The sequence below is a fragment of the Streptomyces sp. NPDC030995 genome (assembly GCF_055571215.1).
On the sequence record NZ_JBVIFS010000002.1, the window covers coordinates 366,819 to 423,100 of the forward strand.

The 56,282-nt window shown below is 71.3% G+C and carries 47 protein-coding genes, 3 tRNA genes and 1 pseudogene (2 of these 51 cut by a window edge); 22 read left to right on the plus strand and 29 right to left on the minus strand.

From position 1 onward, the window contains the following. The 4 genes from ACZ45T_RS05155 to ACZ45T_RS05170 form a co-directional block, all read right to left on the minus strand. Positions 1–312: the beginning of a class I SAM-dependent methyltransferase gene (locus ACZ45T_RS05155; RefSeq protein WP_468437611.1), read on the minus strand. It extends 354 nt beyond the left edge of the window; the window shows 312 of its 666 coding nt (coding positions 1–312); the start codon lies at positions 310–312; its stop codon lies off the left edge, out of view. A 102-nt stretch (positions 313–414) separates the two neighbouring features. Next, complete coding sequence (locus ACZ45T_RS05160) at positions 415–1,209, minus strand: GNAT family N-acetyltransferase (protein ID WP_468437613.1); 795 nt, start codon at positions 1,207–1,209, stop codon at positions 415–417. A gap of 133 nt (positions 1,210–1,342) precedes the next feature. Beyond that, entirely contained in the window at positions 1,343–1,612 is a 270-nt protein-coding gene (locus ACZ45T_RS05165; protein WP_468437615.1) for a protealysin inhibitor emfourin, read from the minus strand. A gap of 9 nt (positions 1,613–1,621) precedes the next feature. Then, complete coding sequence (locus tag ACZ45T_RS05170) at positions 1,622–2,695, minus strand: M4 family metallopeptidase (RefSeq protein ID WP_468437617.1); 1,074 nt, start codon at positions 2,693–2,695, stop codon at positions 1,622–1,624. A 366-nt stretch (positions 2,696–3,061) separates the two neighbouring features. Between ACZ45T_RS05170 and leuA the strand changes: the two genes are divergently transcribed. Next, positions 3,062–4,825 (plus strand): 2-isopropylmalate synthase, encoded by a 1,764-nt coding sequence (gene leuA, locus ACZ45T_RS05175; RefSeq protein WP_468437619.1) that lies wholly within the window; start codon positions 3,062–3,064, stop codon positions 4,823–4,825. Between the two features lie 80 nt (positions 4,826–4,905). Here leuA and ACZ45T_RS05180 read toward each other — a convergent pair whose 3' ends face one another. Continuing rightward, complete coding sequence (locus ACZ45T_RS05180; RefSeq protein WP_468437621.1) at positions 4,906–5,664, minus strand: SDR family NAD(P)-dependent oxidoreductase; 759 nt, start codon at positions 5,662–5,664, stop codon at positions 4,906–4,908. 163 nt (positions 5,665–5,827) lie between these two features. On the opposite strand from ACZ45T_RS05180, the gene ACZ45T_RS05185 reads away from it, so the two are divergent. The 6 genes from ACZ45T_RS05185 to ACZ45T_RS05210 all read left to right on the plus strand — a co-directional run bounded on the left by ACZ45T_RS05185 (position 5,828) and on the right by ACZ45T_RS05210 (position 12,543). Then, entirely contained in the window at positions 5,828–6,523 is a 696-nt protein-coding gene (locus tag ACZ45T_RS05185) for a TerB family tellurite resistance protein (protein WP_468437623.1), read from the plus strand. Positions 6,524–7,155: 632 nt separating this feature from the next. Next, the gene (locus tag ACZ45T_RS05190; RefSeq protein ID WP_468437625.1) at positions 7,156–8,706 is read left to right on the plus strand and encodes a nucleobase:cation symporter-2 family protein; all 1,551 of its coding nucleotides are present in this window, start codon (positions 7,156–7,158) and stop codon (positions 8,704–8,706) included. Between the two features lie 170 nt (positions 8,707–8,876). Next, positions 8,877–10,205, plus strand: coding sequence for a phospholipase D-like domain-containing protein (locus tag ACZ45T_RS05195; RefSeq protein WP_468437627.1), 1,329 nt, complete (start codon positions 8,877–8,879; stop codon positions 10,203–10,205). A gap of 43 nt (positions 10,206–10,248) precedes the next feature. Beyond that, positions 10,249–10,995, plus strand: coding sequence for a DNA repair protein RecO (gene recO, locus ACZ45T_RS05200; RefSeq protein ID WP_468437629.1), 747 nt, complete (start codon positions 10,249–10,251; stop codon positions 10,993–10,995). Between the two features lie 11 nt (positions 10,996–11,006). Then, positions 11,007–11,834 (plus strand): isoprenyl transferase, encoded by an 828-nt coding sequence (locus tag ACZ45T_RS05205; RefSeq protein ID WP_468138528.1) that lies wholly within the window; start codon positions 11,007–11,009, stop codon positions 11,832–11,834. Between the two features lie 184 nt (positions 11,835–12,018). Next, positions 12,019–12,543 carry a YcxB family protein gene (locus ACZ45T_RS05210; RefSeq protein WP_468437632.1) on the plus strand — a complete coding sequence of 175 codons (525 nt, stop codon included), beginning with the start codon at positions 12,019–12,021 and terminating at the stop codon, positions 12,541–12,543. Positions 12,544–12,598: 55 nt separating this feature from the next. On the opposite strand, the gene ACZ45T_RS05215 is transcribed toward ACZ45T_RS05210, so the two are convergent. The 4 genes from ACZ45T_RS05215 to ACZ45T_RS05230 all read right to left on the minus strand — a co-directional run bounded on the left by ACZ45T_RS05215 (position 12,599) and on the right by ACZ45T_RS05230 (position 15,824). Next, complete coding sequence (locus ACZ45T_RS05215) at positions 12,599–13,030, minus strand: Fur family transcriptional regulator (protein WP_468437634.1); 432 nt, start codon at positions 13,028–13,030, stop codon at positions 12,599–12,601. A 117-nt stretch (positions 13,031–13,147) separates the two neighbouring features. Continuing rightward, on the minus strand, positions 13,148–14,014 hold the full coding sequence (locus ACZ45T_RS05220; RefSeq protein ID WP_468437636.1) for a metal ABC transporter permease: 867 nt from the start codon (positions 14,012–14,014) through the stop codon (positions 13,148–13,150). Continuing rightward, the gene (locus tag ACZ45T_RS05225) at positions 14,014–14,805 is read right to left on the minus strand and encodes a metal ABC transporter ATP-binding protein (RefSeq protein WP_468437638.1); all 792 of its coding nucleotides are present in this window, start codon (positions 14,803–14,805) and stop codon (positions 14,014–14,016) included. Before ACZ45T_RS05225 ends, ACZ45T_RS05220 begins: the two co-directional genes overlap by 1 nt. Before the next feature lie 29 nt (positions 14,806–14,834). After that, a complete protein-coding gene (locus ACZ45T_RS05230; protein ID WP_468437640.1) occupies positions 14,835–15,824 on the minus strand; it encodes a metal ABC transporter substrate-binding protein in 990 nt (329 codons plus the stop codon). A gap of 155 nt (positions 15,825–15,979) precedes the next feature. Between ACZ45T_RS05230 and ACZ45T_RS05235 the strand changes: the two genes are divergently transcribed. Further along, complete coding sequence (locus ACZ45T_RS05235) at positions 15,980–17,362, plus strand: glycine--tRNA ligase (RefSeq protein WP_468437642.1); 1,383 nt, start codon at positions 15,980–15,982, stop codon at positions 17,360–17,362. An 88-nt stretch (positions 17,363–17,450) separates the two neighbouring features. On the opposite strand, the gene ACZ45T_RS05240 is transcribed toward ACZ45T_RS05235, so the two are convergent. The 4 genes from ACZ45T_RS05240 to ACZ45T_RS05255 form a co-directional block, all read right to left on the minus strand. Next, on the minus strand, positions 17,451–18,176 hold the full coding sequence (locus ACZ45T_RS05240; RefSeq protein WP_468437644.1) for a VC0807 family protein: 726 nt from the start codon (positions 18,174–18,176) through the stop codon (positions 17,451–17,453). Between the two features lie 141 nt (positions 18,177–18,317). Further along, positions 18,318–18,911 (minus strand): TetR/AcrR family transcriptional regulator, encoded by a 594-nt coding sequence (locus ACZ45T_RS05245; RefSeq protein WP_468437646.1) that lies wholly within the window; start codon positions 18,909–18,911, stop codon positions 18,318–18,320. 22 nt (positions 18,912–18,933) lie between these two features. Continuing rightward, positions 18,934–20,028, minus strand: a complete 1,095-nt coding sequence (locus tag ACZ45T_RS05250; RefSeq protein ID WP_468437648.1) for an aldo/keto reductase — start codon at positions 20,026–20,028, stop codon at positions 18,934–18,936. Between the two features lie 54 nt (positions 20,029–20,082). Continuing rightward, positions 20,083–20,427 (minus strand): DoxX family protein, encoded by a 345-nt coding sequence (locus ACZ45T_RS05255; protein ID WP_468437650.1) that lies wholly within the window; start codon positions 20,425–20,427, stop codon positions 20,083–20,085. 91 nt (positions 20,428–20,518) lie between these two features. Between ACZ45T_RS05255 and ACZ45T_RS05260 the strand changes: the two genes are divergently transcribed. Then, the gene (locus tag ACZ45T_RS05260; RefSeq protein ID WP_468437652.1) at positions 20,519–20,974 is read left to right on the plus strand and encodes a MarR family winged helix-turn-helix transcriptional regulator; all 456 of its coding nucleotides are present in this window, start codon (positions 20,519–20,521) and stop codon (positions 20,972–20,974) included. A gap of 37 nt (positions 20,975–21,011) precedes the next feature. Here ACZ45T_RS05260 and ACZ45T_RS05265 read toward each other — a convergent pair whose 3' ends face one another. Then, a complete protein-coding gene (locus tag ACZ45T_RS05265; RefSeq protein ID WP_468437654.1) occupies positions 21,012–22,460 on the minus strand; it encodes an MFS transporter in 1,449 nt (482 codons plus the stop codon). 34 nt (positions 22,461–22,494) lie between these two features. On the opposite strand from ACZ45T_RS05265, the gene dusB reads away from it, so the two are divergent. From dusB to ACZ45T_RS05280, 3 genes are all read left to right on the plus strand, one after another. Next, on the plus strand, positions 22,495–23,655 hold the full coding sequence (gene dusB, locus ACZ45T_RS05270; protein ID WP_468438019.1) for a tRNA dihydrouridine synthase DusB: 1,161 nt from the start codon (positions 22,495–22,497) through the stop codon (positions 23,653–23,655). A 364-nt stretch (positions 23,656–24,019) separates the two neighbouring features. Beyond that, the gene (gene ppdK / locus ACZ45T_RS05275; protein ID WP_468437656.1) at positions 24,020–26,728 is read left to right on the plus strand and encodes a pyruvate, phosphate dikinase; all 2,709 of its coding nucleotides are present in this window, start codon (positions 24,020–24,022) and stop codon (positions 26,726–26,728) included. 385 nt (positions 26,729–27,113) lie between these two features. Then, positions 27,114–28,118, plus strand: a complete 1,005-nt coding sequence (locus ACZ45T_RS05280) for an ArsR/SmtB family transcription factor (RefSeq protein ID WP_468437658.1) — start codon at positions 27,114–27,116, stop codon at positions 28,116–28,118. A 113-nt stretch (positions 28,119–28,231) separates the two neighbouring features. On the opposite strand, the gene ACZ45T_RS05285 is transcribed toward ACZ45T_RS05280, so the two are convergent. Beyond that, positions 28,232–29,392 carry an alkaline phosphatase PhoX gene (locus tag ACZ45T_RS05285; RefSeq protein WP_468437660.1) on the minus strand — a complete coding sequence of 387 codons (1,161 nt, stop codon included), beginning with the start codon at positions 29,390–29,392 and terminating at the stop codon, positions 28,232–28,234. A gap of 277 nt (positions 29,393–29,669) precedes the next feature. Here ACZ45T_RS05285 and ACZ45T_RS05290 point away from each other — a divergent pair, with 277 nt between their 5' ends. Further along, positions 29,670–30,080, plus strand: a complete 411-nt coding sequence (locus tag ACZ45T_RS05290; protein ID WP_468437662.1) for a VOC family protein — start codon at positions 29,670–29,672, stop codon at positions 30,078–30,080. Between the two features lie 16 nt (positions 30,081–30,096). Here the strand turns inward: ACZ45T_RS05290 and nirD are convergent, their stop codons facing one another. From nirD to ACZ45T_RS05305, 3 genes are read right to left on the minus strand one after another with little or no spacing between them, the layout of a single operon-like run. After that, positions 30,097–30,429, minus strand: coding sequence for a nitrite reductase small subunit NirD (nirD, locus tag ACZ45T_RS05295; RefSeq protein ID WP_468437664.1), 333 nt, complete (start codon positions 30,427–30,429; stop codon positions 30,097–30,099). Further along, on the minus strand, positions 30,426–32,954 hold the full coding sequence (gene nirB / locus ACZ45T_RS05300) for a nitrite reductase large subunit NirB (protein ID WP_468437666.1): 2,529 nt from the start codon (positions 32,952–32,954) through the stop codon (positions 30,426–30,428). Before nirB ends, nirD begins: the two co-directional genes overlap by 4 nt. Before the next feature lies 1 nt (position 32,955). Continuing rightward, positions 32,956–34,218 (minus strand): NAD(P)/FAD-dependent oxidoreductase, encoded by a 1,263-nt coding sequence (locus ACZ45T_RS05305; RefSeq protein ID WP_468437668.1) that lies wholly within the window; start codon positions 34,216–34,218, stop codon positions 32,956–32,958. Positions 34,219–34,453: 235 nt separating this feature from the next. Between ACZ45T_RS05305 and ACZ45T_RS05310 the strand changes: the two genes are divergently transcribed. After that, a complete protein-coding gene (locus ACZ45T_RS05310) occupies positions 34,454–35,230 on the plus strand; it encodes a sulfite exporter TauE/SafE family protein (protein ID WP_468437670.1) in 777 nt (258 codons plus the stop codon). 94 nt (positions 35,231–35,324) lie between these two features. Here the strand turns inward: ACZ45T_RS05310 and ACZ45T_RS05315 are convergent, their stop codons facing one another. Both ACZ45T_RS05315 and ACZ45T_RS05320 read right to left on the minus strand, forming a co-directional pair. Beyond that, positions 35,325–36,104, minus strand: a complete 780-nt coding sequence (locus ACZ45T_RS05315; protein WP_468437672.1) for a class F sortase — start codon at positions 36,102–36,104, stop codon at positions 35,325–35,327. 130 nt (positions 36,105–36,234) lie between these two features. After that, entirely contained in the window at positions 36,235–36,777 is a 543-nt protein-coding gene (locus ACZ45T_RS05320; protein WP_468437674.1) for a hypothetical protein, read from the minus strand. 269 nt (positions 36,778–37,046) lie between these two features. Between ACZ45T_RS05320 and ACZ45T_RS05325 the strand changes: the two genes are divergently transcribed. Further along, entirely contained in the window at positions 37,047–37,490 is a 444-nt protein-coding gene (locus ACZ45T_RS05325) for a gamma-glutamylcyclotransferase family protein (RefSeq protein WP_468437676.1), read from the plus strand. A gap of 192 nt (positions 37,491–37,682) precedes the next feature. Here the strand turns inward: ACZ45T_RS05325 and dnaG are convergent, their stop codons facing one another. The 4 genes from dnaG to ACZ45T_RS05345 all read right to left on the minus strand — a co-directional run bounded on the left by dnaG (position 37,683) and on the right by ACZ45T_RS05345 (position 43,104). Beyond that, positions 37,683–39,596 (minus strand): DNA primase, encoded by a 1,914-nt coding sequence (gene dnaG / locus ACZ45T_RS05330; protein WP_468437678.1) that lies wholly within the window; start codon positions 39,594–39,596, stop codon positions 37,683–37,685. A gap of 34 nt (positions 39,597–39,630) precedes the next feature. Beyond that, entirely contained in the window at positions 39,631–40,905 is a 1,275-nt protein-coding gene (locus tag ACZ45T_RS05335; protein ID WP_468437680.1) for an NAD(P)/FAD-dependent oxidoreductase, read from the minus strand. A 93-nt stretch (positions 40,906–40,998) separates the two neighbouring features. After that, on the minus strand, positions 40,999–42,324 hold the full coding sequence (locus ACZ45T_RS05340) for a deoxyguanosinetriphosphate triphosphohydrolase (protein ID WP_468437682.1): 1,326 nt from the start codon (positions 42,322–42,324) through the stop codon (positions 40,999–41,001). Between the two features lie 36 nt (positions 42,325–42,360). Beyond that, positions 42,361–43,104: a sirohydrochlorin chelatase gene (locus ACZ45T_RS05345; RefSeq protein WP_468437684.1), complete on the minus strand. Its 744-nt coding sequence runs from the start codon at positions 43,102–43,104 to the stop codon at positions 42,361–42,363. A 357-nt stretch (positions 43,105–43,461) separates the two neighbouring features. On the opposite strand from ACZ45T_RS05345, the gene ACZ45T_RS05350 reads away from it, so the two are divergent. From ACZ45T_RS05350 to ACZ45T_RS05365, 4 genes and pseudogenes are all read left to right on the plus strand, one after another. After that, a complete protein-coding gene (locus tag ACZ45T_RS05350; protein ID WP_468437686.1) occupies positions 43,462–44,169 on the plus strand; it encodes a SanA/YdcF family protein in 708 nt (235 codons plus the stop codon). A gap of 51 nt (positions 44,170–44,220) precedes the next feature. Next, positions 44,221–45,011, plus strand: a pseudogene (locus tag ACZ45T_RS05355) (SDR family oxidoreductase). Between the two features lie 126 nt (positions 45,012–45,137). Then, positions 45,138–47,213 carry a molybdopterin oxidoreductase family protein gene (locus ACZ45T_RS05360; RefSeq protein ID WP_468437688.1) on the plus strand — a complete coding sequence of 692 codons (2,076 nt, stop codon included), beginning with the start codon at positions 45,138–45,140 and terminating at the stop codon, positions 47,211–47,213. A 277-nt stretch (positions 47,214–47,490) separates the two neighbouring features. Further along, positions 47,491–48,543, plus strand: a complete 1,053-nt coding sequence (locus tag ACZ45T_RS05365) for an RNA polymerase sigma factor (RefSeq protein ID WP_468437690.1) — start codon at positions 47,491–47,493, stop codon at positions 48,541–48,543. Positions 48,544–48,595: 52 nt separating this feature from the next. Here the strand turns inward: ACZ45T_RS05365 and ACZ45T_RS05370 are convergent, their stop codons facing one another. The 4 genes from ACZ45T_RS05370 to ACZ45T_RS05385 all read right to left on the minus strand — a co-directional run bounded on the left by ACZ45T_RS05370 (position 48,596) and on the right by ACZ45T_RS05385 (position 54,273). Continuing rightward, positions 48,596–50,515: an ABC transporter ATP-binding protein gene (locus ACZ45T_RS05370; protein WP_468437692.1), complete on the minus strand. Its 1,920-nt coding sequence runs from the start codon at positions 50,513–50,515 to the stop codon at positions 48,596–48,598. Continuing rightward, complete coding sequence (locus tag ACZ45T_RS05375) at positions 50,512–52,245, minus strand: ABC transporter ATP-binding protein (protein WP_468437694.1); 1,734 nt, start codon at positions 52,243–52,245, stop codon at positions 50,512–50,514. Before ACZ45T_RS05375 ends, ACZ45T_RS05370 begins: the two co-directional genes overlap by 4 nt. Positions 52,246–52,414: 169 nt before the next feature. Further along, positions 52,415–53,863 (minus strand): FGGY family carbohydrate kinase, encoded by a 1,449-nt coding sequence (locus ACZ45T_RS05380; RefSeq protein WP_468437697.1) that lies wholly within the window; start codon positions 53,861–53,863, stop codon positions 52,415–52,417. A gap of 95 nt (positions 53,864–53,958) precedes the next feature. After that, positions 53,959–54,273: a YtxH domain-containing protein gene (locus ACZ45T_RS05385; protein WP_468437699.1), complete on the minus strand. Its 315-nt coding sequence runs from the start codon at positions 54,271–54,273 to the stop codon at positions 53,959–53,961. 136 nt (positions 54,274–54,409) lie between these two features. Here ACZ45T_RS05385 and ACZ45T_RS05390 point away from each other — a divergent pair. The 3 genes from ACZ45T_RS05390 (at position 54,410) to ACZ45T_RS05400 (ending at position 54,827) form a co-directional block, all read left to right on the plus strand. Next, positions 54,410–54,482 (plus strand) — tRNA-Asn (locus ACZ45T_RS05390). 5 nt (positions 54,483–54,487) lie between these two features. Continuing rightward, positions 54,488–54,560: transfer RNA gene (locus tag ACZ45T_RS05395), tRNA-Asn, on the plus strand. Positions 54,561–54,750: 190 nt separating this feature from the next. Further along, positions 54,751–54,827 (plus strand) — tRNA-Ile (locus tag ACZ45T_RS05400). Between the two features lie 154 nt (positions 54,828–54,981). On the opposite strand, the gene ACZ45T_RS05405 is transcribed toward ACZ45T_RS05400, so the two are convergent. Further along, positions 54,982–56,282: the 3' portion of a tyrosine-type recombinase/integrase gene (locus ACZ45T_RS05405; protein ID WP_468437701.1), read on the minus strand. Its footprint extends 571 nt past the window's final position; 1,301 of the gene's 1,872 nt are visible here — the last part of the coding sequence; its start codon lies beyond the right edge, outside the window — the gene reads right to left on this strand; the stop codon is at positions 54,982–54,984.

Genomic DNA, 56,282 nt, shown 5'->3' on the forward strand with positions numbered 1-56,282 from the left:
CTGCCAGTCGACGCGGTCGCCGACCCCGGCCTCGTCGGCGTGCTCGGCCGCGCGGCCGAGGGCGACCTTCGAGATGTCGCTTCCGGTGACGTGCCAGCCCTGCCGGGCCAGCCACACCGCGTCGGCGCCCTCCCCGCAGCCGAGGTCCAGCGCGCGGCCGGGGGACAGGTCCGACGCCTCGCGCACCAGGAGCTCATTGGCCTTGCCGCTCCAGATGCGCGTGCTCTCGCGGTAGCGGGCGTCCCAGAACTCCTCGCCCGCGGGGTGGTCCTCGTGCTGGTGCTGACGGTGCTGGTGCTGGTGCTCGGACATGCGGCCTCTTCCTCTACGGGTTTGCCGGTACGCGTCCGATGCTGCGCCGGTGCCCGCGTCGGGGCAAATAACGTTGCCGTTCCGGCAAACCCGCCGGGAACCTCAGGCTTCCGCAGGCTCCGCGATCAGGGCCGTGGCCACCCGGCGGAAGCCGACGCGCCCGTAGATGCGGGCCACGTCCTCGTCGCCCGCGGAGAGGAAGACCGTACGGGCTCCGCGCTCGCGGGCCTGTGCGACCAGGGCCGCCGTGACCCCGAGGGCCAGGCCCTGACGGCGGGCCGACGGGAGGGTGCCCACGCCCACGACCTCCGCGACGTCCCCGACCGGGTTGTACTGGCCCGAGCACAGCACCACGCCGTCCCGGACGGCCGCCGCCATGCCCGTACGGCCCGAGGCGAGCATCCCCGACACCCGCGCCCGGCGCTCCTCCGTCGACGGGTCCGCCATCGCCGCCGCGAGCTGCTCCGGACCGGCCGCGCCGACCGCCGTGCCCGGGTCCGAGAAGGCCAGGGCGGGGACCGTCACCGCCGCCGTCAGCAGCGGGTCGTCCGCGCCGAGCAGGCGTACCTCCGGGTGCGGGGGCAGCTCCTCGGCGGCTTCCAGCACCATCAGCGGGTGCGCGTGGACGTGCAGGCCCGCCGCCTCCACCGCGGCGCGCAGCGAGGGGCTGGTTTCGGCCACCCACTCGAAGGCCTCGGGCACCTTCAGCTCCCGCTGACGGGCCAGGACCCGCTCGACGTCGGCCGCGGTCGCGTCCGGGCCGCCGAGCGCGGGCCGCGCGTAGTACTGCCAGCCCTGGCCCTCCTGGACGAACAGGGTCAGCGGTCCGAAGTCCTCGGCCCGGGCCCCGCCCACCCGCGGCACGGTGTCGTAGTACCGCTCGAGCTCGGACAGCATTGAATCGATCATGTGGTCGGTCATCGGGCCATCCAAGCAAAGAGGTGCTGCTCGGGCACCTCCTTTCAGGCCCTCTGCCAGGCGCCCTCTGCCAGGCGCCCTCTGTCAGGCGCCCCTCGTCGGGCGTCCCGCGTCAGGCGCCTTCCTTGAGGACGCGCGAGATCAGTGCCCGCTGCGCGTCCGACAGGTTCGGGTCGTGGCAGGAGACCGTCCGGCCGTCCACCGTGATCCGGTACGAGAACCCGTCCCGCACCCCGTCCGCCGCGTGGCCCGGCGGACCCGGCCGCAGCGCCAGCCGGGCCAGGGCCCGCCACTCGTCCTCGTCGGGCCGGCCCGAGGTGTCCACCTCGGCCCGGCGCTCGATGCCCGCGAAGCCGCCCGTCCTGATCACTTGGATGCGCATGGGATCGGTCTACCCGCGAAGCGGCACGCCCACCGTCGCCCACGCCTTCTGCAGGGCCTGGTGCTCCGCGCCCCCGTCCCCGTACAGGCTCACGGCCGACGCCGCCGACAGCCGGGCGAAGTCCGCGAAGTCGGCGTCCGAGGCCAGCTCCCCGCCCGTCAGGGTGGCGTACCAGATCCGCCCCGCCCGCTCCCACGCCTTGCCGCCCAGTTCGGTCGCCACCAGGTAGAAGGCGTGGTTGGGGATGCCGGAGTTGATGTGCACCCCGCCGTTGTCGCGGGAGGTCTTCACGTAGTCGTCCATCGTCGCGGGCTGCGGGTCCTTGCCGAGCTCGTCGTCGTCGTACGCGGTCCCGGGCGCCTTCATCGAGCGCAGCGCGACCCCGGTCACGTTGGGGCCCAGCAGCCCGGCCCCGATCAGCCAGTCGGCCTCCTCCGCGGTCTGCTCCAGCGAGTACTGCTTGATCAGCGCGCCGAAGACGTCGGACATCGACTCGTTCAGGGCGCCGGACTGCCCGTAGTACTCGAGGTTCGCCGTGTGCTGGGTGACTCCGTGGGTCAGCTCGTGGCCGATGACGTCGAGCGAGACGGTGAAGTCGAGGAAGAGGTCCCCGTCCCCGTCGCCGAAGACCATCTGCTGTCCGTCCCAGAAGGCGTTGTTGTAGTCCTCGCCGTAGTGGACGGTCGCGTCCAGGGGCAGCCCGGCATCGTCGATCGAGCGCCGGCCGAATCCCTTCAGGAACAGCTCGAAGGTCGCGCCGAGCCCGGCGTACGCCCGGTTGACGGTGGCGTCCTTGCCCACGGGGTCGCCCTCCGCGCGCACCTTCGTGCCGGGCAGCCGGGTGCGGTGCTGCGCGTCGTAGATCGTGCGGTTCGGCGCGTCGGAGGCGGGAGCGCCCAGGGCGGCGGTGATCCCCCGGACGGTGGTGATCCGGCGCCGGGTGCGCATGAGGGAGTCGTGTTCGAGGGTGCGCTGCGCGAGGTCGGCGCGCCGGGAGTCCTCGGACCGGGCGGCCTTGTCGAGGAGGTGCGGGGGCACGACGGTGCAGAAGACGGGGTGGCGGTGAGCGTGGGAGGCATCCATGCCCGGCAATGTGGCAGTGGGTCATGGCGGTGTCACTACCTGCGACCATGATTCATTCGGTTGTCTTAAAGCGGTAACGCCCGATTGACGGATCGTCCCGACCTTCCCGGAGCGAAAGAGGCGTAGCTCACATTCGGTACAAATCGGACGGGTCGGTCTTGCATACTGAAACACGTCCTCGCGCTACGGCGCGGCTCGGTTAGGCTCGGCCCATCATGCGTTTCGGGCTGCTTCTCCTTAGCTGCCGCGGCGAGGGTCTGTAGTCGTAGGCCGGCCCCCTCCCCGCGGAGTTTGGTGTTGCGGTTTTTACGACCGCCGTCGGCCGTCCCAGCGAACTACACGCGGACACGCGAGGAGCCCAACGCCATGAGTCAGCACGCTTTTGTCGGTCGCCCCACGCCCATCACCAACGCGACCCACACCCAGAAGCCCTCCGGGATGCCGATCCACAAGTACGGCATCTACGAGCAGGTCGAGATCCCGGACCGCACCTGGCCGAACGCCCGCGTCACCAAGGCTCCCCGCTGGCTGTCGACCGACCTGCGCGACGGCAACCAGTCGCTGATCGACCCGATGACCCCCGCCCGCAAGCGCGAGATGTTCGACCTGCTGGTGCGCATGGGCTACAAGGAGATCGAGGTCGGCTTCCCCTCCTCCGGCGAGACCGACTTCGCCTTCGTGCGCTCCATCATCGAAGAGGGCGCGATCCCGGACGACGTCACCATCTCCGTACTGACCCAGGCCCGCGAGGACCTGATCGAGCGGACCGTGGAGTCCCTGGTCGGCGCCAAGCGCGCCACCGTGCACCTGTACAACGCGACCGCCCCGACCTTCCGCCGCGTCGTCTTCCGCGGTTCGAAGGAGCAGATCAAGCAGATCGCCGTCGACGGCACCCGCCTGGTCATGGAGTACGCCGACAAGCTGCTGGGCCCCGAGACCGTCTTCGGCTACCAGTACAGCCCCGAGATCTTCACCGACACCGAGCTGGACTTCGCCCTGGAGGTCTGCGAGGCCGTCTGCGACGTCTGGCAGCCGGGCGAGGGCCGCGAGATCATCCTGAACCTGCCCGCCACCGTGGAGCGCTCGACGCCCTCCACCCACGCGGACCGCTTCGAGTGGATGGCCCGCAACCTGACCCGCCGCGAGCACATCTGCATCTCCGTGCACCCGCACAACGACCGCGGCACCGCCGTCGCCGCCGCCGAGCTGGCCCTGATGGCCGGCGCCGACCGCATCGAGGGCTGCCTGTTCGGGCAGGGCGAGCGCACCGGCAACGTCGACCTGATCACGCTGGGCATGAACCTGTTCTCGCAGGGCATCGACCCGCAGATCGACTTCTCGCAGATCGACGAGATCCGTCGCACCAGCGAGTACTGCAACCAGATGGAGGTCCACCCGCGCCACCCCTACGCGGGCGACCTGGTCTACACCGCCTTCTCCGGCTCCCACCAGGACGCCATCAAGAAGGGCTTCGACGCCATGGAGGCCGACGCGGCCGCCAAGGGCGTCACCGTCGACGACATCGAGTGGGCGGTCCCGTACCTGCCCATCGACCCGAAGGACGTCGGCCGCTCCTACGAGGCGGTCATCCGGGTCAACTCGCAGTCCGGCAAGGGCGGCATCGCGTACGTCCTGAAGAACGACCACAAGCTGGACCTGCCGCGCCGCATGCAGATCGAGTTCTCCCGGATCATCCAGGCCAAGACCGACAGCGAGGGCGGCGAGGTCACGCCGAAGGCGATCTGGTCGGTCTTCCAGGACGAGTACCTGCCGAACCCCGAGAACCCGTGGGGCCGCATCCAGCTGCGCTCCGGCCAGACCACCACCGACAAGGACGGCACGGACACGCTGACCGTCGAGGCGGTCGTGGACGGCGTGGACACGGTCCTGAACGGCACCGGCAACGGTCCGATCTCGGCCTTCTTCGACGCGCTGGCCGGCATCGGCGTCGACGCCCGCCTGCTGGACTACACCGAGCACACGATGAGCGAGGGCGCCTCCGCCGTGGCCGCCTCGTACATCGAGTGCGCGATCGACGGCCGCGTCCTGTGGGGCATCGGCATCGACGCCAACACCACCCGCGCCTCCCTGAAGGCGGTCATCTCCGCCGTCAACCGCGCGGGCCGCTGACCCCCGTACGACATGCGTACGCGAACCCCGTCCCTCCTCCCGGAGGGGCGGGGTTCGCGCCGTTCCCGGCCGGCGCGGCCTCAGCGCGCCAGGTAGCCGCCGTCCACCGGCAGGACCACGCCCGTCACGAACGACGCCGCGTCCGAGGCCAGGAAGGCGATGACCCGGGCCACCTCCTCCGGCTCGCCGAGCCGGCCCATCGGGTGGGCGGCGGAGATCTCCGCGAGGTACTCCGGCCCGCCCGGCTCGTCGTCCAGCGCGAGCACCCGCTCCGTTCGGATGGTGCCGGGCGCCACCGCGTTGACGCGGATCCCGCGCGCGGCCCACTCCACCGCGAGGTGCTTGGTCAGCCCCGACGCCACGAACTTCGCGGGCCCGTAGGCCGCCTGGCGCGCCTGCCCGGCCACCCCGGAGATGGAGGACACGCAGACCAGCGCCCCGCCGGGCCGCGGCTGCGCGGTCATCGCCTCGATGGCGTACTTGCAGGTCAGGAACATGCCGCGGCCGTCGATCGCCATGACGTGGTCCCAGTCCTCCGGGGTGGTCTCCCGTACATCCGAAAGAGGGAGCACCCCGGCGTTCGCCACGGCGACGTCGAGGCGTCCGTACGCCTCGACGGCGGCGTCGACCATCGCGCGGTTCGCCACGGGATCGGAGACGTCACCGGCGACGGCCGTGATCTCGTACCCCTCGGCGGCCAGGTCCGTACGCAGGGCCTCGACCCCGGGGCCGTTGATGTCGGACGCGGTCACCCGGGCCCCCGAGCGGGCCAGCAGCAGGGCGGTGGCCCGGCCGATCCCGCTCGCGGCGCCGGTCACCAGACAGGACTTCTCGTTCATGCGGCGACCTTAGGGAATGGGGTCCGGCGGCGGGGGTGCAGATCGGCCAAGTCCGGGCCCGGGCACATGTTGTCTTGTCACACGACTGACGCATCCTCACCGATGTGGCTAACATCACGCCAACCCGGCGACGTTGCCGGAAGGTTACGCGCGGAGGTGCGACGTGCTGCCAGTTCGGGGTGGGGACGGCCGGAAGCTGACGGTCTGGGGCATCCGTACCACCTGGAGCACCGTGGGCGACGGGGAGTTCTTCTGCCCCGGCTGCGGTGGTGACCGCAACTACCGCAGGCGCACCGGGAGGCGCCGCTTCACCGTCCTCGGGGTGCCGCTGCTGCCGCGCGGCCACGAGGGGCCCGTCGTCGAGTGCCAGGGCTGCCGGGCGCACTTCGACACCGACGTCCTGGACCACCTCACCACCACCCGCTTCACGTCGCTCCTGCGCGACGCCGTGCACACCGTGGCGCTGGCCGTGCTTGCCGCGGGCGGGACGGCCTCGCGCAGCGCGCTGGAGGCCGCCGTGTGCGCCGTACGGGCCGCCGGCTTCCAGGACTGCGGCGAGGAGCAGCTGGAGTCCCTCGTGGAGGCGCTGTCCGCCGACGAGGGCCGGCTCGGCCTGTACGACGTACCCGAGTGCTGCGGGGCCGCGCTGTCGATAGAGCTCCACGAGGCCCTGGAGCCGCTGGCTCCGCACCTGGCGGGCCCGGGCCGCGAGTCGATCCTGCTCCAGGGCGCCCGTATCGCCCTCGCGGACGGCCCGTACATCCCGGCCGAGCGCGAGGTGCTCTGCACCGTCGGCGCGGCGCTGCGGATCGACGCCGACGAGGTGGCCCGGCTGCTGTCGGCGGTCCGGGCCCCGTAGGTCCCGTCCGGGCCGCGGTGTCCTCGGCGCCCTCCGGCGGGGCGGCCCGCCCTGCCGGAGGGCGCCTTCGTGCCGCTTCGGGCGGGGCCGCGTCCGCGATGCGGACCCAATCCGTCCGAAACAGCGCGGTAGGACGTAACGATCCGGCCTCGCAGGGCCGATTCCGGGCCTTGTGAACGCTGTGTGAACGGCGGAGGCGAGCTCTCCAGGCCCCAGGTGTCCACCTGTCGGACGGCCGGAGCAGCGGCTTCGAGTTTGCGGATCCCAACGGCTGTGAAGTCCATCCGCGCACGTCATCGTGTGTGTGATTCGCGGTCGCGCGGCAGGATGCGGCTGCTGAGGGTGCCACCGTGCATACCCCCGTCGACGGGTCCGCACCACTGGAGAAACCTACAGATCGGGCACGCCCGAACGTCAACAATTTGTAGAAGTCGACGATATCTGTGAGGCCCCCCACAGGCGTTCAATTCCGGTCACACGACAAGACGGCGCCGTTCACACAGCGCGGCTTCGATCCACATGAGCGTGAACACACTGACAACCCTGGCGGATCAACGGGTTAGCGACCCACTCCGGCCAGGGATAACCAGATCTCCTCTCGGTTACCTACCTCTTTGAAGGGCAAGGCAGAGATGGCACGTGTCGCCGCCCGGCTTTCCACCGATGGAGAGCGGAGCACGCACCCGGTCGACGAGGTGCTCCCCCTCCCCAAGCTCGCGCTGTACGGCTTCCAGCACGTACTCGCCTTCTACGCCGGCGCGGTGATCGTCCCGATCATCGTCGGCAACGCGCTGAAGCTGAGCCCTGAACAGCTCGTCTACCTGATCAACGCGGACCTCTTCACCTGCGGTATCGCCTCGATCATCCAGGCCTTCGGCATCGGCCGGATCGGTGCGCGGCTGCCGCTGATCCAGGGCGTGACCTTCACGGCCGTGTCCCCGATGATCGCCATCGGCCTCGGCGCGGGGGGTGGGACCGCCGCCCTGCTCGTCATATACGGCGCGGTCATCACCGCCGGCATCGCCACCTTCGCCTTCGCCTGGCTGCCCGCCAAGGCGTTCCGGATGGTCATGCGGCTGTTCCCGCCCGTCGTCACCGGCACCGTCATCACCGTTCTGGGCATCGTCCTGATCCCGGTCGGCCTCAACGACGCGGCGGGCGGCCTCGGCAGCCCCGACTTCGGCGACCCGAAGAACTTCGCCTACGCCGGCGGCACGATGCTCTTCATCCTCGTCCTGATGAAGATCGGCCGGCCGTTCCTCTCCAGCATCTCCATCCTCCTGGGCCTGGTCGTCGGCACCACCGTCGCCTTCCTCCTCGGGGACGCGAAGTTCGGCGATGTGAGCAAGTCCGACTGGGTCGGCGTCACCACCCCCTTCCACTTCGGCGTCCCGAAGTTCGAGTGGTTCCCCATCGTCCTGATGCTCATCGTCATGCTGATCACCATGGTCGAGACGACCGGTGACACCTACGCCGTCGGCGACATCGTCGGCAAGGACGTCGACAGCGAGACCGTGGCCCGCGCCCTGCGTGCCGACGGCGCCGCCACCGCACTCGGCGGTGTCCTCAACTCCTTCCCGTACGTCGCCTTCGCCGAGAACGTCGGCCTGGTGCGGATGACGAAGGTGAAGAGCCGGTTCGTGGTCGTCGCCGCGGGCGTCTTCATGATCGTCCTGGGTCTCCTGCCGAAGGCCGCCGCGATCGTCGCGGCCGTCCCGCACGGAGTCCTCGGCGGCGCCGCGACCGTCATGTTCGCCATGGTCGCCCTGGCCGGTATCCAGACCCTGGCCAAGGTCGACCTCAAGGAGGAGAAGAACGCGCTGATCGTCGGCGTCTCCCTCGCCTTCGCCCTGCTCCCCGCGACCGTCCCGGTCTTCTTCACCAAGCACATGGACCCGGACCTGTCCTCGCTCCTCAACAGCGGTGTCACCCTCGGTGCCACGGCCGCCATCGTCCTCAACCTGATCTTCAACGGCCCGGCCAAGGACGACGCCCACGGCGCCGTCGAAGCCGTCGAGGTCGAAGCCGTCGAGGTCAAGGCCGTCGGTACCGTCGACGCCAAGGCCGTGGCCACGCCCGAGACCGAGACCGAGACGCAGTCCGCGCCCGAGCCCAAGGGCTCCCCGGCAGTCATCCCGGCCCAGTCGGGCGAGGGCGAAACCGCCTCGACGCCGACTGCCTGAACCTCCCAAGGGGTGTCCCCGGCCGGGCTCCAGCCCGGCCGGGGTCGCTGCCGTTCACCGTACGGAGAGGCTGGGCGCGTGCGGGCGCCGTGGGCTGAGTAAGATCCACATCTCCCCACGCTTTCCCCCCACAAGCCTGCCCTGTCTCCACGGACGAACGGACTTGTCCCATGCGCATGCGCGCCCTCGGCCGCATAGCCGCGGCCACCGCCCTCGCGGCGGCGGCCTCGCTCCTCACCGCGAGCGGTGCCCAGTCGGCCGACTACGTCGTGCGGAACCCGGGCTTCACGGCTCCCACGGTGGCCACCGCCACCTTCAACCAGCCCCTGACCGCGCCGGACGAGATCAAGAACCACCTCATCGACCTGATCGACCACGCCGAGCCCGGCACGTCGATCACCGGCTCCGTCTGGCAGTTCAACGACAACGAGGCGGGCGACGCCTTCGTCGCCGCGCACAAGCGGGGTGTCAAGGTCCGGCTGATCCTCGACAGCTACGCCCTGCCGGACCCGACCAAGGACTGGCTGGACCCGGTCAACCTGACCCCGTCCTCCTCCACCAGCGAGTTCAAGAAGCTGGCCGCCGAGCTCGGTGTGGACCGCTCGAAGGACTCCTTCGTCTACGTCTGCCCCCGCAAGCGCGGCTGCATCGGAGCGCGCCCCAAGGAGGTCATCGGCAAGGAGACCATCAACCACAACAAGTTCTTCCTGTTCGAGAAGGTCGGCACCGTCTCGAACCTGGTCCTGCAGACCTCCGCGAACCTCACCGCGACGCAGCGCGAGCAGTACTACAACAACGCGGTCACCCTGCCGAGCCAGCCGCTCTACGCGGAGTACGCGAAGTACTTCAAGGACCTGCTGGCGGGATCCTCCGACGCGCTCGGCACCCTGTACGACGCACTCGGCAAGCCGATCAACTACGGCGAGAATCCCCGCGTGGCCGGTGAGTACACCGCCTACTTCTCCCCGCGCCAGGAGAGCCCGGGCACCACGCCCGGCAGCGACCCGGCCACCGACCCGGTCCTGGACTTCCTGAAGCCCGTCACCTGCACCGCCGGCACCACCAAGATCCGCGTCGGCATGTTCGCCTTCACCCGCACCCAGATCGCCGACCGGCTCGTCGAGCTGCGCAAGGCCGGCTGCCAGGTCTACGTCTTCCTCAACGACGAGCCCGGCAACACCGGCACCACCGTCCTCGACAAGCTGCGCACCGGTGGCCTCAGTGGGCTCGCCTCCTGCAACAAGGTGTCGCCGGCGGACGCGACCAAGGGCCTCGGCCTGCACTCCAAGTACCTGCTCATCGAGGGCTCGTACGAGGGTCGCGCGGACCGCAACCTCGTCTTCACCGGTAGCCAGAACTACACGTACCCCTCGCTGCGCGGCTACGACGAGACCGTCCTGAAGATCGACAACAAGGCCGTCTACGACGCGTTCGAGCACAACTTCGACGACGTCCTGAGCGGCCTCGGCACGAAGACCGGCATCTGCACCGCCATCTGACCGCACCGCCCATTGCCCCGCCCCCGTGCGGGACAATGGGCGCATGAGTCTGTTCCGCGACGACGGCATCGTGCTGCGCACCCAGAAGCTGGGTGAGGCGGACCGCATCATCACGCTGCTGACCCGGGGCCACGGCCGGGTCCGGGCCGTCGCCCGCGGGGTCCGGCGTACGAAGTCCAAGTTCGGCGCCCGGCTGGAACCTTTCTCCCACGCCGACGTGCAGTTCTTCGCCCGCGGCAGCGAGCTGATCGGCCGCAGCCTCCCGCTCTGCACGCAGACCGAGATCATCGCCCCGTACGGCAACGGCATCGTCACCGACTACGCCCGCTACACCGCCGGCACCGCCATGCTGGAGACCGCCGAGCGGTTCACCGAGAACGAGGGCGAGCCCGCGGTCCAGCAGTACCTGCTGCTCGTCGGCGCCCTGCGCACGCTCTCGCGCGGCGAACACGAACCCCACCTCATCCTCGACGCCTTCCTGCTGCGCTCCCTCGCCGTCAACGGCTACGCGCCCAGCTTCGAGGACTGCGCGAAATGCGGGATCCACGGCCCCAACCGGCACTTCTCCGTCGCCGCGGGCGGGGTGATATGCGGTGACTGCCGGGTGCCCGGCAGCGTCGTACCCTCGTCGGAGGCCATCGCCCTGCTCAGCGCCCTGCTGACGGGCGACTGGGGGTACGCCGACGCGTGCGAGGCACGTCACGTGCGGGAGGGCAGCGGGCTGGTCTCCGCCTATTTGCACTGGCATCTGGAGCGCGGGCTACGCTCCCTGCGATACGTCGAGAAATAGGAGCTGGGCACATGGCACGACGCGGAATTCTGGGACGCTCTCGCCGCGAGTACAAGGTTCCCGAGCCGCACCCGTCCGGTGAGCGCCCGCCGAAGATCCCCGGCGAGCTGGTCCCGAACCACGTCGCGGTCGTCATGGACGGCAACGGCCGCTGGGCCAAGGAGCGCGGCCTGCCGCGCACCGAGGGCCACAAGGTGGGCGAGGGCGTCGTGCTCGACGTGCTCAAGGGCTGCCTGGAGATGGGCGTCAAGAACCTCTCCCTGTACGCCTTCTCGACGGAGAACTGGAAGCGCTCGCCCGACGAGGTGCGCTTCCTGATGAACTTCAACCGCGACGTCATCCGGCGCCGCCGCGACGAGATGAACGAGCTGGGCATCCGCATCCGCTGGGTCGGCCGCATGCCGAAGATGTGGAAGTCGGTCGTCCAGGAGCTCCAGGTCGCGCAGGAACAGACCGTCGACAACGACGCGATGACCCTGTACTTCTGCGTCAACTACGGCGGCCGCGCGGAGATCGCGGACGCGGCGCAGGCCATCGCCCGCGATGTGGCGGCCGGCAAGCTCGACCCGTCGAAGGTGAACGAGAAGACCTTCGCGAAGTACATGTACTACCCGGACATGCCGGACGTGGACCTCTTCCTGCGTCCCAGCGGTGAGCAGCGCACCTCCAACTACCTGCTCTGGCAGAGCGCGTACGCGGAGATGGTCTTCCAGGACGTGCTGTGGCCGGATTTCGACCGCCGCAACCTCTGGGCGGCGTGCCTGGAGTACGCCCAGCGCGACCGCCGCTTCGGCGGAGCCGTCCCGAACCAGCCGGAGGGCCCCGGCTCGGCCGGCTGAGCCTGCCGCTAGGGGGTGTCTTGCCGGTCAGGCCGGGCTCGCGGCGTCTGCCACGCACGCTCGCCGCGTTGTCGTCACTCGCCGACGCTCCGCGTCGACTCCTTCCTCCGCCTTGCGAGCGCACGCGTCAGACGCCGCTCCCTGATCCGGCCTGACCGGCAAGACACCCCCTAGGCTCGCCGTCATGGACATGGCCGACCAGGCGGTGGAGCTGCACTGCGCCGCGGCCCGCCGCGACGTACGGGAAGTGCTGCGCTGGCGCGCCTTCAGGGCGCCCGGGGGGCGCAAGCAGCTGATGCTGTGGCTGGTGATGGTCCCCCTGGTGCCGCTCACGCTGATCGTGGTCCAGCACGGCCGGGGGACCGACCCGGCGGGCCTGGCCTTCGCCGCCGGGGTGGGGGCGGTCCTGGGCGCCGTCTGCCTCGGCCTGGACCTGTGGCGGCGGGCGCGCCGGATGTACCGCTGGGCCTCGAAGCACCCCGAGTACCGGTGCGTGGTCACCGAGCGGGAGTTGCGGAGCCGCCGGCGCGACGGGACGGCGGCCGCGTACGCATGGGCCCGGTACACCGGCTGGGCCGAGACCCGGAACCTGTTCGTCCTCGTCTACGGCAGTGGAGGCCTGGGCTGGCTCCCGAAGCGGGGCGCCCAGGACCCGGCCGACGTCGAACGGGTCCGGGCGATCCTGGACCGGAACCTGAAGCGGCTCTAGCGGGCGAGGTGCCGTGCCAGGCAGCGCGGGCCCGCGAAGATCGCCCGGACAGGGCCTAGGCCGCGGCCGCCGCGCAGTCCGCGCAGGTGCCGAAGATCTCCACCGTGTGGGCCACGTTCACGTAGCCGTGCTCGGCCGCGATGGACTCCGCCCACTTCTCCACCGCCGGGCCCTCCACCTCGACCGCCTTGCCGCACTTGCGGCAGACAAGGTGGTGGTGGTGCTCCCCGGTGGAGCAGCGGCGGTAGACGGACTCGCCGTCGCTGGTGCGCAGGACGTCGACCTCGCCGGCGTCCGCGAGCGACTGGAGGGTGCGGTACACGGTGGTCAGGCCCACGGAATCGCCGCGGTGCTTGAGCATGTCGTGGAGTTCCTGGGCGCTGCGGAACTCGTCCACCTCGTCCAGGGCAGCGGCCACTGCGGCCCGCTGCCGGGTGGATCGTCCTCGTACTGGCGCGGTATTCATCTCGCCAGGCGCAGTCGCCACCGGTTCCTCCTCGTATAGGCCTCCGGCCCATTGTGCCAGGCGGCCGACCCTCCTAGGAGGCGTCCCGCGGATCATGGCCGGGGGACGCCCTCCCGGGGCCTGATCCCAAAGGCGGTCCTATACCTTCACGTCGTCGCTCGTGCAGACCTCTTCGGCGGCGGCGCGGGCCGCTTTGGCCCGGCGCCTGGCCAGCGGCGCCGACAGGGCGGTCATCCCGACGAAGACGGCGATGGAGAGCAGCACGATCATGGCGCCCGAGGGTGCGTCGACGTAGTACGTGGTGGCCGTGCCGGTCAAGGCGACGGTGAGGCTGATCGCGACGGCCAGGCCCAGGGTGGCGGCGAAGCCGCGGGTGAGCCGCTGGGCGGTCGCGACGGGGATCACCATCATGGCGCTGACCAGCAGCAGGCCGACGATACGCATCGCGACGGTGACGGTGACGGCGGCGGTGATGGCGATCAGCAGGTTCAGTGCGCGTACCGGCAGGCCGGTGACCCGGGCGAACTCCTCGTCCTGGCAGACGGCGAAGAGCTGCCGGCGCAGGCCGATGGTGACGGCGAGGACGAAGGCGGAGAGGATCGCCATCGCGGTGACGTCCTCGGGGGCGACGGCGGTGATCGAGCCGAACATGGCACTGAGGAGCTTGGTCGGGGAACCGCCGCCCACGTGCATGATCATCACGCCGCCGGCCAGGCCGCCGTAGAACAGCATGGCGAGCGCGACATCGCCGCTGGTCTTGCCGCGGGAGCGGATCAGCTCCATGGCGACGGCGCCGACGACGGCCACCAGCGTGGCCATCCACACGGGGCTGGTGTTCATCACGAAGCCGAGCGCGACACCGGTCATGGCGACATGGCCGAGGCCGTCACCCATGACCGCCTGGCGGCGCTGGACGAGGTACGTGCCGATCGCGGGCGCGGTGATGCCCACCAGTGCGGCGGCGATCAGCGCGCGCACCATGAAGGGGGAGGCCAGGAGGTCCATCAGCTCAGCAGTCCCGTCCGCAGGGGCTCGGCGTCGTGCGCCGCGTGGGGGTGTACGTGGTCGTGGCCGGGCAGGGCGTGCTGGCCCACGGCCTCCGGAGGCGGTCCGTCGTGCACGACGCAGCCGTCGCGCAGGACGACGGCCCGGTCGATCAGGGGCTCCAGCGGGCCCAGTTCGTGCAGGACGAGGAGGACCGTGGAGCCGGCGGCGACCTGCTCGCGCAGGGCGTTCGCGAGGACCTCCTGGTTGGTGAGGTCCACGCCTGCCATCGGCTCGTCCATGATCAGCAGCTCGGGCTCGACGGCGAGGGCCCGGGCTATGAGGACACGCTGGTGCTGGCCGCCCGAGAGGGCGTTGACCGAGGCGTCGGCGTACGTGTCCATGTCGACGAGGGCCAGGGCGCGTTCGACGGCGGCCCTGTCGGCCTTGCGCAGGAGGCCGAAGCGGGAGCGGGCCAGCCGGCCGGAGGAGACGACCTCGCGGACGGTGGCGGGCACACCGCTGGCGGCGGTGGTGCGCTGCGGGACGTACCCGATGCGGGACCAGTCCCGGAAGCGCTTGAAGTCCGTTCCGAAGAGGGACAGCTCGCCGCCGGTCAGCGGGACCTGGCCGACCACGGCACGGACGGCCGTGGACTTGCCGGAGCCGTTGGCGCCGAGCAGGGCGACGACCTCACCGCGGCGGACGGTGAGGTCGATCCCGCGCAGCACGGGGCGCGAGCCGAGCGAGGCCGTGGCCCCGCGCAGGGATATGACGGACTGGCCGTCCGCCGGGCGGGGCGTTGACTGCATGGCTCGCGCCTCCGTTGCTGCTACTGCCATTACTTGCTACCGAGTGCCTTCTGGAGGTTCTCCAGGTTGGACCGCATGACCTCGAAGTAGTCAGCGCCCTGGGACTTGCCGGTGATTCCCTCGAGCGGGTCGAGGACGTCGGTCTTCATGCCGGTGTCCGCCGCGAGGACCTTGGCCGTCTTGTCGCTGGCCAGGGTCTCGAAGAATACGGTGGAGACGTTCTCCTTCTTCGCGACCTCCTGGAGCTCCTTCATCCGGGCCGGGCTCGGCTCGGACTCGGGGTCGACGCCGGAGATGCTCTCCTGGTCCAGGCCGTAGCGCTCGGCGAGGTAGCCGAAGGCGGAGTGGGTGGTGATGAAGGTCCTGGAGGCCGCGTTCTTCAGGCCGTCCTTGAACTCGCCGTCGAGTCCGTTCAGCTTGGCGACCAGCTCGTCGGTGTTCTTCTTGTAGTCCGCCGCGTGGCCGGGGTCGGCCTTCTCCAGCGCCGCGCCGACGCCCTTGGCGATCTCCGCGTACTTGGTGGGGTCGAGCCAGACGTGCGGGTCCTCGCCGGCCTCGCCGTGGCTGTGGCCGTGCGCCTCCTCGGCGTGCTCGTCGCCGTCCTGGTGCGCGTGGCCCTCCTCGCCGTGACCCGGCTCGGCGCCGTGGACTTCGAGCTTGGTGAGGGTCGCGGCGTCCACGACGTTCTTCACGCCGGACTGGGCGACGGCCTTGTCGACGGCGGGCTGGAGGGTCTTGAGATAGAGGACCACGTCGGCTTCGCCGAGCTTCGCGGTCTGCTTCGGCGTGATCTCCAGGTCGTGCGGTTCGACACCCGGCTTGGTCAGGGTGTCGACCTTCACGTGGTCCTTGCCGATCTGCTCGGCGAGGAACTGCATGGGGTAGAACGACGCCATCACGTCGAGCTTGCCGTCCGTACTGCCCGTGGCGCTGGTCCCGGAGCAGGCGGTGAGGGCCGTGGCGCCGAGGGCGACGGCTCCGGCGAGGGCGGCGGTGGGTATGAGGCGTCGTACGTTCATGACATCCATTTTCATCAAAAATGGAAACGATTGTCAAAAGCCCAGGCGAGGGGGCCGTGGCCGCAGCCGTGGAAGGGGAACCGATTTGAAAGGGGGGGTGCGGGCGCCGGTAACCTAAAGGCTTCGCCGTTCGTCCTCGTAATGAAGAGAGCACCGTGGCCGCCGACAAGATCGACACCATCGTCAGCCTGAGCAAGCGCCGTGGCTTCGTTTTCCCGTGCAGTGACATCTACGGCGGTTCCAGGGCTGCCTGGGACTACGGCCCGCTGGGTGTCGAGCTCAAGGAGAACATCAAGCGCCAGTGGTGGAAGGCGATGGTCACCGGGCGTGAGGACATCGTCGGTCTCGACTCGTCCGTGATCCTGGCTCCCGAGGTCTGGGTGGCCTCCGGTCACGTCGCCACCTTCTCGGACCCGCTGACGGAGTGCACCGCCTGCCACAAGCGGCACCGCGCGGACCACCTTGAAGAGGCTTACGAGGCCAAGCACGGCCGTCTGCCCGAGAACGGCCTCGCCGACATCAACTGTCCGCACTGCGGTGTGAAGGGCCAGTTCACCGAGCCCAAGCAGTTCTCCGGCATGCTGGAGACCCACCTCGGCCCGAGCCAGGACACCGCCTCCAAGGCGTACCTGCGCCCCGAGACCGCCCAGGGCATCTTCACCAACTTCGCCATGGTGCAGACCACCTCGCGCAAGAAGCCCCCGTTCGGCATCGCGCAGATGGGCAAGTCCTTCCGGAACGAGATCACTCCGGGCAACTTCATCTTCCGCACGCGCGAGTTCGAGCAGATGGAGATGGAGTTCTTCGTCAAGCCGGGCGAGGACGAGCAGTGGCAGGAGTACTGGATGGCCGAGCGGTGGAACTGGTACCGCGACCTCGGCATCCGCGAGGAGAACATCCGCTGGTACGAGCACCCGAAGGAGAAACTGTCCCACTACTCGAAGCGCACCGCCGACATCGAGTACCGCTTCAACTTCGGTGGCAATGAGTTCTCCGAGCTCGAAGGCGTGGCCAACCGCACCGACTTCGACCTCAAGGCCCACTCCGCCGCCTCCGGTCAGGACCTCACCTACTTCGACCAGGAGGCCGGTGAGCGCTACACCCCGTACGTCATCGAGCCGGCGGCCGGTGTCAACCGCGCCATGCTCGCCTTCATGCTCGACGCGTACATCGAGGACGAGGCCCCGAACGCCAAGGGCGTCATGGAGAAGCGCACCGTGATGCGCCTCGACCCGCGCCTGGCCCCCATCAAGGTCGCCGTCCTGCCGCTGTCCCGCAACCCGCAGCTGTCGCCGAAGGCCAAGGGCCTCGCCGCCGACCTGCGCAAGAACTGGAACATCGAGTTCGACGACGCGGGCGCCATCGGCCGCCGTTACCGCCGCCAGGACGAGATCGGTACGCCGTTCTGCGTCACCGTCGACTTCGACACCCTGGACGACAACGCGGTGACCGTGCGCGAGCGCGACACCATGAAGCAGGAGCGCGTCTCCCTGGACCAGATCCAGACCTACCTGGGCAGCCGTCTGCTCGGCTGCTAGGGCCTGTTGGTCCGGCTCGGCCTGAACGACCGGTGGCCCGGTGCGCAGTGTGCGCACCGGGCCACCGGTCTTTTGCGTCCCGTCGTGGTCAGGCCGTGGCCGCCTGGGCCGCCTGGGCCGCCTGGGCCGCCTGGGCGGCTTCGGCCGCGCGGCGCTCGCCGGCCGCCCGGGACCGCTTTCCGTAGAGCGCGGTCCACAGGGCCAGGGCGCCCAGCACCCCGTAGATCATGATCGGGCTGAGGGTCACCATCGTCTTCGTGTCCAGTGCGTACGCGAGGGCGATCCGGACCGCGGCCTCGGCAACGTAGGCCACGCCCCAGACCAGGGTCATGGTGCGCATGGTGGTCCGGAAGCCCTCGTACTGCCACAGGCCGTTCCACCAGGCGGTGCTCTCCGGGGTGCCGTCGGTGGCGAACTTGCGGCCGAAGTAGAACATCAGCGGGCGCGCCGCGGCCAGCGTGCCAAGGCAGAGCAGGCCGAACAGCCCCGTCACGGCGGAGTCCTTGATCAGCAGTGCCCGGGCTGAGTGGTCGCCGACGAGCGAGACGACGGCCGTGACACCCAGGAACACCAGGGTGACGATGGCGAACTCGTCCAGCTTGCGCCGCCAGGCCAGGCTGATGGCGCTGTCGAGCACCGGCCAGGCGCTGCTGAGGAGCAGGGCCGAGAACTCGCTCCAGCCGTGGTCGTCGACGAGCGTGTTGTACGTGATGATCGGCGCCACGACATTGAGGCCGATGGTCAGGATCCAGCCGACGGCGGCCGCGGCCCCGGAGCGGGCGGGAGGTGCGGGTCGTGCTTCTTGGGCGGACAAGGTTCCCCCTGGAACGTGCCTGATGAGTGCGGTAGGGGGACCGTAAGGACATTGCGGTGGCATGTACAAGGCGAACGCGCCCAAAATGATCATCAAGCTGTCCGGACCGAAAGGTTCCGGACAGGCCGGGACCGCCCCGCGTCAGGCGCGCAGGCCCCGGATGACCAGAGCGCTGACCGCCTCGAACTCGGCGAGGATCGTGGGCGAGAGCCAGTCGGCCGCGTACTGCGGGTCGTGGAAGCGGCCGGTGGCGTAGAAGACAGCACGGGCGGCCGCCGGCACGTCGTCGGCGGCGAGCGTGCCCGCCGCGACGCCCTCGGCGATGATCCGGGCCAGCTGGTTGATCAGCTCGTTCAGATGCGTGTCGACCACGCCGCTGTTCTCGGTCAGCAGCACCGTGTACGTCGCGAACAGCTCGGGATCGTCACCCGCCTTGTGGCGCTTGGCCTCGAAGAGCGCCTCCAGCCACGCCTCCAGCTTGGAGGGCGCGCTCTCGGCGGGAGCCGAGGTGATCTCCTCCAGCTTGGCGACGCTCCTGGCGAGCCAGCGGTCCGTGACGGCCTCGCGCAGCGCTGCCTTCGACGGGAAGTGCCGGTAGACGCTGCCGTGGCTGACCCCCAGAGCGCGGGCCACGTCCACCACCGTCGCCTTGGTCGGGCCGAAGCGGCGCAGCACCTCCTCGGTCGTTTCGAGGATGCGCTCGGGTGTCAGGGGCTCGGCCGCGGCGGGGGACATGGGTATGACCGTACCGCCCGGCTCAGCGCTCGCTGTCGAGGTGGGCCATCTGCGCCTGCGGGTACCGCTCGCCGGCCGCGGCTCCCGCCGGCACGGCGGCCTCGATGGCGGCCAGGTCGGCGGCGCTGAGGGATATCTCCATGGCACCCAGTGCCTCGGCCAGCCGGTCCCGGCTCCGGGCGCCGACCAGCGGCACGATGTCCTCGCCGCGGGAGAGCACCCAGGCGATGGCGGTCTGGGCGACGCTCACGCCCTTGCCCTCGGCGACCTTGCGCAGGGCCTCGACCAGATCGAGGTTCCGGTGGAGGTTGTCGCCCTGGAAGCGGGGGCTCATGCCGCGGAAGTCGCCCGGGCCCAGCGCGCGGTCCCGGGTGAAGTGGCCGCTGATCAGCCCGCGGGAGAGCACCCCGTACGCCGTGATGCCTATGCCGAGCTCGCGCGCGGTCGGCAGGATCTCGTCCTCGATGCCGCGGGAGATCAGCGAATACTCGATCTGGAGGTCGGCGATCGGGGCCACGGCGGCGGCCCGGCGCAGGGTGTCGGCGCCGACCTCGGAGAGGCCGATGTGCCGCACGTGCCCGGCCTCGACCGCCTCGGCGATGGCGCCGACGGTCTCCTCGATCGGCACGGCCGGGTCCACGCGGGCGATCCGGTAGATGTCGATGTGGTCCCGGCCGAGCCGCTGCAGCGAGTAGGCCAGGAAGTTCCTGACGGCCTCGGGCCGCCCGTCGTAGCCGGTGAAACCGCCCTCGACCGTGCGCAGGGCGCCGAACTTGACGCTGGTCAGAGCCCGCTCGCGGGCCGCGGCGGGCGCGGTGCGCAGGGCTTCGTTGATCAGCAGTTCGTTGTGGCCCATGCCGTAGAAGTCGCCCGTGTCGAGCAGCGTGCTCGTCCCCTCGGGGGCCGCTTCCAGATAGGCGTGGATGGTCGCGAGGGACTCGGCGCGGTCGGCCGTCCCGTAGAGGGCGGACATCCCCATGCAGCCCAGCCCCAGCGGGAAGACGGCGGGGCCGGTGCTGCCCAGGGTGCGGCTGCCGGTGATGGTCCCGGTGGCCTTGGTGGTCGCAGTCGCAGTGGTGGTCGCAGTGGTCGCCGTGGTGCTCTCGTTCGTCGTCATGAAACGAGAATGGCATGACGAGTGACAGATTTCAATATCTGTCACTCGTCAGTGTCAGGACAGGATGCGCAGAGCCAGGGCAGCGGCCGCGACCAGGGCGAGGACCGCCGCCGGCGCGAGCTCGTAGTTCTTGGCGTGGAGGTGGGCTGCGACCGCGCCGATGAAGTAGAGGGTCACGCCGAGGGCGGCGGCCACGCCGAGCGGCGTGACCCACAGGCCCGCGACCAGGCCGAACGCTCCCGCGGCCTTGAGGGTGGCCAGGCGCGGCAGCCAGGAGTCCGGGACCTGCGCCTTCTGCATGCCGGCGACGACCTGGTCGTTGCGCTGCAGCGTGAGGGTGGCGGAGGCGGTGAGGACGAGGGCGAGCAGGCCGCTGACGACGGCGTACGCGAGGAACATGAGAGTCTCCAACAGTCGATGACGTAGAACCATTGAATAGCATCAACGATATGCCGAAAGCAATCATTTCCCGGTTGCTACGATGTGGACCATGACGGCAGATCAGGACGGATCGCACCCCCCGCAGCGGCTGGGCCTGCTGCTGGCCTGGCACGGCTCGGTCACCCAGACCCGGATGAAGAGGGCGCTCAGCGCAGCCGGGCTCACCCCGCGGCACGCGATGACGCTGATGCACCTGGCGGACGGCCCGATCAGCCAGCGGGGCCTCGCCGAGCGGCTGGAGGTGGACCCGAGCGTGCTCGTCGGGATCCTGAACGACCTGGAGGGCGACGGCCTGGCCGAGCGCCGCCGGGACCAGGCCGACCGCCGCCGGCACAACGTGGCCATCACCGAAGCCGGGGAAGCGGCCCTCCACAAGACGAACGCCGCCCTCGATGAGCTCGAGGACGGCATCTTCGCCGCGCTGTCGGCTCAGGAGCGCGATCTCCTGCGCGGCCTCCTCGACCGGGTCAACACCTCGGCCGAGGACTTCACCTGCGACGAGTAGCCGCAGTGGCCGTACGGCACAGCCCACCGGCCGAACGTCACCCCCGCGGGACGCCCGCCGTCGCGGCCGGACCGACCTGCTCCTCCAGGGTGCGGGCCGTACGGTCCGCCGTCGCGCGCGCCCAGGCGCCGCTCGTCGCCGCGCCCACCACCAGGACCAGCAGCCCGCAGACCGAGATGATCCACCAGGCCGGCTGGGCCGCCGTGGAGAAGTCCGAGTCGCCCGCCAGCCCGGCCGCCAGCACCGAGCCGATGACCGCGACGCCCAGGGTGCCGCCGGTCTGCCGGCTGGTGGAGGCGATGGCGGCCGCGACCCCCGCCTGGGAGCGCGGCATCCCGGAGACGGCCGTATTGGTGATCGGCGCGTTGACCATGCCGAAGCCGAGCCCGAAGAGGACGTACCCGGTGAACAGGAGCGGGGTGGACGTCTCGGCCTGGAACAGGGCGAACAGCAGCCCGCTCGCCGACATGGCGACGCCCGCGATCAGCAGGCAGATCCGGGGTCCCCGGCTGCCCACCAGCCGCCCCGCCACCGGCGCGAAGAGGAAGGTCAGCGCCGCCATCGGCAGCATGTAGAGCCCGGCGTGCAGGGCGCTGAGCCCCCGTACGTCCTGGAGGTAGAGCGTGTTCAGGAAAAGGAACCCGGCCAGTCCGGCGAACGCGCTGATCGCGATCACGGTCGAGCCGCTGAACGGCGCGCTCCGGAAGAACCGCAGATCGATCAGCGGCTCCTCGCGCCTGGGCTCGTAGACCAGCAGCCCCACGAACGAGCAGACGGCCACCAAGGCGCACCCCATGATCAGCGGCGAGCGCCAGCCGGCGGCCGGTCCCTCGATGATCCCGTACGTCAGACTGCCGAGCAGCGCGATGACCAGCAGCTGGCCCACCGGGTCCGGGCGGCGCGGCCGCGCGGCGCGGGACTCGGGGATGTGGCGCAGGGTCAGCGCGAGTGCGACCAGGCCGATCGGCAGGTTGACCCAGAAGATGGAGCGCCAGCCCACGGAGTCGACCAGCAGTCCGCCGATCAGGGGGCCCGCGGCCATCGAGAGGCCCGCGACCGCACCCCAGATGCCGATGGCCCGGGCCCGCTCGGCGGGGTCGGTGAAGGTGTTGGTGATGATCGACATCGCCACCGGGTTGAGCATCGCGCCGCCGACCGCCTGGACCATCCGGAAGACGATGAGCCAGCCGAGGCTGGGAGCCAGCGAGCACAGCAGGGAGCCGGCGGTGAAGGCCACCAGGCCGGCGACGAACACCTTGCGGCGGCCGATCCGGTCGGCCGTGGAGCCTGCGAGCATCAGCAGCGAGGCCACGACCAGGGTGTACGCGTCGATGCTCCATTGCAGCCCGGCGACGTCGGCGTCGAGCTCACGGCGCATCGAGGGCAGCGCGACGTTGAGGATGGTGTTGTCGAGGCTGACGATCAGCAGGCTCATGCAGCAGATCGACAGGACGAGCGTGCGCTGCCGGTGACTCGGCTCGATCATGCCGCCGATGCTACGTCTGCCCCACCCCCTCGGCATGCGGGACAATGGGCGGATGACCACGCTCCCTCCGCCTCTCGCGATCGGCCCGCACACCGTGCAGCCCCCGGTGGTGCTCGCGCCGATGGCCGGCATCACCAATGCCCCGTTCCGTACCCTCTGCCGGGAGTTCTCGGGCGGCAAGGGGCTGTTCGTGAGCGAGATGATCACGACCCGCGCCCTGGTCGAGCGCAACGAGAAGACCATGCAGCTGATCCACTTCGACGAGACCGAGAAGCCCCGCTCGATTCAGCTGTACGGGGTCGACCCGACGACGGTCGGCAAGGCGGTCCGCATGATCGTCGAAGAGGACCGCGCCGACCACATCGACCTGAACTTCGGCTGCCCGGTCCCCAAGGTGACCCGCAAGGGCGGCGGCTCGGCCCTCCCGTACAAGCGCAACCTGCTGCGGGCGATCCTGCGCGAGGCCGTCGCGGGCGCCGGCGACCTGCCGGTGACCATGAAGATGCGCAAGGGCATCAACGACGACCACCTCACCTACCTCGACGCCGGCCGGATCGCCGTCGAGGAGGGGGTCACCGCGATAGCCCTGCACGGGCGCACCACCGCCCAGCACTACGGGGGCACCGCCGACTGGGACGCCATCGCGCGGCTCAAGGAGCACGTGCCGGAGATCCCGGTGCTCGGCAACGGCGACATCTGGTGCGCCGAGGACGCGCTGCGCATGGTCCGCGAGACCGGCTGCGACGGCGTGGTCGTGGGCCGTGGCTGCCTGGGGCGGCCCTGGCTGTTCAACGACCTGGTGGCGGCCTTCGAGGGGCGTCCGGAGGACTTCCACAAGCCGACGCTGCGGGAGGTCGCGGGGACCATGCACCGCCACGCCCAGCTGCTGGGGGAGTGGATCGGCGACGAGGCGCGCGGGGTGATCGACTTCCGTAAGCACGTGGCTTGGTACCTCAAGGGCTTCGCGGTCGGGTCGGAGATGCGCAAGAAGCTCGCGGTCACCTCTTCCCTGGCCGAGCTGGACGCTCATCTGAGCGAGCTGGACCTGGACCAGGCGTGGCCCGAGAGCGCGGACGGTCCGCGCGGCCGGACGTCCGGAAACAACCGAGTTGTCCTGCCGGACGGCTGGCTGAAGGACCCGTACGACTGCGCGGGCGTGAGCGAGGACGCCGAACTGGACACCTCCGGAGGCTGACAAATCGCCCTCCGTGGTGCGTGATATACGCCACGCATGGGAGGGGTTTCGCTCAGATGAGCACATAAGTCACGGGTAAGACTTTCAAAGGGTGGCACTGGGTGCCACCCTTTGTGCGTTCAATACTTGAACACAAATGGATCGATGATCGCTCATCCGAGCGTGTTTGAGCCTCAGGAGCCCCCTCCCCCTTCGGGACCTGAAGGCTCTTCGTACTTTCTGATTACCCATGAGTTACTTTCGATCTGCTGGCGCACGGGTGGTTACAGCCGTATGACGACCAAGTGGACGTACCCAGAAGCCTTCGATCTGGGTATGTTCCTGGCCGTCAGGGCAGCCACCGAGCCTCGAGGAGTCGAGACCCGTGTCGGAAAACAAAGATCAGAAGTTCGTCTACGACTTCACCGAGGGCAACCGCGACCTCAAGGACCTTCTCGGCGGCAAGGGAGCCAACCTCGCCGAGATGACCAACCTGGGTCTGCCGGTCCCTCCCGGCTTCACCATCACCACCGAGGCCTGCAAGGTCTACCTCGAGAGCGGCACGGCCCCGGCCGCGCTCCGCGAAGAGGTCAGCGCCCACCTTGCGGCCCTCGAGGCGAAGATGGGCAAGAAGCTCGGACAGTCGGACGACCCGCTGCTGGTCTCCGTACGCTCCGGCGCCAAGTTCTCGATGCCCGGCATGATGGACACCGTCCTCAACATCGGCCTCTCCGACGAGTCCGTGGCCGGCCTCGCCGCCCAGGCCGGCAACGAGCGCTTCGCGTGGGACTCGTACCGCCGCCTCGTCCAGATGTTCGGCAAGACCGTCCTCGGCATCGAGGGCGAGCTCTTCGAGGAAGCCCTCGACGAGGCCAAGGCCGCCAAGAAGGTCACCGTCGACACCGACCTCGACGCCGCCGACCTGAAGAAGCTGGTCAAGGTCTTCAAGAAGATCGTGGCGAAGGAAGCCGGCCGCGAGTTCCCGCAGGACGCCCGCGAGCAGCTGGACCTCGCCGTCGAGGCCGTCTTCAACTCGTGGAACACCGACCGCGCCAAGCTCTACCGCCGCCAGGAGCGCATCCCCGGCGACCTGGGCACCGCCGTCAACATCTGCTCCATGGTCTTCGGCAACCTCGGCCCCGACTCCGGCACCGGCGTCGCCTTCACCCGCGACCCCGCCAGCGGTCACGCGGGCGTCTACGGCGACTACCTCCAGAACGCCCAGGGCGAGGACGTGGTCGCGGGCATCCGCAACACCGTGCCGCTCGCGGACCTGGAGACCATCGACAAGGCCTCGTACGACCAGCTCATCACGATCATGACGACGCTGGAGACCCACTACAAGGATCTCTGCGACATCGAGTTCACGATCGAGCGCGGCCAGCTGTGGATGCTCCAGACCCGTGTCGGCAAGCGCACCGCCGGCGCCGCCTTCCGCATCGCCACCCAGCTCGTGGACCAGGGCCTGATCGACGAGGCCGAGGCCCTCCAGCGCGTCACCGGCCACCAGCTCGCGCAGCTGATGTTCCCGCGCTTCGACGAGGACGCGAAGACCACCCTGCTCGGCCGCGGCATCGCCGCCTCCCCGGGCGCGGCCGTCGGCAAGGCCGTCTTCGACTCGTACACGGCCGTCAAGTGGTCCCGCTCCGGCGAGAAGGTCATCCTGATCCGCCGCGAGACCAACCCGGACGACCTGGACGGCATGATCGCCTCCGAGGGCATCCTGACCTCGCGCGGCGGCAAGACCTCGCACGCGGCCGTCGTCGCCCGCGGCATGGGCAAGACCTGTGTCTGCGGCGCCGAGGAGCTCGACGTCGACACCAAGCGCCGCCGGATGACGGTCGGCGAGACGGTCATCGAAGAGGGCGACGTCGTCTCCATCGACGGCTCCACCGGCAAGGTGTACCTCGGTGAGGTACCCGTCGTACCGTCCCCGGTCGTCGAATACTTCGAGGGCCGCATGCACGCCGGCGCCGACGACGCCGACGAGCTCGTCGCCGCCGTGCACCGGATCATGGCCTACGCGGACCGCGTCCGCCGCCTGCGGGTGCGCGCCAACGCCGACAACGCCGAGGACGCGCTGCGCGCCCGCCGCTTCGGCGCCCAGGGCATCGGCCTGTGCCGCACGGAGCACATGTTCCTCGGTGAGCGCCGTGAACTCGTGGAGCGACTGATCCTCGCGGACACCGACGGCGAGCGCGAGGAGGCACTGAGTGCCCTCCTGCCGCTCCAGAAGAAGGACTTCGTCGAGCTCTTCGAGGCGATGGACGGCCTGCCCGTCACCGTCCGCCTGCTCGACCCGCCGCTGCACGAGTTCCTGCCTGACATCACCGAGCTGTCGGTGCGCGTCGCCCTCGCCGAGTCCCGCCAGGACGCCAACGAGAACGACCTGCGCCTGCTCCAGGCCGTGCACAAGCTGCACGAGCAGAACCCGATGCTGGGTCTGCGCGGTGTCCGCCTCGGCCTGGTCATCCCCGGCCTGTTCAAGATGCAGGTCCGGGCGATCGCCGAGGCCGCGGCCGAGCGCAAGAACGCCAAGGGCGACCCGCGCGCCGAGATCATGGTCCCGCTCGTGGGCACCGTCCAGGAGCTGGAGATCGTCCGCGAGGAGGCGGACCAGGTCATCGCCGAGGTCGAGGCCGCCACCGGCACCAGCCTCAAGCTGACCATCGGCACCATGATCGAGCTGCCTCGCGCCGCCCTGACGGCCGGGCAGATCGCCGAGGCCGCGCAGTTCTTCTCCTTCGGCACGAACGACCTGACCCAGACGGTGTGGGGCTTCTCCCGCGACGACGTCGAGGCCAGCTTCTTCACCGCGTACCTGGAGAAGGGCATCTTCGGGGTCTCGCCGTTCGAGACCATCGACAAGGACGGCGTCGGCGCGCTGGTCCGCAGCGCGGTCCAGGCCGGCCGGGCCACCCGCCCCGACCTCAAGCTCGGCGTCTGCGGCGAGCACGGCGGCGACCCCGAGTCGGTCCACTTCTTCCACGAGGTCGGCCTCGACTACGTCTCCTGCTCGCCCTTCCGGATCCCGGTGGCGCGCCTGGAGGCCGGTCGCGCGGCCGCCGAGGCGAAGGGCAGCGACAGCCGCTGATCCCCGGCCCTGCGAAGGGCCCCATAGACCGCGCCTGTCCCCGGGTTCCCTGACTGCCCGGGGGCGGGCGCGCACTATTTTGTTGTTCAGCAAATCTTTACGCCAGCAGGCGGTGGACGGATCCCCACCCGTCCACCGCCGCTGTCATTCTGCCGGGCACGTCGGCGCTTCCCGGTGCGACCGACCGCCAGGCCCCGCAAAGCCCCCCACGGCCTTCACGGAGCGTTTCGGTCGCATCGGAGTGTGCCCGGCGGAGTACAGGATTTCGGTTGTCACGCTCCTGCCGAAAGGGGTTTCAACTGTGGCCGAAAGGGCGTGGTGACCACGTGTGACGGCATGCATACTCATGGGGCGGGGGGATTGCGGTTGCACAGGTGGGGGTTCGGTGCTGCGTATCCATTTCACTGGAGTGGACCTGGCACGCGTACGGATGGCAGGGCGTCCCGATGCGTTGTGGGAAACGATTCTCAGCTTTCATCGCTTAAGAGACCGGCGCGATGCCCGGTTGTTCGGTGAATGGCGGACGGAAACCCGGAGCAGGTTGAATGGTGAAACACGTACGCTCGGTATGCTTATACCGGGAAGGGGTTATTTCCCAGATTTCCTGACCCCCGTCGAGGGGCAGTACGGGTGGGACGTGGGCCTCGACGCGATACGCGGGATCCACCCCGAGCGGATGCGGCGCGAGCTCGCACTGCTGGGCGGGGGTTCGGGCGCGCCCCTGCAGCCACGGCTGCGGGAGTTCATGGACGGCACCACCGCCCACCTGCCCAGGATGCTGGGCGAGCTGCGCGCGTACCACCGGGCGGCCGTGGAGCCGTACTGGACGCACATACAGGCCCAGATCGAGGCGGAGCGGGCCGCCCGCGGCCGGGCCCTGCTGGACGGGGGCGCGGACGAGCTGCTGGCCTCGCTGCCGCCCATGCTGCGCTGGCGGGCCCCGGTGCTGGAGTGCGACTACCCGGTGGACCGGGACGTACGGCTGCGCGGGCGCGGGCTGCTGCTCCAGCCGTCCTTCTTCTGCCGGCGCACCGCGGTGACCCTGCACGACCCGGAGCTGCCGCCGGTGCTGGTCTACCCGGCCGCCGCCCAGCTGGCATCGGCGCCCGGCGGGGGCGAGTGCACCCGGCCCGTGGAGGAGCAGCGCCACCGCACCCTGGGCAAGCTGGTCGGGCACACCCGCTCGGTCGTCCTGCGGGCCATAGGGGACGGCGCGACCACCAGCGAGCTGGCGCGCCGGGCCGGGGTCTCGCTGGCCTCGGCGAGCCAGCACGCCTGCGTGATGCGGGAGGCGGGGCTGGTGACGACGCTGCGGCACGGGAACGCGGTGCTGCACACCGTGACCCCGCTGGGAGCTGCGCTGCTGAAGGGTGGGGCCGTGGCTTCGTGACGACGGCCGCGCACCGGCGGGGGTGAACCCGTCGGGGCGCGGCCGGTGGTGCCGTGCGGCGCCGTCGCGGGGGCGCTGCCCCCGAGCCCCCGCGCCTCAAACGCCGGCGGGGCTCACGTGCGGAACGGGCCCGTGACCTCGTAGGTGATGCCGCCGGAGGAGCTGCCGCTCGTACCGCGCTGGCTGGAGAAGTAGAGCCGGTTGCCCGCGGGCGAGAAGGCCGGGCCGGTGATCTCCGAGGAGGACTGGCCGGTGATCCGCAGGAAGGGGGCGACCACGTCGTCCGGGGTGATCAGGCAGATCTCCATGTTGCCGCCGTCCTCGGCGATGTAGAGGTCGCCGTACGAGGACCCGGTGACGTTGTCGACACCCGTCAGCGGGGCCGCGCCGCCGGGCACCAGCGAGTCGTCGTAGGCCAGCTCGTACGTGCTGTTGGCGAGGTTGAGCTGCCAGACGCGGTTGTCGCCCTTGGTGGTGAACCAGACGGTGTCGCTCGCGTAGTGGCAGCCCTCGCCGCCGTTGAAGTGCTTGGCGCCGGACACCTGGGTGCGGGTGGTGGTCGGGGAGCCGTCCGGGTCCGGGATGTTCTGCCAGGTGAAGGAGCCGGAGGTGCCGCTTCCGGCGACCATGACCTGGAGGGTGCCGGAGGAGAGGTTGCCCCAGGTGGTGGGGATGAACCGGTAGAAGCAGCCGTTCGTCTCGTCCTCGGTCAGGTAGATCACCTGGCGCACCGGGTCGGCGGCCGCGGCCTCGTGCTTGAACTTGCCCATGGCCGGGCGCTGGACGGCCGCGTTCACGCCGTACGGGTCGGTCTCGTAGACGTAGCCGAGGCTGACCTCCTCGCAGGACAGCCAGGTGTTCCACGGGGTCTTGCCGCCGGCGCAGTTCTGCCGGGTGTTGGAGAGGATCCGGTACGCGCCGGTGATGGTGCCGGAGGAGTTGAACTTCACGGCGCTCGCGCCGCCGGAGGGGTTGATCTCCGAGTTCGACACGTAGATCCAGCCCGAGCCGTCCGCGAAGCAGGCGCCGCCGTCGGGGGCGCTGTGCCAGGTGTACGAGGTTCCGCTGACGGTCTGGCTCGAACGGGCGATCACGCGGCTGGTGAAGCCGCTGGGGAGCATGATGCCGTTCGCGTCGGCCGCGCCGAGGGCTCCGTACGGCCCGGGGCCGGGCTGGGCGGGCGCCGCGTAGGCGGCCCCGTGCATCAACGTGCCGCCGAAGGCGGCGGCCGTCGAGCCGATGACGGCGCCGCGCAGGAAGTTACGACGTTCCACGGTCACTCCTGGGGGGAGGGAGGGCCCCGCGTCCGGTCGGACGCGGGATCTCACGCGTGGAGGAACCTAGAAGCGCCGAGTTGACGTGACCTCAACTCCGCATGACGCACGGGCGACCGCTGCGAGTTCACTTCGGGGGGCGCCGCCTGACCTGGGGTTTCGCGGAGCCGGGCGGAAATCTTGAAAAAACTTCGCGGGGAGCGATGAGTTCTCCGAGGCTCCGCGGTCTCAACCCTCGACAGCAGCGAGCAGCACACGCGAGAGAAGAGAGACCGAGATGTCCCAGCCCCAGATGATCTTCGTCAACCTGCCGGTCAAGGACCTGGACGCCAGCAAGGCGTTCTGGAGCAAGCTGGGCTACTCCTTCAACGCCCAGTTCACCGACGAGAACTGCGCCTCGATGGTCATCAGCGACACCATCGTGGCCATGCTCCTCGCGGAGGCCCGCTACAAGGACTTCACCCACAAGGAGATCGCGGACGCGACCACGACCTCCGAGGTGCTGCTCTGTCTGAGCGCCGAGAGCCGCACCGCGGTCGACGAACTGGTGGACGGGGCCCTCGCGGCCGGCGCCACCGAGCCCCGCCCCGCCCAGGACCACGGCGTCATGTACGGCCGCGCCTTCGACGACCTCGACGGCCACACCTGGGAGATCATGTGGATGGACCCGGCCATGGTCCAGGGCTGAGCCCCCGGCTCCGTGGTCAGGAGGTCGCGGCGGTCCGCACCGGGTAGGTCCGGACCGCCACCTCCTCGTCGTCCAGGCAGCGCCCCGACTCCAGGTCGAAGCGCTGCTTGAGCAGCGGCGAGGCCACGAAGGGCCGGCCCCCCACGGCCCCCACCAGCCCGCGCGAGAGCACGTGCGCCCCGGTGAAGGGGTCCTGGTTGGCGATGGCGTACGGGCGCCCCGCGCGGTCGACGAACACCGCGGCCTGGCTCCCGTCGGGCAGCAGCGCCGCGACCCCCCGCCCGGGGACGAGCGCGGACAGCTCGCACACCGTCAGCCAGCCCTGCGCCACTTGCAGTTCCACGGTCATCTGACTCCTCCGATCGTCAGCACGGCCAGGTCGGGCTTGACCTGGTCGCGCTCGGGTACGAACTTCACGGTCGGGTCGGGGGCGCCGGGCGCGTTGACGAAGGACACGAACCGGCGCAGCCTTTCCGGGTCCTCCAGCGTCTCGGCCCACTCGTCCCGGTAGTGCGCCACGTGCTCGGCCATCAGGGACTCCAGCTCCGCGCACAGACCGAGCGAGTCGTGCACCACCACGTCCCGCAGGTGCGCCAGGCCGCCCTCCAGCCGATCCAGCCAGGTGGAGGTCCGCTCCAGCCGGTCGGCGGTGCGGATGTAGAACATCAGGAACCGGTCGATCAGCCGGACCAGTTCCGCGTCCGACAGGTCCTGGGCGAGGAGGTCGGCGTGCCGCGGGGTGGCCCCGCCGTTGCCGCCGACGTAGAGGTTCCAGCCGCTCGCCGTCGCGATGACCCCGAAGTCCTTGCTCTGCGCCTCCGCGCACTCGCGGGCGCAGCCGGAGACCGCCGACTTGAGCTTGTGCGGGGCGCGCAGCCCGCGGTAGCGGAGCTCCAGGTCGATGGCCATCTTGACGCTGTCCTGGACCCCGTAGCGGCACCAGGTCTGCCCCACGCAGGACTTCACCGTCCGCAGGGCCTTCCCGTACGCGTGCCCGGACTCGAATCCGGCGTCGACGAGTCGCGCCCAGATCCGCGGGAGCTGGTCCACGCTCGCGCCGAAGAGGTCGATCCGCTGCCCGCCGGTGATCTTCGTGTAGAGGCCGAAGTCGCGGGCCACCTCGCCGATCACGATCAGCTTGTCGGGGGTGATCTCGCCGCCGGGGATGCGCGGGACGACCGAGTACGAGCCGTTGCGCTGCAGGTTCGCGAGGAAGTGGTCGTTGGTGTCCTGGAGGGCGGCCTGCTCCCCGTCCAGCACGTAGCCGCTGGCACCCAGGGTCGGGGCGAGCGAGGCGATGATCGAGCCGACGGTGGGCTTGCAGACCTCGCAGCCGTCGCCGCCGCGGGCCTCCGGGCGGCCGTGGCCGTCCAGGATCTGCTCGTACGAGGTCAGGCGCCGGGTGCGGACGATCTCGTAGAGCTCGGCCCGGGTGAAGGGGAAGCAGCCGCACAGTCCCTTGTCGGCGGCGGCCGGCAGCAGCTGTCCGATCACCTTGAGGCAGCTGCCGCAGCCGGTGCCCGCCTTGGTGCACTTCTTGACCTCGGGGAGGGTGGCGCAGGCGGTGATGGCCTTCTTGGTGACGTTGTGGCAGGAGCAGATCACCGCGTGGTCGGGGAGCGAGGACGGGCCGAGCGCGACGGGCGCGCCGAGACCGGCGGGCAGCACCAGCTGCTCGGGGGAGACAGGCGGGACGCTGCCGGTGAGCGGGCGCAGCAGCCCGTAGGAGTCCGCGTCGCCGACCAGGACCCCGCCGAGGAGGACTCCGTCGGGGGAGACCACCAGCTTCTTGTAGACCCCGGAGCGGGAGTCGGACCAGACGACGTCGAGGCTGCCGGCGGCGGCTCCGTGGGCGTCGCCGAAGGAGGCCACGTCCACGCCGAGCAGCTTGAGCTTGGTCGAGAGGTCGGCTCCGGTGAACTCCTTCTCCCGGCCCAGCAGGTCCTCGGCGGCGGTCTCCGCCATCTCGTAGCCGGGGGCGACCAGGCCGTAGACCCGGCCGTCGACGGCGAGCGCGCACTCGCCGATGGCGTAGACGTGCGGGTCGGAGGTGCGGCAGTGGGCGTCGACCGCGATGCCGCCGCGCTCGCCGACGTCCAGCCCCGCCGCGCGGGCCAGCTGGTCGCGGGGGCGGACACCGGCGGAGAAGACGACGAGGTCGGTGTCGACGGTGGAGCCGTCGGAGAGCCGCATGCCGCTGACGCGGCCGTCCTCGCCGGTCAGCACCTCCTGGGTGCCGACCCCGGTGTGCACGGTCAGGCCCATGGACTCGATGGTGCGCAGGAGGGCCGCGCCGCCGCCCTCGTCGACCTGTACGGGCATCAGGCGGGGGGCGAACTCGACGATGCGGGTGGTGAGGCCGAGCCCCTGGAGCGCGCCGGCGGCCTCCAGCCCGAGGAGGCCGCCGCCGACGACCGCGCCGTTCGTGCGCGTCTTGGCGTACTCCTCGATCGCGAGGAGGTCCTCGATGGTGCGGTAGACGAAGCAGCCGGGGGCGTCCTTGCCGGGGACGGGCGGCACGAAGGGATAACTGCCGGTGGCCAGGACCAGGACGTCGTACGGGAACACCTGCCCCGAGCGGGAGGTGACGGTGCGGGCGCCTCGGTCGATGCTCTCGGCGGGGTCGTCGAGGTGGAGGGTGATGCCGTGCTCCGCCATGAAGCCGGAGGGCGTCAGGGACAGGTCCTCGGGGGTGCTGCCGGAAAAGTACGAGGTCAGGTGCACGCGGTCGTATGCGGGCCGGGGCTCCTCGCACAGCACGGTGATCCGGTGGCCGGCAGTGGCCCCGCGCTCGGCGAGTGCCTCGAGGTAGCGCTGGCCGACCATGCCGTGCCCGATGAGCACGATGTGGGGCAGGGGCTCGGTCACGGTCATGTCAGTGGCCTCCGTCGTCGGTGAGCAGGTGGAACAGGTCGTGCGGTGATTCCCCGCCCTCCCAGGTGCGGGCGAGGGCGCCCACGGTGGAGAGCTCGCCGAGCAGGACCCCGCCGACGAGGCGGTCGTCGCGCAGGACGACCTTCCGGTAGGTCCGGCGGGTGGCGTCGGTGAGGTGGACCACGTCGTCGCCGGGGCGGGGCGTGGTCTCGCCGAAGGCGGCGAGGTCGAAGTGCCCGTCGGCTCCGCCGAGGGTGAGGCGGGTGAGGGCGCGGGTGCCGGTGTACTGCGTGGGGGAGCCGGTGAGGGTGGCGGCGAGGGCGTCGGCCTGCTCCAGTGCCGGGCCCGCCAGGCCGTACACCTGGCCGGCGTGCTCGGCGCAGTCGCCGATGGCGTGGATGCGGGGGTCGCTGGTGCGGAGGTGGTCGTCGACCACGATGCCCCGGCGTACGTCGAGCCCGGCGGCCTGGGCGAGCCCGATGCGGGGGCGTACGCCGCAGGCGAGCACGACGATGTCGGCGTCGAGGCGGTAGCCGTCGGCGAGCTCGACCCCGGTGACGCCCCTGGCCGTGTCCCCGCCCCGCTGCTTCCCGGGCTCCGCCCCCGGCAGCGGCGCCGCAGGATGTGTCGTCAGGCCGCGGACCCGGCATTCCGTGTGGATTTCCACGCCGAGGCCGGTCAGGTGCGCGTGCAGCAGGGCCGAGGCGTCGGCGTCCAGCTGGCGTTCCATCAGGCGCTCACCCTGCTGGGCCAGGACCACCTGCGCGCCCCGCGAGGCGAGCGCACGGGCTGCCGAGACGCCCAGCAGGCCCCCGCCGATCACCACCACCCGCACCCCGGGGCGTACCGCCGCCGAGAGGGCCAGGCAGTCGTCCATCGTGCGGAAGGCGTGGACCCCGTCCGGGAGGTCGCGCCCTTCGGGCTCGAACAGTCCGCGCAGGGGCGGGAGCACCGCGTTCGAGCCGGTGGCCAGCACCAGGGTGTCGTACTCCGCCACCGTGCCGTCGTCGCACAGCACCGTCCGGTCGGCGCGGTCGATCCGTACCGCCCGGACGCCGCGGCGCAGCGCCGGCCCCGGTGTGGGGAGGGCGGTCACCTCCGGCGCGTAGCGGCCGGCGAGCACCTCCGCGAGCAGCACCCGGTTGTACGGGACGTGCGGCTCCTCGCCGAGGACGGTCACCGCCGCCCCGCCGGTCAGCCGCGCGGCGAGTCGCAGGCCCGCGAGGCCGCCGCCGATCACCACCACACGCTGTTCCGAGGTCATGCCAAGAGCGTGCGTGGTCGCTGTTTCCCCGCCGCATCGCTCCTGTTACCCGGACGGAACGCCGACCTCAGCGCCCGGGTCACCCGTCCGTGAGGCCTTCCCGGATGGTGGCCGCGGACCGGAGGTCCCCTACCGGTGTGCCCGGACGGGGCTGCGACCAGGTGAAGCTCAACCTTTGCGCAAGTTTCCGGGGATTGATGGCTGCTGCACCCAACCGGTCCATAGGGTCGGGTCCGTGCCTGACATATCAACGACCATGATCATCGTGCTGTGCGTGGCCGCCGCGGCGGCCGGCTGGATCGACGCGGTGGTGGGCGGCGGCGGCCTGCTGCTCCTGCCCGCACTGCTGCTCGGCCTGCCGAACGCCCACCCCGCCACCGTCCTCGGCACCAACAAGGCCGTGGCCATCGTCGGCACCGCGGGCGCGGCCGTGACGTACGTCCGCAAGGCCCCGGTGGACGTGAAGCTAGCCGTCCGCATCGGCCTGGCCGCGCTGGCCGGCTCGATGGGCGGCGCCGCGCTCGCCGGGGGCATCAGCAAGGACGCCCTCCGTCCGCTGATCATGGTGGTGCTCGTGATCGTCGCCGGCTTCGTCCTCTTCAAGCCCGCCTTCGGCACCGCCCCGGCCACCTCGCCCGTCAGCCGGCAGCGGGTGCTGCTCGCCATCGGGCTCGCCGGCCTCGGCATCGGCTTCTACGACGGCCTCATCGGGCCCGGCACCGGCACCTTCCTGGTGCTCGCTCTGACGGCGCTGCTCCACCTCGACCTGGTCACCGCCTCCGCCACCGCCAAGATCGTCAACTGCTGCACCAACGCCGGGGCGCTCGCGATGTTCGCGTACCAGGGCATGGTGCTGTGGCAGCTGGCCGCGCTGATGGCGGTGTTCAACCTGGCCGGCGGCATGATCGGCGCCCGCATGGCACTCAAGAAGGGCAGCGGCTTCGTCCGCGGCGTGCTGCTGACGGTGGTGGGCGCGCTGGTGATCAAGCTCGGAATCGAGCAGTGGGGCTGACGCCGCGGAGCGTGGCCGAGGCCCCGGAGATCGCTCGGACAGGCTTTGGGGGGTGTCTAGTGCTGTGACCCGGTGAACCTTTCCGGTCACAGCACTAGTACGTCCCGGTGAGGTGCGCGAAGACGACCACGTTGCCGCGGTAGCCGGTGCGCGGGGAGAAGCCGCCGCCGCAGGTGATCACCCGTAGCTCGGCGCGCGCCGAAGGCCCGTACACGCGGGTGTCGGGGAAGGCCTTCGCGTCGTAGACCTCGACGGCGTGGACCGTGAACACGGCCGTACGTCCGTCCGCGCGCGGGATCTCGATCGCGGCCCCGCGGCGCAGCGCACCCAGGTGGTAGAAGACCCCCGGCCCGGCGGAGTCGTCCACGTGCCCCGCGATGACGGCGGTGCCGGTGGCCCCCGGGGTGGTGCCCTCGCGGTACCAGCCGGCCAGGTCGCGCCGCGCGGGCGGGGGCACTTCGAGGCTGCCGTCCCGTTCCAGGCCGAGCCCGGCCAGCGGGGCGTCGACGCCGATGGAGGGGATCCGGATCCGGCTGGGCGGGGAACCGGGGAGGGGCGCGATGGCGGGGCCCGTGGCGGCGGCCCCGGCGGCGGTCAGCGCCTCGGCGGGGGAGGGCAGCGGCGGCCCGACCGGCTCGCGGGAACCGCTGGTCACGAGCCAGATGCCGATGCAGGCGGCGAGTGCGACGAGGCCCCCGTGGCGGGCGGTGGGGGTGCGGCCGGCCCGGTGGGGGGAGCGCGCACCGGATCCGGAGCCCTTTCCGGATCCCTTTCCGCAGACACTTCCGGGGCCCTTTCCGGATCCGGCGCGGCCTTCGGTCGTGGGCCAGGGCTGCCGGTCCCGGCCGCCGACGCCGCCGAAATCGCCACCCATGCGTGCCCCCTCGGCTTTTGTTTCGGGGTGAATGGCCGTCGCCCGGCCCCGCGAACGGGGGGGACCTCGCGGGGCGGGCGACGGGGGACGGTACCGGTCGGACCGCGGCCGGAGCCGCGGTGGGCGTCCGTCAGCTCCGCGTGCCGCTCGCCCGGCGACGCAGGAGCCAGGTACCGCCGACGGCGGTGGCGGCCAGGACGGCCACCCCCGCCGCGATCTTGGCGGGGTTGGTGGTGGTGGTCGTGCCACCGCCCACCCCGGTGTTGACGTGGCCCTGCGGGCCGCGCTCGGTGACGACCAGGTCACCGGTGGCGAACTTGCCGTTCGCGCAGGTCGCGCCGATGCCGTAGGTGCCGGGGTGGGTACTGGGGGACACCTGGAACTGCCCCACCACCACCTCCTTGTGGGTGCCCGGGACCAGCTTGAACCGGCCGCCGCCGACCGTCGTGGCATCGCCCTCGGCGTGGCTTCCCTTCCCGCAGGCGGTGGTGTTCACGGTGACGGTGGCGCCGGGGGCGGCGGACTTGGGCCACACCTCCAGCGGGGCGAAGTCCCCGGGCGCGAAGCCCACCATGCCGAGGTCGACGGCCGCGACCGCGCCGGCGACCGGGCCGATGAACGCGGCGGCGGTCAGCGCGGTCGCGGTCAGCACGTGTGCGGTACGTCGGCGCATGGGGTCACTCCTGGAGACACGGGGTCGTGCTTCCGAGATAACCCGGCCCGCCCGGCGCCCGCCTGCTGATGTCTCGTCAGGTCTGCCGGGGGATGGCCCGCCCGCAGGCCGTTCTCACAGGTCAAGGCCCTGTTCGAGGCCATCCGGGCCACACGTGCCGTCCGGGTGATCCAGCGGCGACGGCGGTGCGTACCGTGGTAGGGCGCAGGACGCGGCGGGCCTCTCGCGCCCGGCCGGCGGACCGCTGCGCCCGAGCCGAGGGAGGGCCCGTGACATCGGTCGAGCGGCCACAGGATCCGAGCGCCGCGCTCCCGTTCTTCGTATACGGGACCCTGCGCCCGGGCGAGGCCAACCACGACCTGTTCCTGCGTGGCCGCACCGCCTCGGAGGAGCCCGCCACCCTCCCGGACGCGGCGCTCTACGACGGCCCCGGCTACCCGTTCGCCCTGCACCGCCCCGGCTCGGCCGTCGTCGGGGAGCTGATCACCGCGGCGCCGGGCGCGTACGGGGAGCTGCTGGCCGCGCTGGACGTGCTGGAGGAGTACGGGGGCCCCGGCCGCCCGGGGAACATCTACGACCGGATCGCCCGCGAGGCCCTGCGCCCCGACGGCACCCCGGTCCGGGCCTGGGTCTATCTGGCGTCCCCGCCGTTGGCGCGCCGGCTGACGGAGGCGGGCATCGAGATACCTGGCGGGGACTGGCTGCGGCGGTAGCCGGCTGCGGCGGGGCCGGGTCGGGGCGGGGCCGGTTGCGCCGGGGCCGGGCGCGCGCCGGGGCGTCTCCTCGGGCGCCGAACGTGGCGAGGGGTCGGGTAGTGCGGCGGTGTTGTGTTCGGCGCCCTGCGGGGACGCCCCGGCACACACCCGGCCCCGCCGCAACCGGCGGGTGGGTCCGAAAGAGACGGGCTAGAGGCCCTCGGCCCCGCGGTTGCGCAGCCGCTGGCCGTACTGCTGGAGCACCCACAGCTCTTCCTGGACCGCGGCCAACTGCTCCGCCGGGGCCTGCGGGCCGAGGCGCGACAGCGTGCCCTGGATCTCGTGGACCCGGCGGTCGACGGCGCGCAGCCGCACCTGGACCAGCTGGACCCCGGCGTAGATCTCGTCCACCGTCTTCGCGTGGATGGCCTCGACGGCCAGCTCCGTGACGAGCGCGCGCACGGTGTCGTTCGGGGCGGCCTCGCGGACGCGGGCCAGGTAGTCCTCGGTGCCGAGCGAGGCGCCGCCCGCGTCCAGGATCGCCTGGCGCACGGCCGCGTAGGGCGGGGCCGTGAACTCGTCCATGCCGTACGCGTCGAAGGCAGGGGAGACCAGGGCCGGCCGCTGGAGGGCCAGTTTCAGCAGCTCGCGCTCGGTGCGGTGGGCCGGGCTGCGCAGGTTCAGCGCGGGGCCGCCGGCCGGCTGGGCGGCGGGCGCGGAGGCGGGCTCGGCTTGGTAGGACGGCCGGCCGCCGCCCCTGCCCTGCTGCGGGGGCTGGTTCCCGCGCTCCCGGGCCCAGCGGGCCAGTTGTGCGACCCGCTTGACCACGAACTGCTCGTCGCGGATGCCCAGCATCCCCGCCAGCTGGACCGCCGACTCGTGCTGGATCGCGATGTTCTTGATGTTCGCGACGACCGGAGCCGCCTCGTCCAGCGCGGCCGCCCGGCCCGCCGGGTTCTCCAGGTTGTGCCGGGCGACGAGGTGCCGCAGCGCGAACTCGAAGAGCGGGGTACGGGATTCCACCAGCCCGGAAACGGCCGCGTCGCCCTGCGCGAGGCGCAGGTCGCAGGGGTCCATACCGCCCGGGGTGATCGCGATCGAGGTCTCGGCGGCGAACTTCTGGTCGTCCTCGAAGGCCCGCAGCGCCGCCTTCTGGCCCGCCGCGTCGCCGTCGAAGGTGAAGATCACCTCGGCGGTGGCGTTGTCCATCAGCAGCCGGCGCAGGATCTTGATGTGGTCCCCGCCGAAGGCCGTGCCACAGGTGGCGATGGCGGTGGTGACCCCGGCCATGTGGCAGGCCATCACGTCCGTGTAGCCCTCGACCACCACGGCCCGCGAGGTCTTCGCGATCTCCTTCTTCGCCAGGTCGATGCCGTACAGCACCTGGGACTTCTTGTAGATCGCCGTCTCGGGGGTGTTCAGGTACTTCGGGCCGTTGTCGTCGTCGCGCAGCTTGCGCGCGCCGAAGCCGACCACCTCGCCGCTGATGTCGCGGATCGGCCACATCAGGCGGCCGCGGAAGCGGTCGATGGGCTTGCCGCTGCGGCTGTCCTGGGCGAGCCCGGAGGTGATCAGCTCCTTGTCGGTGAAGCCCTTGCCGCGCAGGAAGCGGGTCAGGTGGTCCCAGCCGGCCGGGCTGTAGCCCACGCTGAAGTGCGCGGCCGCGGCCTGGTCGAAGCCGCGCTCCGCCAGGAACTTGCGGCCGATCTCCGCCTCGGGGCTGCCCAGCTGGTCGACGTAGAACTGGGCGGCCGCCTTGTGCGCCTCGACCAGCCGGATGCGCTCACCGCGGCCGCTCGTGCCGGCGGTGTAGCCGCCCTCCTCGTACCGCAGGGTGATGCCGGCCAGGCCGGCCAGCCGCTCGACCGCCTCCGAGAAGGAGAGGTGGTCGATCTTCATGACGAAGTCGAGGGTGTCCCCACCCGCCTGGCAGCCGAAGCAGTGGTAGAGCCCCTTGCTGGGGCTGACCTGGAAGGAAGGGGACTTCTCGTCGTGGAAGGGGCAGAGGCCCTTGAGGTTGCCGCCGCCCGCGTTGCGCAGCTGGAGGTAGTCGGAGACCACGGCGTCGATCGGGACCGCGTCCCGTACCGCCTTCACGTCGTCGTCGTTGATCCGTCCTGCCACCCGTGAAGTCTACGGCCGGGCGACGACAATCCCGTCAGGCCCCCTCAGTGGAGATCAGCGACGTGAGCGGAACCGACGGGTCCGCCAGGGCCTCGCGGTCCACCGGCGCCTTTGACCTGATCAGAGCCTGGATGTGCTCGGTGACGTCCCACACGTTCACGTTCATCCCGGCCAGCACCCGGCCCTCCGACAGCCAGAAGGCGATGAACTCCCGCTTGCCCACGTCCCCGCGGATCAGCACCTGGTCGTAGCCGCCGGGCGGCGCGTACCCCGAGTACTCCAGGCCCACGTCGTACTGGTCCGAGAAGAAGTACGGAACCCTGTCGTACGAGACCTCCTGGCCCAGCATCGCCCGCGCGGCGGCCGGGCCGCCGTTGAGGGCGTTGGCCCAGTGCTCCACCCGCAGCCGGGTCCCGAGCACCGGGTGGTGGGCGGCGGCCACGTCCCCGACCGCGTAGATGTCCGCGTCGGACGTGCGCAGCGACGCGTCCACGGCGATCCCGCCGCCGTGCTGCCGGTCGACCAGGGCCAGCCCGGAGGTCTCCGCGAGCGCGGTCCGCGGCGCGGCGCCGATCGCGGCGAGCACCGCGTGCGCCGGGTGCTCCTCCCCGTCGTCCGTCCGGGCGGCCAGCACCATGCCGTCGTGGCCCACGATCTCGGTCAGCCGGGCCCCGAAGTGGAAGCGCACCCCGTGATCGGAGTGCAGGTCGCCGAAGAGCCGGCCGATCTCCGGGCCGAGCACCGCGTGCAGCGGTGTGGCCTCCGGCTCGACCACGGTGACCTCGGCGCCGTACCCGCGGGCCGCGGCGGCGACCTCCAGGCCGATCCACCCGGCGCCCGCGATCAGCAGGTGGCCGTTGTCCCGGCCGAGCCCGGCCAGTACGCCCTTCAGCCGCTCGGCGTGCGCGAGGCGGCGCAGGTGGTGCACCCCGGCCAGGCCGGTGCCGGGGATGTCCAGGCGGCGCGGCTCGGCGCCGGTGGCCAGCAGCAGCTTGTCGTAGTGCAGGGCCGTACCGTCCCCGAGGACCACCTTCTTGGCGTCCCGGTCGAGGTGCACCGCCGGCTGGCCGAGGTGCAGCTCGACGTCGGAGGCCGCGTACCAGGAGGGCTCGTGGACGAAGACGCTCTCGCGCTCCTCCTTGCCCATCAGGTACCCCTTGGACAGCGGGGGCCGTTCGTACGGATGGTCGCGCTCGTCGCCGATCAGGATCACCCGCCCCGTGAACCCCTCCGACCTCAGGGTTTCGGCCGCTTTCGCCCCGGCCAGCCCCGCCCCGACGATGACGAACGTCCGGTGTGCGTCGACCACGTGATGCCTCCTCATAACCTCTCCGCCACATGCGACCACATGCGAGCGTCCCGCACTGAGCCTGCCGCGTGAAGGGGGAGTGGCTCGATCAGCTCACCCTTCGGCGCGTCGGGTGCGCCGGGTGAGACGTGCGTGCAGGGAACGGGCGGATGCGTCGGTGAGGCACGCGATCTGGTCGATGACCGCGCGCTTCCTGGCCTTGTCGTCCGGGGCCGCGTCGAAGATCGCCCGGAACTGCGGGTCCAGGCCCTCGGGGGCGCGGGCGCTGAGTGCCTCCGCCAGTTCGGCCAGGACGATGCGCTGGTCGGCGCGGATCCGCTCCTGCTCGTCGCGCTGCATCACGTACAGGTCGGCGACGGCCTTGAGCACCGCGCACTCGTTGCGCGCCTCGCGCGGGACCACCAGTTCGGCGCCGTAACGGGTGAGGCGGCCCGAGCCGTACGCCTCGCGGGTGGCGCCCTCGGCGGCCAGGCAGAAGCGGCCGATCAGCTGGCTCGTGGCGTCCTTCAGACGGGCCTGGGCGACGGCCGAACCGTCGTACCCGTGCGGCCACCACTCCTGCTCCATCAGCCGGTCGAGGGCGGCCCGCAACTCCTCGGGCGCGGTGTCGGCGGGGACGTACCGGCCGATGGCGACCCGCCAGATCGCCGTGCGCTCGGGCTCGGCGAACAGCAGATTGGGATCGAGGTGGCCGGCGTGCAGGCCGTCCTCGAAGTCGTGCACGGAGTACGCGACGTCGTCGGCCCAGTCCATGACCTGCGCCTCGAAGCACTTGCGGTCGGCGGGGGCGCCGCGGCGCAGCCACTCGAAGACCGGCAGGTCGTCCTCGTACGCGCCGAACTTCACCGAGCCGGGGTCAGTGGGGTGGTCGCCGCGCGCCCACGGGTACTTGGTCGCGGCGTCCAGGCAGGCCCGGGTGAGGTTGAGGCCGACGCTGACGAGCTCGCCGCTCGCCGGGTCGGGCACGAACCGCTTGGGCTCCAGACGGGTCAGCAGGCGCAGCGACTGCGCGTTGCCCTCGAAGCCGCCGCAGTCCTTGGCGAACTCGTTGAGCGCCTCCTCGCCGTTGTGGCCGAAGGGCGGGTGGCCCATGTCGTGGGAGAGGCAGGCGGCTTCGACGAGGTCGGGATCGCAGCCGAGCGCGGCCCCGAGCTCCCGCCCGACCTGCGCGCACTCCAGGGAGTGCGTGAGGCGCGTACGGGGACTGGCGTCCCAGTCGTACGAGCGGCTGCCGGGGGTGACGACCTGGGTCTTCCCGGCGAGGCGGCGCAGCGCGGCCGAGTGCAGTACACGGGCGCGGTCGCGCTGGAAGGCGGTGCGGCCGGGCCGTTTGTCGGGCTCGGCGGCCCAGCGGTCGGTGTCGGCTGCGTCGTAGAGGGCGTCGAGGTCGTCTGCGGGGGCGTGCGCGGTGCCTTCCATGAAGAGACGGTAACCGGAACGACTGACAAACCGGGGTCAGGCGGAGACGAGTTCCGGCCGGGCGGGGTCGACGGGCAGATCGACGGGCAGATCGACGGGCAGGGCGAGGGCCTCGTCGTAGCGGTGCAGCAACAGGCGGGCCAGGGCCGGGTGGTCGCCCAGCGGGGCGGCGGCGAGGGCGGGCGCCGCCGCGGCGGTCTGGGTGGCGAAGCGGCCGGGGGCGGCGAAGTACGAGGCCACGGCTATCCGGTGGTGGCCGCGCGCGGCCAGGGCGCGGACCGCCTCCGGGGCGCTCGGCGCGGCGGCGGAGACGTAGGCCGGGACCACCGGGACCCCGCCGAGGCGTTCGGCGAGCATGTCGGCGGCGCGGCGGGTGTCGGCCGCCGAGTCGGGGTCGCGGGAACCGGCGGCGGCGAGGACGACGGCGGTGCCCGCGGTCCAGCCGGCCTCCAGGAGCCGCTCGTACAGGGCCTCGACGAGCAGCGGGTGCGGGCCCAGCGGGGCGGCGACGCGGGTGCGCAGACGGGCGGCCCGGGCGGCGGCCGCGGGCAGATCGCGCTTGACGTGGTAGCCCCGGCCGAGGAGCAGCGGGACGAGGACGGCCTCGCCGCGCAGCTCCCCGAGGACCTCGTCGAGGAGCGGCTCGTTCAGCTCGATGTGGCCGAGCCGGACGTCGAGCCGGGGACGGAGCTCACGGACGCGTTCGAGGAGGGCGAGGGCGGTGTGCAGGGCGCGCGGGTCGCGGCTGCCGTGCGCGACGGCGACGAGGGTGGGCTGCATGGGCGGACTCCGGGTCGGCGCAGGCCACTGAGCTGGGTGCCCAGCTGGACGGTGATGCGGCCGAGGAGCTCGGCGGCACTGTCGAAGGGAAAGGCGGGGGACTCGGGAGGGTGCACCGGCTCCGTCATGAACCGATCCTGCGTGCTGGAGGTTGCCGCAGCGTTGCGCCGGGGTGACGGGTGTTTTCCGGTTGCTCACAGGGCGGTCGGCGCGGGTGTCGGGGGCCGTGCCCTCCTGTGCCGGTGCCGGGGAGATCCGGCCGCTGCGCGGGGCAGATCCGGCCGCCCGGCGAACCACACGGGCCCCGGCGGCGTCCTGACCAGGGAAGCAGCAGCCGAGACACCAGGGGGATGGACGATGCGCGGACCGCGCCTGCCGAGAGTCACGTGGAGCCGGACGGTCGCGGCGCTGCGCAGTGTGCGGGCCCGGCGGCTGGCGGTGCAGACCGTCATGGCGGGCTGCGTGCTGGCGCTGCTTCCTTCGGCGTGGATGCACGCGGCGGCCGCCGACCGGCTGCGGACCACGTCCGACGCGCCCGCCGCCGGGGTGGCCGTGGTGTTCGGGGCGGGGCTGTGGCGGGGACAGCCCACCCCCTACCTGGCCGACCGGCTCGACGCCGTGGCCGAGCTGTACCGCACCGGCAAGGTCAAGGTCGTGCTGGTCACCGGGGACAACAGCCGCAGGGAGTACGACGAACCCGACGCGATGCGCACGTACCTGACCAAGCACGGGGTGCCGGACGGGCAGATCGTCAGCGACTACGCCGGCTTCGACACCTGGGACTCCTGTGTACGGGCCAAGAAGATCTTCGGGGTCGAGCGGGCCGTGCTGGTCACCCAGGGCTTCCACATCCGCCGGGCCGTCGCCCTCTGCCAGGCGGCGGGCCTGGACTCGTACGGCGTCGGGGTGGCCGACGTGCACGACGCCACCTGGTACTACGGCGAGACCCGCGAGGTCTTCGCGGCCGGCAAGGCGGCGCTGGACGCGGCCTTCAAGCCCGCCCCGCGCTTCCTGGGACCGAAGGAGCAAGGGGTGTCGCAGGCCCTGGCCGCTCTGGCAGACTGACGCGCCGGCTATGTCGATCAGTCATGTGCGAGGGGCGTGGGGACCGTGGCTGTGGTGGATCTGAGCGGCAAGGTCGTCGTCATCACCGGTGGGGCCCGCGGCCTGGGCGCCGCGGCCGCGCAGGCCGTCGTGGACGGCGGCGGCAAGGTGATGATCACCGACGTGCTGACGGCGGAGGGCGCCGAGACGGCCGCGAAGCTCGGCGGCGCGGCCCGCTTCATCAGGCACGACGTGACTGGGGGCCCCTCCCAGCGGTAGCTGGGGGAGAGGCGGACTGGGCGGCGGCGCTGGAGTACGCGGTCGCCGAGTTCGGGCGCATCGACGGCCTGGTGAACAACGCGGGCATCGCCGCCGGCCAGCTCCTGGAACACGAGAGCGTCGAGCACTTCCGCCAGGTCGTCGAGATCAACCTGGTCGGCGTGTTCATCGGCATCAAGACCGCGATCCCGCTGCTGCGCGCGAACGGCGGCGGCTCCATCGTCAACATCTCCTCCGCCGCAGGCCTGACCGGCCTCGCGCTGACCGGCGGGTACGGCGCCTCCAAGTGGGGCGTGCGCGGCCTGTCGAAGATCGGCGCGGTCGAGCTCGCCGAGGCACGGATCCGCGTCAACTCCGTGCACCCGGGCATCACGCTGACCCCGATGACCGCCCCGATCGGCATCCAGGCCGGCGAGGGCAACTACCCCGGCGCCCCGATGGGCCGCGTCGGCGTGCCCGAGGAGATCGCGGCCGCGATCGCCTTCCTGCTCTCGGACGCCGCCGCTTACATGACGGGCGCCGAGCTCGCCGTCGACGGCGGCTGGACCGCGGGCCTGACCGTGAAGCACCTCACCGGCCAGTGATCCCGGCTCACCGGGCAGTGATCCCGGCGGCCTCACCGCAGGGGGCGGACGGCGCTGAGGTGGAGCACCCGGACTTGTAACGCGCCGCGGCGCCCCGCGTAACACCGCCGACGCACGCTGGGCCGTATGCACATCTCGGACTCCGCCACCGCCACGCACTGCCCGTACTGCGCACTGCAGTGCGGCATGAACCTGCGCCCGGAGCCGGGCGGGGCGGGCGTGACGGTGGAGGAGCGCGCGGACTTCCCCGTGAACCGGGGTGCGCTCTGCGGCAAGGGCCGCACCGCCCCCGCCGTGCTCTCCTCCCGGGTGCGCCTGACCGAGCCGCTCGTCCGCACCCACGCCGGACGGCTCGAACCGGCCACCTGGGAGGAGGCCCTCGACGCCGTCGCCGAGGGCCTCGCCCGCACGGGCCGCGCGTACGGGCCGGACGCCGTCGGCGTCTTCGGCGGCGGCGGGCTCACCAACGAGAAGGCGTACGCGCTCGGCAAGTTCGCCCGCGTCGCGCTGCGCACCTCGCAGATCGACTACAACGGCCGCTTCTGCATGTCCTCGGCCGCCGCCGCGCACCAGCGGGCCTTCGGGCTCGACCGCGGGCTGCCCTTCCCGCTGGAGGACATCCCGCGCACCGGCTGCGTGATCCTCGTCGGCTCGAACCTGGCCGAGACCATGCCGCCCGCCCTGCGCTACCTCACCGAGCTCAAGGCCAACGGCGGCACCCTGATCGTCATCGACCCGCGCCGCACGCGTACCGCCGAGCAGGCCGATCTGCACCTGGCCCCCCGCCCCGGCACCGACCTCGCGCTCGCCCTGGGCCTGCTGCACCTCGTGGTCGCGGAAGGCCGCACCGACGAGGAGTTCATCGCCGAGCGCACCACCGGCTGGGAGGAGGCCCGGGCCGCCGCGATGGCCCACTGGCCCGAGCTGGTGGAACGCATCACCGGAGTCCCGGTCCCCAAACTCCGCGAGGCGGTAGGGCTCTTCTGCGCCCCGGAATCCGCCATGGTCCTCACCGCCCGCGGCCCCGAGCAGCAGTCCAAGGGCACCGACACCGTCGGCGCCTGGATCAACCTGTGCCTGGCCACCGGCCGGGCCGGCCGCCCGCTCTCCGGCTACGGCTGCCTCACCGGGCAGGGCAACGGCCAGGGCGGCCGCGAGCACGGCCAGAAGGCCGACCAGCTCCCCGGCTACCGCAAGTTGACCGACCCGGCGGCCCGCGCGCACGTCGCCGGCGTCTGGGGCGTCGACCCCGACAGCCTCCCCGCCCCCGGCCGCAGCGCCTACGAACTCCTCGACGCCCTCGGTACGGACGTCCGCGCCCTCCTCCTCATGGGCTCCAACCCGGTGGTCTCCGCACCCCGCGCCGCCCACATCGAGGACCGCATCCGCTCCCTGGACTTCCTCGCGGTCGCCGACGTCGTCCTCTCCGAGACGGCGGCCCTCGCCGACGTGGTCCTCCCGGTCACCCAGTGGGCGGAGGAGACCGGCACCACCACCAACCTGGAAGGCAGGGTCCTGCTCCGCCGCCGGGCCCTGACCCCGCCGCCCGGCGTCCGCACCGACCTGTACGTCCTGCACGGCCTCGCGGCCCGCCTCGGCGTCGAGAAGGGCTTCCCCACCGCCCCCGAGGAGGTCTTCGACGAGCTGCGCCGCGCCTCGGCGGGCGGCCCGGCGGACTACTCGGGCATCAGCTACGCCCGCATCGAGGCAGAACAGGGCGTCTTCTGGCCCTGCCCGGACGGCTCCCCGGGCACGCCCCGCCTCTTCCTGGACCGCTTCGCCACCGACGACGGCCGGGCCCGCTTCGTCCCCGTCTCCCACCGCGACGCGGCCGAGGTCCCGGACGCCGACTACCCCCTCCTCCTCACCACGGGCCGCGTGGTCGCCCAGTACCAGTCCGGGGCCCAGACCCGCCGGGTGGACGAGCTCAACGCGGCCGCCCCCGGCCCCTTCGTGGAACTCCACCCGCGCCTCGCCGCCCGCATCGGCGCCGTCGACGGCAGCCCCCTGGCGGTGACCTCCCGCCGCGGCCGCGCGGTGGCCCCGGCCCGCATCACGGACACCATCCGCGCGGACACGGTCTTCATGCCGTTCCACTGGCCGGGCGAGGGCCGCGCCAACACCCTGACCAACCCGGCCCTCGACCCGATCTCCCGCATGCCGGAATTCAAGGTCTGCGCGGTCCGCGTCGAGCCGGCCTAGGCGGATCCGGGGCATCCGGGCCTCCGGGCCTCCGGGCCTCCGGGCATTCGGGGCCTCCGGGGCCTCCGGGGCCTCCCAGAACAGCTTCAGAGCAGCGGATGTGCGTCACTTTCGACTCGGACATGCGTGCGATCCGCATCGGGGTTCCCGCCGGGGGGTAACCATCCGGTCACGCACCGGACTCAGAAAGTGCTCGCACGCCCCTCGTGGGCGCGATGTGTCGTACCCCACACTGAGGTGCGGTGCCCCCGTCCTCGGAGCCCTGGAGGTCGCCCCCGTGCAGACCCGGACCCTGACCGTGAACGTGAGCGAGTCCTCGGAGGCCAAGGCCGTGGACGAAGAGCCCGAGGTACTGGAGCTGATCGAGCCGGTGCCCGCGCCGCGCAGGCGGAGCAGTGGCGACAGTGGGGGCGGAGCAGGACCTTCCGCCGATCTGTTCCGGCAGTACCTCCGCGAGATAGGCAGGATCCCGCTGCTCACCGCCGCCGAGGAGGTGGACCTCGCGCGGCGCGTCGAAGCCGGGCTGTTCGCCGAGGAGAAGCTCGGCAGCACCCCCGATCTCGACTCCCAGCTCGCCGTCGACCTCGACAAGCTCGTCGTCATGGGGCGGATGGCCAAACGCCGTCTCATCGAGTCGAACCTGCGGCTCGTCGTCTCCGTCGCGAAGCGGTACGTGGGCCGCGGGCTCACCATGCTCGACCTCGTGCAGGAGGGGAACCTCGGGCTCATCCGGGCCGTTGAGAAATTCGACTACGCCCGCGGCTACAAGTTCTCCACCTACGCCACCTGGTGGATCCGGCAGGCGATGTCCCGGGCCCTCGCCGACCAGGCCCGGACCATCCGCGTGCCCGTCCACGTCGTCGAGCTGATCAACCGCGTCGTGCGCGTACAGCGCCGCATGCTCCAGGAGCGCGGCTACGAGCCCACCGCCGAAGAGGTGGCCGTCCACCTGGAACTGACCCCCGAGCGGGTCCTCGAAGTGCTCCGCCTCGCCCAGGAGCCGGTCTCCCTGCACGCGCCCGTCGGCGAGGAGGACGACGTCGCGCTCGGCGACCTCATCGAGGACGGCGACGCCGCGTCCCCCGTGGAGTCCGCCGCCTTCTTCCTCCTGCGCGAACACCTGGAAGCCGTGCTGTCGACCCTCGGCGAGCGGGAGCGCAAGGTCGTCCAGCTGCGCTACGGGCTCGCCGACGGCCGCCCCCGCACCCTGGAGGAGATCGGCCGGATCTTCGGCGTGACGCGCGAGCGGATCCGCCAGATCGAGTCCAAGACCCTCAACAAGCTGCGCGACCACGCCTTCGCCGACCAGCTGCGGGGATATCTGGACTGACGACGGCGGGGCGCCCCGCAGGGCGCCCCCATCCGCCGCAGCCCCGGCCGACCTAGTCGACCTCGACGACCGCCTGCGAGAACTGCGCCGCGTACAGCCGCGCGTACGCGCCGTCCGATGCCAGCAGCTCCTCGTGCGTGCCCTGCTCCACGATCGAGCCGCTCTCCATCACCAGGATCACGTCCGCGTCGCGGATCGTGGACAGCCGGTGCGCGATCACGAAGGACGTACGGCCGTGCGCGAGCCGCGCCATCGCCTTCTGGATCAGCACCTCGGTACGGGTGTCCACCGAGCTCGTCGCCTCGTCGAGCACCAGGATCACCGGGTCCGACAGGAACGCCCGGGCGATGGTGATCAGCTGCTTCTCGCCCGCGCTGACGCCCGCGCCCTCGTCGTCCAGGACGGTGTCGTAGCCGTCCGGCAGGGTGCGGATGAAGCGGTCCGCGTGGGCCGCCCGCGCCGCCTCCTCGATCTCGGCGCGCGTGACCTCGCGCGCGGCACCGTAGGCGATGTTCTCCGCGATGGTGCCGCCGAACAGCCAGGTGTCCTGGAGCACCATGCCGATGCCGCTGCGCAGTTCCTCGCGCGTCATCTTCGCGATGTCCACCCCGTCGAGGGCGATCTCCCCGCCCGTGACCTCGTAGAACCGCATCAGCAGGTTCACGAGCGTGGTCTTGCCGGCGCCCGTCGGGCCGACGATCGCGACCGTGTGGCCCGGCTCGACCGTCAGCGAGAGGTTCTCGATCAGCGGCTTGTCCGGCTCGTAGCGGAAGGCCACCTCGTCGAAGGTGACCTGGCCGTGCAGCTCCTGCGGGCGCTCCGGCACCTTGGCGTCCGGCTCCTGCTCCGCCGCGTCCAGCAACTCGTAGACCCGCTCCGCCGAGGCGACGCCGGACTGTACGAGGTTCGCCATCGAGGCGACCTGCGACAGCGGCATCGAGAACTGCCGCGAGTACTGGATGAAGGCCTGCACGTCACCGATCGACAGGGTGCCCGAGGCCACCCGGAGGCCACCGACGACCGCGACCAGCACGTAGTTGATGTTCGATATGAAGAACATCACCGGCTGCATGATGCCGCTGACCAGCTGCGCCTTGAAGGAGGCCCGGTACAGCGCCTCGTTCTGCTCGGCGAAGACGGCCGCGGACTCCTTCTGCCGGCCGAAGACCTTCACCAGCGTGTGCCCCGAATACATCTCCTCGATGTGGGCGTTGAGCGCGCCGGTCGTCTTCCACTGCGCCACGAACTGCGGCTGCGACTTCTTGCCGATCTTCGCCGCGACGAAGACCGAGACCGGCACGGTCACCAGCGCGACCAGCGCCAGCAGCGGCGAGATCCAGAACATCATCGCGAGCACGCCGACGATGGTCAGCAGCGAGTTCAGCAGCTGTCCCATCGTCTGCTGGAGCGTCTGCCCGATGTTGTCGATGTCGTTCGTGGCCCGGCTGAGCACCTCGCCGCGCTTCTGCTGGTCGAAGTACGACAGCGGCAGCCGCGACAGCTTCGCCTGGAGCTCCTCGCGCATCCGGTACACGGTGTCGTTCATGACGTGGTTCGACAGCCGCGTCGCCACCAGCATCAGCAGACCGGCCAGCGTGAAGGCCACGAGCGCCCAGATCGCCACGACCCCGACCGCGCCGAAGTCGATGCCCTTGCCCGGGGTGAAGTCGGTGCCGGACAGCATGTCCGCCATCCCGCCCCGGCCGTCGGCCCGCATCCCGTCCAGCGCCTGCTGCTTGGTGATGCCCTCCGGCATCTCCCGGCCCACGATCCCCGCGAACACCAGGTCGGTGGCCTCGCCCAGGATCTTCGGGCCGACGACGGCGCAGCCGACGCTGGCGACCACGGCCGCGACCATGCCCCACAGCTTGGCCCGGTCCTGCGCGAGCTGGCCCAGCAGCCGCTTGCCCGAGCCCTTGAAGTCCATGGACCTCTGGCCCGGGCCCATCATCCGTCCTCCGGGTCCGCTCATGCGGCCTCCGCCTCCGTCAGCTGGGAGAGCACGATCTCCCGGTAGGTCTCATTGCCGGCCATCAGCTCGTGATGGCGTCCCTCGCCCACGACCGCGCCCTCGTCCAGCACGATGATCCGGTCGGCGTCACGGATCGTGGAGACCCGCTGGGCGACGATGACCACCGTCGCCTCCTCGGTCTCGCGGGCGAGCGCCGCGCGCAGCGCCGCGTCCGTCGCGTAGTCCAGGGCCGAGAAGGAGTCGTCGAAGAGGTAGATCTCCGGGCGCTGCACGAGCGTGCGGGCGATGGCCAGGCGCTGGCGCTGGCCGCCGGAGACGTTCGTTCCGCCCTGGGTGATGGGGGCTTCGAGCCCGCCCTCCAGCGCGGAGACGAACTCCTTGGCCTGGGCCACTTCCAGGGCGTGCCACAGCTCGTCGTCGGTCGCGTCAGGGCACCCGTAGCGCAGGTTGGAAGCGACCGTTCCGGAGAAGAGGTACGGCTTCTGCGGAACCAGGCCGACCGTCCTGGCCAGCAGCTCGGGGTCGAGCCAGCGGACGTCCTCCCCGTCGACCAGCACGTAGCCGCCGGTCGCGTCGATCAGCCGCGGGACCAGGCTCAGCAGCGTGGACTTGCCGCTTCCGGTGGAGCCGATCACCGCGGTGGTCTCGCCGGGGCGGGCCGTCAGGCTCACGCCGCGCAGTACCGGGGCCTCGGCGCCCGGATAGCGGAAGTCGGCGCCGCGCAGCTCCAGCACGCCGCAGGCGGGGAATTCGCGCACCGGGTCGGTGGGCGGGACCACGCTGGAGTGGGTGTCCAGGACCTCCTGGATGCGCTCCGCGCAGACCTCGGCGCGCGGCACCATCATGAACATGAAGGTGGCCATCATCACGGCCATGACGATCTGCATCAGGTAGGCGAGGAAGGCCGTCAGCTGGCCGATCTCCATGCCGCCGCTGTCGACGCGCATCGCGCCGAACCAGATGACGGCGACGCTGGAGATGTTCACGACCACGATGACGGTGGGGAACATCAGGGCGAGGAGCTTGCCGGCGGCCAGCGAGACGCCGGTGAGGTCGGCGTTGGCGTCGCGGAAACGGTCCTTCTCGTAGTCGTCGCGGACGAAGGCGCGGATCACCCGGTTGCCGGTGATCTGCTCGCGCAGCACCCGGTTCACGGTGTCCAGGCGCTCCTGCATCTGGCGGAACAGCGGCCGCGTCCTGAAGACGATGGCGCCGACCGAGATGCCGAGCACGGGCACCACGGCGAGCAGGACGCCCGACAGCCGCACGTCGAGCGAGAGCGCCATGGCGATGCCGCCGACGCACATGATCGGGGCCGAGACCATCAGGGTGAAGGTCATGAGCACCAGCATCTGGACCTGCTGGACGTCGTTCGTCGTACGGGTGATCAGCGACGGGGCGCCGAAATGGCCGAGCTCCCGTGCGGAGAAGCTCTGCACCCGGTCGAAGACGGCGGCGCGGACGTCCCGGCCGAAGGCCGCCGCCGTGCGGGCGCCGTAGTAGACGGCGCCGACGTTGCAGACGAGCTGGACGAGCGAGACACCGAGCATCAGCGCGCCGAAGCGCAGGATGTAGCCGGTGTCGCCGTTGACGACACCCTTGTCGATGATGTCCGCGTTGAGGGTGGGCAGATAGAGGCTCGCGCTGGTCTGCAGGAGTTGCAGCAGGACCAGCACGGCGATCGGTTTCCGGTACGGCCCCAGGTGGGTCCGCAGAAGTCGTATGAGCACGCGCAGGCTCCGGTCGGCAAGATCGAGGGGTTCACCTCATCTTGGGCCAACCGGGGGGCCGATCCCCAACGGATTTCGCAAAGCCCGGTCAAAAGGACTACGGCGTGCCGGGCCCTGCGACCCAGGGAAAGTCCGGCCGGAGTCCAGTGGCAGTCCGGCAAGACACCCCCTAGAACGCCCCGGGGTGGATCTGCTCCCGCGTCGCCACGTACTGCTGGCGCACCGCCTGCCACGCCGGGAGCTCCTCGCCCGGCTCGAAGACCTGCGCCGCGGGGGTCGGCCAGAGCGGCGGGGTGTGCGGGGACAGCGTGCCCTGCGCCACCCCGAGCGCCCAGGCCGCCTGGCGCGCCGCGCCCAGCGCCGCGTAGTCGGCCGGCGCCGGTACGACGACCTGCGTCCCGAACAGCCCCGGCGCGGCGGCCTGTACGGCGGGCAGCTCGGCCGCCGCGCCCAGCAGGAACACCCGCCGGATCTCCACCCCGCGCGAGCGCAGCACGTCCAGCGCGTCCACCAGCCCGCACAGCATGCCCTCGAAGGCGGCCCGGGCCAGGTGCTCCGGCTTCATCGAGTCCCGGCGCAGCCCGGACAGGGTGCCGGCGGTGTGCGGCAGGTTCGGCGTGCGCTCACCCTCCAGGTACGGCAGGAGTACGAGGCCGTGCGCGCCCGGCGTCGACTTCAGCGCGAGCTCGGACAGCCCCTCCAGATCGGTGCCGAGCAGCTCGGCGGTGCCGCGCAGGGCCCGTACGGCATTGGAGGTGTTCACCACCGGCAGGTGCATGCCGGTGGCGTCGGCCAGGGAGGTGATCAGCCCGCCCGGCTCGGACAGCGCCTCGTGGTGCACCGCCATCACCGAACCGGAGGCGCCGAGCGAGACCACGGCGTCGCCGGGGCCGAGCCCCAGCCCGAGCGCGGCGGCCATCGTCTCGCCGGTGCCGGCGGAGATCAGCAGCCCCTCGGGCGTGGTTCCGGCGGCGTCGGCCGGGCCGAGCACCTCGGGCAGCAGCGCCTGGTGGCCGAGGGCCCGCTCGACCAGGTCGGGCCGCCAGGAGCCGGAGGCCGCCGACCAGTAGCCCGTGCCGGAGGCGCCGCCCCGGTCGGTGGTCCGCCGGGCCGGCCGGCCCAGCAGCTGCCAGACCAGCCAGTCGTGCGGGGACATCAGCACGGCCACCCGGCGGGCCGCCTCGGGCTCGGTACGGGCCAGCCAGGCCAGCTTCGCGATCGGCTGCGCGGCGTGCGGGACGCTGCCGACGGCCTCGGCCCAGGCGTGGCGGCCGCCGAGCGCGTCGATCAGGTCGGCCGCGGCGACCTGGCCGCGCTTGTCGTTGCCGACGAGGGCGGGGCGGACGAGCGCGCCCTGCCCGTCCAGCGGCAGCAGGCCGTGCTGCTGCGCGGAGACCCCGATGGCCTGGACGCCTTCCAGGATCCCGCCGCCGGCGGCCTCGCCGAGCGAGAGCAGCCAGGCCTGTGGATCGGTCTCGTGGGGGTTCGCGCCGTCGGGTTCGCCCGTGGGCTGCGGATGGGGCGCGTACCCCTGGCGCAGCACGGCACCGGTCTCGGTGTCGCAGACGATGATGCGTGTGAAGGCGGAAGAGCTGTCCAGCCCGGCGACTATCCCCATGCGGTGAATTCTGCCGCACGCGGGGCCGGTCCTGACCTTTCCGGAGTCCCCGGAACCTCACAGGTCCCGGGAACCTCACGCCATACCCGGATCTCTCAGGTGTTGCTGGTGCCCCAGTCGTCCTCGGAGGCGCCGCCGCCCGCCCGGTCGCGCAGTCCCCGTACCCGCCCGGCCAGGGCGTCCGGGACGGCGTCGCCGACCTTCTCGCTCACCGCGGCGAAGGCCTTCCCGGCGAACTCGCGCCCGGTGTGGCCCGCGCTCTCGGCGGCGTTGCGGACCGCGGGGTTCTGCGCGAGCTCCCGCGCGGACTTCTTCAGCTGTTCGTAGCGCTCGCGCCCGGCCCGGGTTCCGAGGACGTACCCGAGGGCCAGTCCGACCACGAACGTGACCTTGTACCGCATGCCTGCCACCCTTCGTCGTGTGGTGCCCGGCCTGCTGTCGATACCGATTGGCGGAGCACCCCCCTGCTTGCGCTAATCTATGACTCGCAACGGGCACTCGCCCCCCGGCAAGGCCGGAGGTGGGCTGTTCGATGCACCGCAGCAATCCCCTGTAGCTCAATTGGCAGAGCAGCCGGCTGTTAACCGGCAGGTTACTGGTTCGAGTCCAGTCGGGGGAGCGCGGTCCCCTGTAGCTCAATTGGCAGAGCATTCGGCTGTTAACCGGAGGGTTGCTGGTTCGAGTCCAGCCGGGGGAGCAAGGAAGAAGAAGAGGGCCCCACGGGGTCCTCTTCTTTTCTTTGCCACCCCGCTCGGGAACCGGGCAGCCCTCAGCGCGGTCTCTCTGAACAGGCGAAGCCGATCATGCGAGGCATCCGAGGCAGGAGATCGTATGAGCGGCTATGCTGCGGCAGACGGCGCGCACACGTGTACGCGCCACGCCGTGAAGGGGCGGTAGCTCAGCCGGTTAGAGCAGCGGACTCATAATCCGTCGGCCGTGGGTTCGAGTCCCACCCGCCCCACCACACACCAGATGTGCAGAAACGATCTGACCAGCATCTTTGCTGGCGGCGTGAGTCACTTCGGTGATCCTGGCGGCCCTCCGGGGCCGCCTTTCGCGTTCCATGGGCGCTGCGGGGACACAGCGGGGACGCGGCGGCAGCGACGCGGGGACAGACGTCACCCGGTGCTGACGGAAGCCTTACGGGTGCCCTTCAGGAAGCGGCGCACCGGCTCGTCACGGCCCATCACCGCTGTGCGGTCGATCACGAGGCGAACCAGCGCCATGGTCTTCTTCTGGTCGTCCGGGATCCGGTCCGCGAGGTTCTCAGTCCGGATGACCTCGTAGCCCTGCTCCACGCAGTGGGTCCGAAGCCATGCCTCGGCCGTCTCAGCCGCACGTTCAGCCGCTTGGACCTCCGCGCGAATCTGGCCGAAAACTTCACCGCCGGCGGCCGCTTGAACGCCGATCGTCCACTGCGGGCCCCGGGCGGAGCTGGCGGCGTGAGCGAACAGCACCGCCACGTCCTGGGCGAAGGCGCTGTCCGGGATCGTGAGGGCCTTCTTGACCGTGTAGGTGAGCTCACCGCCGCGAGGTACGACGGCGACCGTCGACTCGGCCTCGGTCCGGAACAGCTCGGGCAGGACGCTGGTGTAGGTGTCCGAGGTGATCTGCCGCGAGCTGTGGCCGAGGCGCTCCTGGACCACCTTGATGTCGTTCTTGGCGAGCAGGGCGAGGCTGGCCGAGAGGTGGCGCAGGTCGTGCAGGCGCACCGGCGGGAGACCGGACAGCTCAACCAGCCGCTTGAACCGCCGGCTGATCCAGTCGGGGTGGAGTGCAGCGCCGTTCTCCATGGTGAAGACGCAGCCCGACTCGACCCACGCCTCCTCGCCCTCCCACTCGGCACGTTCGCGCTCCTGGTTGGCCCGGTGCGTGGTCAGGACGCGGCCGGAGTGACTGCTGATGCTCATGGTGCGGACGCTGTCGGCCTTCGGCTCTTCGCCGTAGACGCGGTACGCGACCTCGACGAGCTGTGCCGAGATCCGCATCCGTAGAGCGGTCAGGCTGACCTCCGTCCAGGGGAGGGCTGCCATCTCACCGCGGCGCGGCCCGAGAAAGGTGAACGTGTCCCACAGGGCGTAGAGGCGGTCATCCGCCACGAAGTCCAGGAACTCGCCAGCCTGCTCGGGCGTCCAGACCATCACAGGGCCGGGCTTCTCGCCCGTGCGCTTCCAGTGTTCTACGCGCTCGGGCGTCCACACCAACGGCTTGGGCCGCTTGACGGGAGGCAGCTCAATGAGCGCCGCCCAGTTGGTCTGGTATTCGAGCCGCTTGATCCCGCTGTTGAGGAAGCTGCTCAGGGTGGCGTTGATGCGGTGGAGCGTGGCCGGCCCCGTGATCTTCCGCAGGCCGCGCGCGCCCTCCCTCAGGGCGGCGTTGGCCGCTAGGTAGGCGCTGCGGGTCTTGCGCCGCTCCTCGG

What these genes read in the sequence shown, in the direction of transcription:
- ACZ45T_RS05160 (WP_468437613.1), bottom strand. Translation starts at nt 1,209, where the DNA reads ATGCTGTCCGAGCTCGAGCGGTACTACGACACCGTGCCGCGGGTGGGC.
- ACZ45T_RS05165 (WP_468437615.1), bottom strand. Translation starts at nt 1,612, where the DNA reads ATGCGCATCCAAGTGATCAGGACGGGCGGCTTCGCGGGCATCGAGCGC.
- ACZ45T_RS05170 (WP_468437617.1), bottom strand. Translation starts at nt 2,695, where the DNA reads ATGGATGCCTCCCACGCTCACCGCCACCCCGTCTTCTGCACCGTCGTG.
- leuA (WP_468437619.1), top strand. Translation starts at nt 3,062, where the DNA reads ATGAGTCAGCACGCTTTTGTCGGTCGCCCCACGCCCATCACCAACGCG.
- ACZ45T_RS05180 (WP_468437621.1), bottom strand. Translation starts at nt 5,664, where the DNA reads ATGAACGAGAAGTCCTGTCTGGTGACCGGCGCCGCGAGCGGGATCGGC.
- ACZ45T_RS05190 (WP_468437625.1), top strand. Translation starts at nt 7,156, where the DNA reads ATGGCACGTGTCGCCGCCCGGCTTTCCACCGATGGAGAGCGGAGCACG.
- ACZ45T_RS05195 (WP_468437627.1), top strand. Translation starts at nt 8,877, where the DNA reads ATGCGCATGCGCGCCCTCGGCCGCATAGCCGCGGCCACCGCCCTCGCG.
- recO (WP_468437629.1), top strand. Translation starts at nt 10,249, where the DNA reads ATGAGTCTGTTCCGCGACGACGGCATCGTGCTGCGCACCCAGAAGCTG.
- ACZ45T_RS05205 (WP_468138528.1), top strand. Translation starts at nt 11,007, where the DNA reads ATGGCACGACGCGGAATTCTGGGACGCTCTCGCCGCGAGTACAAGGTT.
- ACZ45T_RS05210 (WP_468437632.1), top strand. Translation starts at nt 12,019, where the DNA reads ATGGACATGGCCGACCAGGCGGTGGAGCTGCACTGCGCCGCGGCCCGC.
- ACZ45T_RS05220 (WP_468437636.1), bottom strand. Translation starts at nt 14,014, where the DNA reads ATGGACCTCCTGGCCTCCCCCTTCATGGTGCGCGCGCTGATCGCCGCC.
- ACZ45T_RS05225 (WP_468437638.1), bottom strand. Translation starts at nt 14,805, where the DNA reads ATGCAGTCAACGCCCCGCCCGGCGGACGGCCAGTCCGTCATATCCCTG.
- ACZ45T_RS05230 (WP_468437640.1), bottom strand. Translation starts at nt 15,824, where the DNA reads ATGAACGTACGACGCCTCATACCCACCGCCGCCCTCGCCGGAGCCGTC.
- ACZ45T_RS05245 (WP_468437646.1), bottom strand. Translation starts at nt 18,911, where the DNA reads ATGTCCCCCGCCGCGGCCGAGCCCCTGACACCCGAGCGCATCCTCGAA.
- ACZ45T_RS05250 (WP_468437648.1), bottom strand. Translation starts at nt 20,028, where the DNA reads ATGACGACGAACGAGAGCACCACGGCGACCACTGCGACCACCACTGCG.
- ACZ45T_RS05255 (WP_468437650.1), bottom strand. Translation starts at nt 20,427, where the DNA reads ATGTTCCTCGCGTACGCCGTCGTCAGCGGCCTGCTCGCCCTCGTCCTC.
- ACZ45T_RS05260 (WP_468437652.1), top strand. Translation starts at nt 20,519, where the DNA reads ATGACGGCAGATCAGGACGGATCGCACCCCCCGCAGCGGCTGGGCCTG.
- ACZ45T_RS05265 (WP_468437654.1), bottom strand. Translation starts at nt 22,460, where the DNA reads ATGATCGAGCCGAGTCACCGGCAGCGCACGCTCGTCCTGTCGATCTGC.
- dusB (WP_468438019.1), top strand. Translation starts at nt 22,495, where the DNA reads ATGCGGGACAATGGGCGGATGACCACGCTCCCTCCGCCTCTCGCGATC.
- ACZ45T_RS05290 (WP_468437662.1), top strand. Translation starts at nt 29,670, where the DNA reads ATGTCCCAGCCCCAGATGATCTTCGTCAACCTGCCGGTCAAGGACCTG.
- nirD (WP_468437664.1), bottom strand. Translation starts at nt 30,429, where the DNA reads ATGACCGTGGAACTGCAAGTGGCGCAGGGCTGGCTGACGGTGTGCGAG.
- nirB (WP_468437666.1), bottom strand. Translation starts at nt 32,954, where the DNA reads ATGACCGTGACCGAGCCCCTGCCCCACATCGTGCTCATCGGGCACGGC.
- ACZ45T_RS05305 (WP_468437668.1), bottom strand. Translation starts at nt 34,218, where the DNA reads ATGACCTCGGAACAGCGTGTGGTGGTGATCGGCGGCGGCCTCGCGGGC.
- ACZ45T_RS05315 (WP_468437672.1), bottom strand. Translation starts at nt 36,104, where the DNA reads ATGGGTGGCGATTTCGGCGGCGTCGGCGGCCGGGACCGGCAGCCCTGG.
- ACZ45T_RS05320 (WP_468437674.1), bottom strand. Translation starts at nt 36,777, where the DNA reads ATGCGCCGACGTACCGCACACGTGCTGACCGCGACCGCGCTGACCGCC.
- ACZ45T_RS05340 (WP_468437682.1), bottom strand. Translation starts at nt 42,324, where the DNA reads ATGGAAGGCACCGCGCACGCCCCCGCAGACGACCTCGACGCCCTCTAC.
- ACZ45T_RS05345 (WP_468437684.1), bottom strand. Translation starts at nt 43,104, where the DNA reads ATGCAGCCCACCCTCGTCGCCGTCGCGCACGGCAGCCGCGACCCGCGC.
- ACZ45T_RS05350 (WP_468437686.1), top strand. Translation starts at nt 43,462, where the DNA reads ATGCGCGGACCGCGCCTGCCGAGAGTCACGTGGAGCCGGACGGTCGCG.
- ACZ45T_RS05360 (WP_468437688.1), top strand. Translation starts at nt 45,138, where the DNA reads ATGCACATCTCGGACTCCGCCACCGCCACGCACTGCCCGTACTGCGCA.
- ACZ45T_RS05370 (WP_468437692.1), bottom strand. Translation starts at nt 50,515, where the DNA reads ATGAGCGGACCCGGAGGACGGATGATGGGCCCGGGCCAGAGGTCCATG.
- ACZ45T_RS05380 (WP_468437697.1), bottom strand. Translation starts at nt 53,863, where the DNA reads ATGGGGATAGTCGCCGGGCTGGACAGCTCTTCCGCCTTCACACGCATC.